Origin of the sequence: Vreelandella sulfidaeris (assembly GCF_042429665.1) — a bacterium.
Classification (GTDB): Bacteria; Pseudomonadota; Gammaproteobacteria; order Pseudomonadales; family Halomonadaceae; genus Vreelandella.
In genome coordinates this window covers 57672-115342 of record NZ_JBHMAC010000011.1, presented here as the reverse complement: position 1 = coordinate 115342, position 57671 = coordinate 57672, and the positions used below count along the sequence as shown (strand labels likewise).

Genomic DNA, 57671 nt, shown 5'->3' with positions numbered 1-57671 from the left:
TTGGCGATAATGACCTGATTGTGTCTGCTGCCTCATGTACCACCAATGCCATCGTGCCGGTATTAAAGGTACTCAATGACGAGTATGGCGTGGTCAATGGTCACGTTGAAACCGTACATGCCTATACCAACGACCAGAACTTGATCGACAACTACCATAAAGGCGATCGCCGTGGGCGCAGTGCGGCGCTCAACATGGTATTAACCGAGACAGGCGCCGCTAAAGCAGCCGCAAAAGCGCTCCCAGAGCTTGAGGGTAAGCTGACAGGTAACGCTATCCGGGTACCCATTCCTAACGTATCCATGGCGATTTTGAATCTGACGCTCGATAAAACAATCGATGCGGAAGGGCTAAACGACTATTTGCGTCGCATGTCTATTGAGTCCGCTTATCAAAAGCAAATTGATTATGTGGATTCAGCTGAGGTGGTGTCGTCGGATTTCGTTGGCAATCGACATGCCGGTATCGTTGATGCCAAAGCGACCATCGCCAATGGGCATCATGCGGTCATCTACGTATGGTACGACAATGAGTTTGGTTATAGCTGTCAGGTAGTGCGTATTTTGCAGCAGATGTCGAATGTACGTTTTGTAAAGCTGCCGCGATAATAACGCCTATCTTGGCCTGTTGGCGGAACGTAAGGCTAAATAATGAGAGACGCGCCACCTTCGGGTGGCGTTTTTTTATCTTTGTAAAGCAGTTTTCCAATGTATATAGCACTTTTGGCGACCTTCAGGGATGTGGTCATTGGACACGCTTATCTTTATAATGCGATAGATTTTTCGGGGTGGTTCAAGTGTTGCTTGGGCCGGACTGTTAACAATCTGAGCAGAATATTAGAATCCACTGAGCAGAAAAGAAGCTTTCGAACCCCTTACCTTCGTATATCCGATCCAACAACTGGGCGAGACTATGATCGAAGTCAAAAAAGGCCTGGATCTCCCCATCACGGGAGCGCCCGAGCAGCGTATTGAAGATGCGCGACCTGTGCGCCATGTGGCAATCCTGGGTACCGACTATATCGGCATGAAGCCGACCATGGAGGTCCAGGAAGGGGATAAGGTCAAACTAGGCCAATTGCTCTTTACCGATAAGAAAGTTGATGGTGTGCGCTACACAGCGCCTGCTGCCGGTGAAGTGCTTGCAATAAACCGTGGCGAAAAACGACGTTTACTATCTGTGGTAATCAAAATTGACGAAACTGAGGAGGCGATTGAATTCGCGGCTCACGATCGTAATGCATTAGCACAGCTTGAGCGTCAGAAAGTCGTTGACCAACTAGTAGAGTCGGGGCTATGGACGGCATTACGCACGCGTCCTTTCTCACGCACTCCGGCCATCGATAGCACGCCGGCCGATATTTTTGTGACCGCCGTGGATACCCATCCACTTAGCCCCGATCCTGAGCTGATCATTAATGAACAGCCTCAAGCATTCGAAGATGGCCTCAAGGTGTTAGCGCGCCTTACCGAGGGCAACGTCTTCTTGTGCACGGGTGAAAATGCCTCGATTCCAGGTGGCGATGTTGACGGCGTCAAGGCTGAAAGCTTTGCTGGGCCGCATCCTGCCGGTCTAGTGGGCACTCATATTCACTATCTTTCGCCCGTTGCGCTGCACAAAAAGGTTTGGCACATCGGCTACCAGGACGTCATCGCGTTCGGTAAGTTGTTTGTGGAAGGTAAACTGGATATGAGCCGCGTGGTTGCGATTGGTGGCCCGCGTGCCGAGAATCCACGCTTGATACGTTCGCGTATTGGCGCTAGCTTGGAAGAACTACTGGCTGAAGAAGTCATCAAACCCGATGATACTCGTGTTATCTCCGGGTCGGTCTTTTCTGGCTTTACTTCTGAAGGCAAGCTCACTTATCTAGGGCGCTTCAATAATCAAATCAGCCTGCTTGAAGAGGGCAATAAACGCATCTTGATGGGCTGGTTGTCACTTGGCGCAGATCGACATTCGGTGCTGGGTATTTATCTTTCCAGATTTAAAGGGCTGCGTAATTATGCCCCCACCACTTCCACTAATGGTTCCGAGCGGGCCATGGTGCCAGTGGGTTCATACGAAACGGTAATGCCGCTGGATATCATGCCAACTCAGCTACTGCGCTCGTTGATCGTAGGCGACATCGAGGTTGCCATGCAGCTTGGGTGTTTGGAGCTGGACGAAGAAGATTTGGCGCTATGCACGTATGTTTGTCCTGGCAAATACGAATATGGCCCTATCCTGCGTGATAATCTCACCATGATCGAGAAAGAGGCCTGATAATGGGTATTCAACAGACACTCCAAAATATCGAGCCGCATTTCCACAAAGGCGGGAAGTATGAAAAGTTCTATCCGCTTTTTGAGGCGGTAGATACGATTTTCTACTCACCGCCGAGCGTGGCTAAAACCACCGCTCACGTGCGTGACGGCATCGACCTTAAACGCATCATGATTACCGTCTGGATGTGTACCTTCCCGGCCATGTTCTTCGGTATGTGGAACGCAGGTTGGCAGGCAAATACGGCCATCGAAGCGGGCTATGCCTCTATGGGAGGCTGGCGTGAAGCAATTTTGATGACGCTTGCTTCTGGACATGATGCCAGCAGCTTGTGGGCCAACTTTGTCTTGGGCGCGACTTATTTCTTACCCATCTATCTGGTCACGTTTGTCGTGGGCGGGTTCTGGGAAGTGCTGTTTGCGATCAAGCGTGGCCATGAAGTGAACGAAGGCTTCTTCGTCACTTCTGTGCTGTTTGCGTTGATACTGCCGGCCACTATTCCTCTTTGGCAGGTCGCTCTTGGTATCACCTTCGGTGTGGTGATTGGTAAGGAAATTTTCGGCGGCACGGGTAAAAACTTCTTGAACCCCGCGCTTACCGGGCGTGCTTTTCTTTACTTCGCTTACCCCGCGCAAATTTCTGGCGATGCTGTATGGGTGGCTGCGGATGGCTATACAGGTGCTACTCCGCTGTCGATGGCTTTCCAGGAAAGTATGGCAACAATGACGGATACCTATAGCTGGTGGGATGCTTTCTATGGCTTCATTCCAGGCTCTGTAGGTGAAGTTTCGACCTTGGCAATCTTGATCGGCTTAGCAGTACTGTTATGGACACGCATTGCCTCATGGCGAATCGTGCTGGGGGTTTTCCTCGGTATGGTGGCTACCAGTACGCTATTTAACCTGGTCGGCTCTGACAGCAACGAAATGTTTGCCATGCCTTGGTACTGGCACTTGGTTATTGGTGGTTTCGCCTTTGGTATGGTCTTCATGGCAACGGATCCGGTATCAGCCTCGATGACCAATCAGGGCCGGCTGATCTTTGGTGCGCTGATCGGCGTCATGACTGTTTTGATTCGCGTTGTGAATCCGGCTTTCCCGGAAGGCATCATGTTGGCGATACTGTTTGCTAACCTGTTTGCACCGCTGATCGACCATTTCTTCGTCCAGGCCAACATTAAGCGTCGCGTGAAGCGAACCGGCGTTCCGGCCGAGGAGACTGCCTAATGGCACAAAGTAATAACTCCATCAAGAAAGTCCTGATTGTGGCGTTTGCACTCTGTATCGTGTGCTCTGTCATCGTCTCGACGGCAGCGGTCGCATTACGACCTGCCCAGCAGTTGAATCAGGAGCTTGACCGTAAAACCAACATCTTAAACGTTGCCAAGCTATTTGAGCCGGGCATGGACGTTGAAGAAGTGTTTCGCGAGCAGATCACTGCTCGGGTAGTGAATCTGGAAACCGGCGAGTACAGCGATGAATTTGATCCTGATACGTACGATAGCTTTGAGGCGGCGCGTGACCCCGCCTCTGGTCGCACGCTTTCAGGTGATCAGGATATCGCTGGCCTCTCACGGGTTGAAAACTATGCCACGGTGTATCTGGTAGGCAGTGAAGACGACCCGGAACAGATTGTGCTACCGATTCGTGGTCAAGGTCTTTGGGGGCTGATGCGCGGCTTTTTATCAGTAGAAGGTGATGGCAACACGATTGTCAGTATCACCTACTATGAGCATAGCGAAACCCCAGGCCTGGGCGCTGAAGTAAACAATCCGCGCTGGCAAGCACAGTGGGAAGGTAAGAAAATTTACGATGAAGAGGGCGACCTTTCACCGGAAATTCACCTGACCAAAGGCGGTGCTAGCAGCGAATACGAAGTCGATGCGCTATCTGGCGCTACGCTAACCAGTAACGGCGTGACGAACATGCTGCAGTTCTGGTTAAGCGAAGAAGGATTCGGTCCCTATTTGGCAAAATTCCGCAGCGGTACTGAACCGGAAGATGCCGAAGATACCGACACCAACTTCGAAGACGTTGAGGGGGCCTGATCATGGCGGACGTAAATGCAAAAGGCGTTTTAACAGCGCCTATATTCCAGAACAACCCTATTGCACTGCAAATTCTGGGGATCTGTTCGGCACTGGCGGTAACCACCAGCATGAGTGTCTCGCTGGTCATGGCGCTGGCGGTTATTTTTGTAACGTCGTTTTCAAATCTGTTTGTATCGTTGATCAGGAATCATATTCCATCATCGATCCGCATCATCGTACAGATGACCATCATTGCCTCGCTGGTAATTGTGGTAGACCAGATATTGAAAGCGTACGCCTATGAAATGTCTAAACAGCTGTCCGTATTCGTGGGCTTGATCATTACCAACTGTATCGTCATGGGGCGTGCAGAAGGCTTTGCAATGTCCAACACGCCAGGCATGTCGTTTTTAGATGGTATCGGTAACGGTCTAGGCTATGGCTTCGTGCTGATGGTGGTTGGCTTTGTGCGTGAATTGCTGGGTTCTGGCAGCGTGTTTGGATTCACTATCCTTCAACCCATCCAAGATGGTGGCTGGTACGTTCCCAACGGTCTGCTGTTACTGCCGCCTTCCGCGTTCTTTATTATCGGTCTACTGATCTGGGTTCTACGCTCTGTAAATCCTGAGCAGGTAGAAGATAATGAGTTCAAAATGAAGGAAAACAGCAAGCCCAAGGAGGCCGTGTAACATGGAACATTATCTGAGTCTTTTTGTTGCCTCGGTGTTTGTTGAAAACATGGCACTGGCTTTCTTTTTGGGGATGTGTACGTTTTTGGCGGTTTCCAAAAAGGTATCCTCAGCGATCGGTTTGGGTATTGCGGTAATTGTTGTATTGACCGTGACGGTGCCGGTCAACAATTTAGTGTTTACCTACTTGCTTCAGGAAGGGGCACTGACCTGGACCGGTATTAGTGGTGCTGAGAATATTGATCTGTCTTTCCTTGGCCTTCTCTCCTATATCGGTGTTATTGCCGCGTTGGTACAAATCATGGAGATGTTCCTTGATAAGTACGTACCGTCGCTCTATAACGCGCTGGGGGTTTTCCTGCCGCTGATTACCGTAAACTGTGCCATCCTGGGTGGCGTACTGTTCATGGTGGAGCGTAGCTATAACTTTGGTGAAGCCGTGGTCTATGGTTTCGGTGCAGGTACCGGTTGGGCGTTGGCGATCGCCGCGTTGGCAGGTATTCGTGAAAAGCTGAAGTACAGCGATGTGCCGGGTGGCCTTCAAGGGTTGGGCATTACTTTCATCACCGTGGGGCTAATGTCGTTGGGCTTTATGTCCTTCTCAGGCATTCAGCTTTAATCGGAGCCGGTTTTTTTCAGCGGTGCCCGAGGCGCCGCTGATGAACAGAAAACCTTCAGCAATAGGAAACCGACATGGTTGATACAACAGTCATCTTGCTCGGTGTTGTCATGTTTACGATCATCGTTATTAGTTTAACGGCGATCATATTGGCAGCGCGAAGCAAGTTAGTGAGTAGCGGGGACGTGACCATTGAGGTTAATGGCGACCCTGAGCACACCTTGAAGACCCAAGCCGGTGGCAAGCTGCTGAATACGCTTGCTGCTAACGGTATTTTCCTCTCTTCCGCCTGTGGTGGCGGTGGCTCTTGTGCCCAGTGTAAGTGCCGGGTGGAAGAGGGCGGTGGTTCTATTTTGCCGACCGAAGAGTCCCACTTCACCATGCGTGAGAAAAAAGAGGGCTGGCGGCTCTCTTGCCAGGTGCCGGTCAAGCAGGACATGAAAGTAGAGGTTCCTGAAGAAGTCTTTGGGGTTAAAAAGTGGGAAACTGAGGTTATTGCTAACCCTAACGTTGCCACGTTTATCAAAGAACTGAACCTGAAGCTGCCCGAGGGCGAAGAAGTTGCTTTCCGTGCAGGCGGCTATGTACAGCTTGTTGCACCGCCGTACGATGTCAAATTCTCTGACTTTGATATCGAAGACGAGTACCGGGGTGATTGGGATAAATTTGATATGTTCAAAATTTCCCATAAGAACAGCGAGGAAGTGATTCGCGCTTACTCCATGGCGAACTACCCCGATGAAAAGGGTATCCTCAAGTTCAATATCCGTATCGCGACGCCGCCTCCTGGCACTGACCATCCGCCCGGCTTGATGTCGACGTATGTCTTTAGCCTAAAAGAGGGTGATAAGGTTACCGTCATGGGGCCGTTCGGTGAGTTCTTTGCCCGTGATACTGACGCCGAGATGATCTTTATCGGCGGTGGTGCAGGTATGGCACCGATGCGTAGTCATATCTTCGATCAGCTGAAGCGCTTGAAGTCTGATCGTAAGATCACCTTCTGGTACGGGGCGCGCTCCTGGCGTGAAACCTTCTACAACGAAGAGTACGACCAGTTAGCCGAAGAGTTCCCCAACTTTGAGTGGCACTTGGCGCTTTCTGATCCCCAGCCGGAAGATAACTGGGAAGGGGCAACAGGCTTTATCCATAATGTGCTGTACGAAGAGTATCTGAAGAACCACCCTGCGCCTGAAGATTGCGAGTACTACATGTGTGGGCCGCCTATGATGAACGCCTCGGTTATCAAGTTACTGCTTGATATGGGCGTTGAGCCGGAAAATATCCTTCTGGATGATTTCGGCGGCTAAGGAAGCGATTTATCCATGCCGCACTGATGCTATTGAGAAAGGGTGTGACAGGTGGATAGTGAGCGCGACGGGGCTGGCCTTTTGGCTGGCCCCGTTTGTTTTTAGGCATGGTTCAAGGGCATTTGCTTAAAGGGTACTCATGTGTGTTCTTGCTATGCCGTGATGTAATGGTTACGCATGTTGATAGGGTCAACGATAGCTAGCCAGCGGTCTTTTCGAACCATTACCCTGTCAGGCCAAGCAGCGATGATAAGAAGAGAGTAGCTAGGGTATAATTAATTCAAAGAAAGGCGACCGTGAGGCACTTATCGATACGACTGTTGTCGGCAGGTAAGGCACTAACGTAACGCAAGGCAATATTGCTGGGAGGATGAAATGGCTATTTGGTTACTAGTATTCGGTTTTATGGCTCTGATTATGGGCGTGATGGCGGTAGGCGTCATCATGGGCCGCAAACCCATCGCGGGTTCGTGTGGCGGTTTGAATCAGATTGGAATGAAAGACGGCTGCGATATTTGTGGCGGTAAGGATGAAGTGTGCGAAGAGGAAAACCGTAAGCGGGGCGGTGTTCGCCGCCGTAGCGACGAAAGTCGTGGTGCCGATTTAGGCTACGATGCCACGCGGCGCTAAATAGCAATATCGACACTCAACGTGCGTGTTTTCGGTGAACCACGCTTTACGGCCTCGGTAGTGCAGGATGTTTGCCTGGCTGAGGGTGCCAGTCAGCAGTATAGCAAGGAGAAGCAGAGAGTATGGCGGTTCACAATTACGATGTTGTGGTGATCGGTACTGGGCCTGCGGGTGAAAGCGCTGCCATTAATGCCGCAAAACATGGCAAGCGCGTCGCGATTATTGAAAAGCAGGTTCAGGTCGGAGGCAATTGTACTCACTGGGGTACGATACCTTCTAAAGCGTTACGTCATCAGGTCAAGCAGATCATGGCGTTCAACACCAACAGAATGTTCCGCGATATTGGTGAGCCTCGGTGGTTCTCTTTTCCCAAAGTGATGGAGCGCTCACGAGGCACTATCGATAAACAGGTCGAGATGCGCACCACGTTTTATGCCCGCAATCGAATCGACTTATTTCACGGAGTGGCCCGTTTCAAGGACGAACACACCCTGCAGGTGCGTGATCGACAAGAAGGCATGGAAGAGCTGGTGGCCAAACAGGTGGTCATTGCGACTGGGTCACGTCCTTACCGTCCGGCGGATATCAATTTCCGTCATCCGCGCATCTATTGTTCTGATACGATTTTGAGCCTTTCCCATACTCCGCGAACGCTGATTATTTTTGGCGCCGGTGTAATAGGCTGTGAATATGCGTCGATCTTCTCAGGCTTAGGGCTCAAAGTAGACCTCATTAATAACCGCGACAGCCTGTTATCCTTTCTGGACGGTGAGATCAGTGATGCGCTTTCCTATCACCTGCGTAAGCATGGCGTTCTGGTTCGTCATAATGAGGAGTACGCAAGCGTTGAGGGCGACGAATCAGGGGTGGTGGTGCACTTGAAATCAGGTAAGAAGCTGCGTGCCGATGCGTTCTTATGGGCAAATGGTCGTACCGGCAATACGGATAGCCTGGGGCTGGAAAATATTGGCTTAAAGGCTAACGGCCGAGGACAGTTGAGTGTAGACGAGCATTACCGTACCGAGGTGCCGCATGTCTACGCTGCCGGGGATGTGATTGGTTGGCCAAGCCTTGCCAGTGCCGCCTACGATCAAGGCTTGAATTCATGTAATGAACTTCTCGATAAAGAATACCGCTTTGTCAGCGATGTCCCTACCGGGATTTATACGATTCCCGAGATCAGTTCGTTCGGCCCCAATGAGCGTGAGCTAACGGAAGCGAAGGTGCCTTATGAAGTAGGCAAAGCCTTCTTCAAAGACACTGCCCGGGCACAAATAACCGGCGATACCGTGGGTATGCTTAAAATTCTGTTTCATCAAGACACCTTGGAAATACTGGGCATACACTGTTTTGGGGACCAAGCCTCGGAAATTTTGCATATCGGTCAAGCCATCATGCAGCAGAAGGGCGATGCCAATACGCTTAAGTACTTTGTGAATACAACGTTTAACTACCCTACCATGGCTGAGGCTTATCGCGTGGCTGCGCAGAATGGCTTAAACCGAGTCTTTTAAGCTGATCTGTCGTTATTCCGGTGCACTCAACGAGTCGCTGGTATGGTTTAGGAGCGAACGAAAGGATGGCTTACCGAGCGGTGCCGTTGACGTGATGGTTGGCAATAGGCTCTCGACTCGGTTGCGCCCCAGTGATTTGGCTTTATAGAGCGCTTTATCTGCAAAGGAGTAAAGCTGCTCGAAGTTAAGAGTTCCGCTAATGTCAGTGGTCACCCCAATGCTAATGGTAGGGTTATCATCGGCCTCCAGGCCGCTAAGCTGATTAGCTTCAACTTCTCGGCGCAGCCGGTCGGCCACCTGCAAAGCATCATGCGTGCTGGTGTTGGGCATTAATAAACAAAATTCTTCGCCTCCAATTCTGGCTAGCGTGTCGGTCGGGCGGCTCAATTGGCGCAGCTTTTTGCTGATTTGGCGTAGGACTTCATCGCCGATAGGGTGGCCGTAAGTATCGTTAATACGTTTAAAGTAATCCAAGTCCAGCAACATTAGGCTCAGCGGTGCTTGATCACGCTGGGCCTGTTTGAGCGCACCAGAGGCAACATTGACTAAATGTCGACGGTTATAAAGCCCCGTTAACTCATCCGTTAGCATCATCTGGTGCATAAGGCGACGTTGGTGATGCAGATGAATAACTTCCATACACAGCGTGATAGTCGCGCTTACCACCAACACAAGCAGTACGCTGACGCCTAGGGTCAGACGCTGCATGACCAGACGTTGCTGAGCAGAAACCGCTTGAATTTGCTCTAGCAGCTGTTCATATAGCCACATCTGGTAGTGGCCGATCTCTATAGCGGCTTGCTGTACTTCCTCAATCAGCTCCGGGCGCTGAGTGCTTTCTTGAGCTTGTCGATGGAGTTGGGTAAGGCGGTGATCGAGCTTGATAAAATGTTTATGAAGATTATCAATGTCAGCGTTAAGGTGGCGATGGTGGTCGATGCTCGTACGTATGTTGTTTAAATGTTGGTGCGACAGGGTAAGAAAATAACCAATGTACCTAATTTGTTCGCCATTAGGCTGGCGGCTGCCCTCTTCAAGGGCGAGCTGTAATTGAGGCGTGGCTTGCTGGGCCAGAAAAATACTGCTAACCAATTTAGTGTAGTCAGCGCTGGCCTTTTGATAGGTACTGTAAACAAAGCTGCCCATCACTATAGACATCGCCAACAGGATGACGGCAAAAACAGATGCCATTCGCCAGCGAGTCTGGTTATAAAGATGGTTCATCATGACGAGACGTTCAACGCCATGATAAGAGTGACAACACGCCTGGCTATCTGCACAGGTAGCCGTTGAGTGTAAAAGTGATGAACATAATAATGCTTCCATTGCATACGGCAGTTCCTCATGGCGCCTTCCCATCAATGGTTAGGTAGACCAATGAACAGCTTAAAACGTCGTCCTTGTATTACTTAAACATTCGTTTGCAGCATCTACTATCCAACAACTTTACTAATTACAGGCTCATACTTATCCTCGCCATGATTGGTGTTGAGGGTAATCATTGTTGCTTAGGTGCCGCTCGGCAGCGAATTCAGCGCGAGGCGTGCTTTTTGTTGCCAGCTTCCTTCACGTTTAGCAGCCTGGGCCAGTGCTTCACGTGCAGCGCCATTTTCCTCCATTTGAATCAATAAAAGACCTAAATTAAGCCAGCCTGCTCCCAGGTTGCTATCCAGTTCCGTTGATCTTTCAAAAGCATTCCGAGCCTCATCAAGCTGATGATTCGCGTAAAGCGCGTTGCCCAGCGCAAACTGTCCCATCGCACTCGTGGGGTGGCGCTCTATAAATGCTTGCCAGCTGGTTAGCGCTGCGCGGGGTCCGTGGGTTTCTTCATAGGCGCTAATGGCCTCTAGCGCATTACGGGCGGAAATACCGTCAGGGATGGTGCCCGGTTCGGCAATGATAAATCCCCAGCGTTTAGCGCGTGCCCAGGTAGCGTCGAAGCGGCTAAACGACATGGTGTGACGCCTGATTTCTCCGCTTCGCAGAATGAGCGTTTCATCAGGGAGGTCGTAGCCAATAGCGACCGCGTAATGCCACATAGGGTAAATAGGCAGTGATAAATTTTGCATCACTACCACGGGATCGCCTGCTGCCAAATGGTTCAGTAGTGCATCCATCGTGCCGCGGATGGGAAACGCCAGCTGTTCGTAGCGCCGCACGGTCGCCAGCATTTCAGGCTGCACGCTGCCCTCACGGTGTGGCAAAAAAAGTTGTGGAGTGAGCTGCTCTATATCGGTATCAACTCCCTGATAGTTGAGTACCATGGCGAGCGTGGCGGGCCCACATTGAAACTTTGTTTGGGAAAAAAAGGGAAGGTTTACTATTTCCTCCTGAGGCGGGAGAGATTGATAGCTGCTTTGCAGTAATACCGGGTTTCGCGCGCATCCGGTTAGAACCAGAAAGATAATAAAAACGCCCGCAAAGCGGGCGTTAGTAAACAGATAGCTCATGTGCAGCCTATCGATTAACGAGTAAACGGGTATACGTCGGTCAGACCAAGAATATCGGTAATCAACAGAATAACGAAGACGGCAAATAGAGCGCCGACGATACCGCCACCAGCACCTGCTGGCAGTTGCTCAAGCTGATTGGCCATTTGTTGCGCTTCAGCATCACTTAATGCCGCAACGCGAGCATCGACTTCGTTTAGATCCACACCCTGTTTTAGCAGCTGATCCTGTACATCGGCACGTGCCAGAATCTCATTGATACGTTCGCGATCAGCGCCCGCACGATCAGCTGACAAAACAGATTGGGTAGAGACTAAATCCAGCGACTGTGGTGACGCCGGGGCGGCGGCAACGGGTAAGCTGGTAATAACGAGCGCCGCAATTAGCAGGCTTGAGAGGTAGGCACGCACTTTGTTCATCGTCTTATTCCTTAGACTGGTCGAGTGGGACAAGCTGGTTGGCTTGAACTATTTTAGTTTGAACTATTTTGTCATGAATCAGGAGTATAGAAACAAATGGAGCATTTTTTAAGTCTTCTGTGCAAGGTGCTAATTATTTGCACTTATACGATAGGTCCAGGCTGTTTCAGAGAGCAGCCCTCGGCCGCCTGCCAGGGTCATGGCCAGGTCGTTTAGCCCAGGCCATAGTGGCACTGGAGCCGCACCTTTAACGGCTAAATCAAGCCGTTGTGCCATTAACAGTAATTTATGTAACCGTTTCATCGGCAGACGACTAATAGCTTTATGATAAGCAGGGCGCCGCTTGTCAAAAATCATCGGTTTTTGGCTTTTGCAGGCATGCTCAAAGCTTTGTCCTTGATCCAGGTGCTGATGTAGTGAAAGCAATGTCCGCAATTCACGACTAAGCGCCCACAGCACGATAGGGGCTTCAACACCTTCACTGCGCAGCCCATTGATGATACGAGCAGCACGGCTGGGTTCGCCTTTTAAGCAGGCGTCCGCCAAGTTGAAAACATCGAAACGGCTGCTGTCTTCCACTCCCTGGGCGATGCTTTCTACATTCAAACGGGTGCCTTGTGGATGAATCAGCGCCAGCTTTTGAAGCTCCTGATCGGCGGCCAGTAAGTTGCCCTCGGTGCGCTCACCCAGCAAGCGTGCCGCCTCCAGATCGATTTGTAAGCCGTGATGTGATGCACGATCCCGCAACCAGTAGCCCAAGCGGGAGGCATCCACTGGCCATACCGGGACGAATAATCCATGTTTATCCAGCGTTTTAAACCAGGCACTTTTTTGTTGCTTGGCGTCCAGCTTGCCCATACTGATGAGCAAGATATCATCGCTGCTATCCAAGGTGTCGCCGTACTGCGCCAGCGCTTTTGCGCCTTCCTGGCCTAGCTTGTGATTGCCCAAACGCAATTCAAGCAATTTACTGGTCGCAAACAGCGAAAGGTTGCTCGACATTTCCATCAAGCGGCCCCACGCGAAGTTAGGCTCGACATCCAATACTTCGCGCTCTTCAACACCTGATTGCCGCGCAGCCGCCCGCACCGCATCGCAGGCGTCGCGATGCTGTAAGGGTTCGTCGCCTGCGACGATTACCACGCGCGGAAGCTTTTTTGCCAACGCAGCGGGTAGCTGATCAGCAAATAGCTTCACTGCATCCCCTCAAGGTAAGCAATACGCTCAATGATGCGCATCGAAAGCTTGCGGACCAGCTCCTGCTCGGCTTCCTGCATCAGTGTTTCTCGGTTAAGCAAGTCGTCTTCGCTGACTCGGATTTGAGTGTTTACCGACAGCGTTTCGTTGTTTAGGTAATAGGCGTTGGATGACCGCTCTTGTACCGATAGGGTCGTACGTAGCGTTAGCTCATGTTCACGGCTGGCTCGGCCATCGTTGCCCAAGCCTCGTTGAGTTAAGACCGGCGTCCCTAGCGTCACTCTCCACGGTGAATCCTGCGTTACCGGGATACCTCGCTGCTGTAAGCGCGAAGCGATCTGTTGAGCCACGGCGCTGTTGGTATCACCTTCTAACGAAAGGGGCGGAATCGTTGGCATCGATTCGCTGCCGCGCAGGTGAAAACCACAGCCACTAAGCAGCACCGCCGCTGAAGCGGCGATGCTGAGGGTTAGAAACGTTCGACGCTTCATCCGCTCACCACAATATTGACCAGTTTACCGGGCACCACGATCACCTTGCGTACAGTGTTACCTTCTAGGAAGCGCTGTACGTTTTCGTGTTCCATGGCAAGTTTTTCGATAGACGCTTTATCTGCACTGGCCGCGACTTCTAAACGAGCGCGTAACTTGCCGTTGACTTGTACCACCAGTTCAATGTTGTCGCGGGTAAGCGCGGCGTCGTCAACGGCTGGCCAGCGGGCTTCAATCGCAGGCTCGCTGTAGCCCAGATTTTGCCACAGGCTATGACACAAGTGTGGTGTGATCGGAGCAAGTAACAGTACGCAGGCTTCCAGCGCCTCGCGGCTAACGGCCAGGCCAAGCGCTGAGGCGTCGTCAAACTTGCCAATCGCGTTGGAGAGCTCCATGACCGCTGCAATGGCGGTATTGAAGGTGGTGCGGCGGCCAATGTCGTCGCTGGCTTTCTTGATCGTTTCGTGCGTTTTGCGACGCAGCGCCTTTTGATCATCGTTAAGCGCATCAAGCGTAAGCTCGCCGGGAGTGCCCGCTTCAAGGTGCTCGCTGACTTGGCGGTAGAGCCGCTTCAAGAAGCGATGCGCGCCTTCCACGCCGGAATCCGACCACTCCAATGACTGCTCGGGCGGGGCGGCGAACATCATGAACAGGCGTACTGTATCGGCACCAAACTTGTCGATCATCGATTGCGGGTCGACGCCGTTGTTTTTCGACTTGGACATTTTTTCAATGCCACCCATCTCGACCGGCTCGCCATCGCTCATCAGGATCGCGCTAAGCGGACGGCCTTTCTCGTCACGCTTCACTTCCACATCAGCAGGGTTGAACCACTGCTTGCCACCGTTAGCTTGCGTACGATAGAAGGTTTCCGCGATGACCATGCCCTGGGTCAAGAGCTGCTGGAAGGGCTCGTCGCTCTCAACCAAGCCAAAGTCGCGCATCAGCTTGTGGAAGAAACGCGCGTAGAGCAGGTGCAAGATGGCGTGCTCGATACCGCCAATGTAAAGATCTACCGGCAGCCAGTAGTTGGCGCGCTCATCCAGCATGGCTTCATGGTTGTCGGCGCAGCAGAAGCGCGCAAAGTACCAGGAGGACTCCATGAACGTATCGAAAGTATCCGTCTCGCGAACCCAGCCGTCACCCAAATCCGAAAACTCGGGCATTTTCTTGAGCGGTGAGCCGGAGGCATCCACGGTGACTTCCATGGGCAGCTCGACCGGCAGTTCTGCATCGGTCAGCGGAACGGTCTGGCCTTCCGGGCCGTACTTGACTGGAATCGGCGCGCCCCAGTAGCGCTGACGAGCAACGCCCCAATCGCGCAGGCGGAAGTTGGTCTTAACCTCGCCACGTCCCATATCAGCAAGCTTTTGGGCGATGGCATCGAACGCCTGCTCGAAATCAAGACCATCGAATTCGCCTGAGTTGATCAGCGTGCCGTGCTCAACATAAGCACCTTCGGAAAGATCCGGGCTCTGGCCATTTTCATCGGCAATGACGGGTTTGATTTCCACGCCGTACTTGGTGGCAAATTCCCAGTCGCGCTGATCGTGAGCAGGAACGGCCATTACGGCGCCGGTACCAAACTCCATCAGCACAAAATTGGCGACATATACGGGCACTTTATCGCCGGTCAGCGGGTGGACCGCCCTATGTCCGGTCGCCATGCCCAGTTTTTCCTTGGTCGCCATTTCCGCTTCCGAGGTGCCGCCTTTGGCGCACTCAACACAAAATGCTGCCAGCTCACTGTTCTGCTCAGCCGCCTGTTTGGCCAGCGGGTGGCCAGCGGCGACCGCCACATAGGTAACACCGAGCAGCGTATCAGGACGAGTGGTGTAAACCGCTAGTGGCTCCGCCGCGCTTCCATCTGCCGCTTCAATATCAAAACTCAGCTCCACGCCACGCGACTTGCCAATCCAGTTGCGCTGCATGGTCTTGACCTGTTCGGGCCATTCCACCTTGTCCAGATCCGCCAGCAGTTCTTCCGCGTAGTCGGTAATCTTCAAAAACCACAGTGGAATTTCCTTGCGCTCAACCAGCGCGCCGGAACGCCAGCCTCGGCCATCGATCACTTGCTCATTGGCAAGCACGGTTTGATCCACCGGGTCCCAATTAACGGTCGACATCTTTTTATACACCAAGCCTTTTTCTACCAGCTTGGTGAAGAACCACTGCTCCCAGCGGTAGTAGCTGGTATCGCAGGTGGCAAATTCACGGCTCCAGTCGTAGGCAAAGCCCAGCGCCTTTAACTGGTTTCGCATATAGTCGATATTTTGATAGGTCCATTTGGCCGGCGGTACCTGATTCTGGATAGCCGCGTTTTCCGCCGGCATACCAAAGGCGTCCCAGCCCATGGGCTGCATGACGTTTTTGCCCTGCATACGCTGAAAGCGCGATACGACATCGCCGATTGTATAGTTACGCACGTGCCCCATATGCAGCTTACCGCTGGGGTAAGGGAACATGGAGAGGCAGTAAAACTTCTCGCGATTCGCGTCCTCTACTGCTTTGAAACACTGATGTTTGTCCCAGTACTGTTGGGCGTCGCGTTCGATTTCACGAGGGCTGTAGTGTGCGTCCATCGGTTTATTAATGCCTTGGCGTATTCGCCCAAAAGGGGCGCAAAGTGAATGTGAGATGACATCTGTCAGATAAGTAGCGTCGATTGTATCCTATGCAGGTGTATCCTTGAACGGTCAGCCGATGATAGGTCACCGTACGCGTCGACAAAAGGAGAGGCAGGATGAGCAAGCAACAGACTGATAACCGTCTACGAGAAGGCTATGAACGTTTATTAGAGCGCATGCAGGGCGGTGCTAATGAACTAACGTGGGATAATTTACAGAAGGATTTGGACGACGCGGTTGAATTTGAGTCGGAGCTTGAAGAGTACACCAAAGACGAGCTGGCGTTACTGCGTGCCTGGGTAGAGCGCGATCTTAAAGATATGCGCTATTACATGGCCGATACCGGTAAACAGGTGGCTAGCTGGTTGGGCATCGATATCGACCAGCTTTCACGCCGAGTGGCTGAATCACTCCTTTCGATTGCCGACCGCAGCGTGGTTGAGCGCGAACGCTTTGAGGACGACCTTGAAGCCGCCCGAGCTGACTATTGCGAGGGCGAAATAGCGGCCCCCGGCCTTATGGCCTGCACGCATTGTGACGCCCAGGTGATGTTACCCACCGTGGCGCGTTTAGAACCCTGCCACCAGTGTGGTCATCGCTACTTCTATCGCTTCCCTAGCAATATCGTTGAGACCTAAGCGCAAGGTTGCGAGGAAGGAGCACACATTTCCAGAACAAGCGCTGAGTGATGACTCAGCTGGCTAAAAAACCGATGCCTGCGATCGCCCCCAGCGAAAGCAGGCTCATCACTGCCGCGTAGAGCATATTGTTTTTCATCATGCGGTAGCCACTTACCCCATAGCGCCCCTGTAGCGAAAGGTTAATACCGGACAGCGGCCCAACGCTGGTGCCCACCGCCCAGGAGCTTACCGCCACGAAGGCAAAGAGGGTTTGCTCTCCCTCCTGCAGGTTGAGCATTGACGCCAGGACCGACACGCCAATAATCGGATGAAGCCCTGCCAGAGCACTCAACGTAATCGTCGCAAAACTGAGCATTGCCTGAAAAGTGCCAAATCGGCTGAACAGTGTCCAGTCGCTGCCTGCAGCGGCGGACACCAACGTTGATAGCCCGATGGTCAAAAGGCCCGCCGCTAGAAATAATGAAATCTCCCCACGCATGGCAGGTAGTCGCGTAGTGGTGTGCTGGTTAAGTCGGCGCAGGGTAAAGAGCGGGCCATGAGGCAGGTTGCTCAATAACGCTACGCTAGGCAGTAGAAAGGTAATGATACTGACAATGGTCAGGGCGGGGGTAAGCCAAAAATGGAACAACATCACCAGAGAGGCCATGCCCACTGGCATGAGTAGGCTGCGAGGCGCTAGTGAATAACCATCTACCTCGCTAAGGTCAAATCGCTTGCGCAATTCCAATGTGGTTAACAGCCCCGATAGCATCGCAATAGGAAAGCCCACGACGGCAATTTGTGCGTACTGCACTTCGGGCACCAGGGCGATGACAACCCCCATGGACGCAAAAAAGGGCGACCATAATGCTGCACTGGACAGCCCACGGTTAAGTGCCAACAATTGCGGTGTAGTAAGCGGCGCGCGCCGAGCCAGCTTGTCGCCCACCATAAAAACAGTCGAAAGATTTAAAATAGTGCCTAGAAAATGCACACCCAGCCAGGTGCTGAGCACGCCGCCCGTGCCAGTTACGCGTTGGCCCGACGCCCCTTTATTACCTTGTTTGCCAATCAGAGAGATAAAGCTAACACCCACCAGCATGGAGACCACGAACGAATTACCTTGCCACATCGCGGGCCAGTCCACCTCGGCGTCATACACAAACCGCGCCACCAGCAGCATGCCTACACCCAGCGCAATCAATACGCCCGCCTGAATCCGCGAACGCCGGGGAATATCCCGCCATAGCAATACTACTGCCGTCCATAACAAGTAGCTCACCGCATGAGCGGTGTTTAACCAATCGGTAAAGCCAATAATTTGAGCGATTAACCCAACCAGAATCAGCACGCCCGCTAAGCGCTGCCGAGGAGTTGTCTGTTGCATGCCAGTCCCTTGTTAGTGAATTAGCAGGCTAATCGGATTTGCGGAGGAAGGCCAGCGGTAAGCTAAGAGTTAGGCGTAGGTGCTTTTCGTAGCGCATGGTAACGAGCGAAGCGAGGCAACTGTGAAAGTAACGTACAGCGGTACCAGATTAATTTTGCCAAAGAGCTGTTGTCCCAGGTAGGAAACACTTTTTATTGTACCGGCACGTGATCTAAGAAAAATTTATCAATAAGGTAAGGTTAATGAGTTACACAGGTCGCAACGGGAGCGTTGTAACATAATCTAGGTGTGCCGTGGCGGTAGCGTGCTTTCGTTTTAGTTCATTAGCCTAAAGGGCTGCGCAAACCAGCAAATTCCTTCCCTTAATCAGGAAGGCCATCGAGTTCATAGGTCCAGAAAATTGATTTAATATGCGCATAACTTCTTAGTTAGACAGCACGATAGGTAATCGACGTGGGCATGTAGGTCGTGAAAAGGCGCCAATATCACCTAATGGTGCTCCAGAAAAGTCTGGACTTCAGAAAGGCCTATACTGGCAGGGTATCTCACCCTTTTGTTTTCAGATATCCAGCTTGAGCGCTAACGGTTCATTCAAGCCGATTGCGCTGCGCGGCTTAATTAAGTGTTAGGTAACGCATACACGAATTCATAACCAAAATATTAAACTGGCTTAGTACTACCATGGCTCCGCAATACAGGGACAATATAATTGGGCGACGTTATTGGTGGTCGTAACTATATCTGTGAACGGGGCGACACATCTCGAAAAATTAAAACGTATCTAAAAATTACTTAAAAAGGTATCTACATCTCTTTTTTAAAAAAGTCATCGACATCATTTATTGTTCAAAGAGAATAATATTATTTAAAAAAGCAAGCAAGAATGTTAAAAAACAGTTGATGTAGTGTGATGGTTTTTATTTTATCGCACGATTTTGCATGAAAATAACAAGAAAATTAATACCAATAAAGAGTTTTAGCTTTATCTGTTCGAAAGCAAATTTTTTTACAATTAGGCATTAAGTGCAAAATCAAAATTTGAGTTTCATGTAGTAAATGGTTATAATCGTTAGCCTCACCCACGGGATGGCTAAAGTCCGTCCTTAACAAAACGTTAGTTAATACTTCGAGATGTATCATGAAATACTTCTTTCCCTCCTTGTTCATGTTGGTATTGATTGCTCTAAATGGTTGTTCAACAACGCTATACCCGCAAACACCTGACAGAGCAAAACTCATCGAAGAAATCATTCAAAAATCAGTAATGGTTCAAACTGTTGCTAACAGCAACTATAAAAAGAAAACCGAAGAAGAAATAATTGAATTATCAAAATTTTCAACATTAGAAAGAAAGCAAAAGATTACTACGCCCCTTTCTTCCGATTACTGGAGTAATTATGAAAATAATCTAGTTTTATTTACCAGAGATATGAATAGTACAACAGAAAAAGCGCTGTCTGAATACAAAGATGAATACTCTTCCGAGCTTTCTCGAGCAACCGACGAAGAGCTTGAGATATTAGCAAATAGCCCTGACATGGAAAGCACAAAAACATACAAAAAAGTTATGAGGCGTGATGGCTATATGGCTATTTATTACTTTCAAAGCTTAAATAGATTTGAACTTAAAGCTATTCATGATCATTTAGCTAGAATGTCGAAACTAGACAGCGAATATAACGTTTGTAGTTTCTATGAGGATTGCTGGAAGTGAATCTCTTGCAATTATATTCAAAATGCTCGCTGCGATCAATGGGGTAGTCTCAAGCTTTCTCCTAAAGTTAAAGTTAAAGTTAAAGTTAAAGTTAAAGTTATAGAAAAAGAAAAACTAACTAACGGCTAAGTGTGGTAGGGTCGAGCAAGAAGAAGATGTGGGGTGGTCAGCGTGCCGCTCCTCAGCCCTATAACCTCGATCAAAACGCCATGAGGTTGATCAAACTAAAAGGATCAACTCAACCACGGCTCCTTTGAACATGCAGCTTATTATTTAATTGATCATATGCTCGTCTTGTTGTTTTACCCTCCTGAGCGATGTGTTTGTAGCAGAGTAATGTCTCGGCAGGTTTCGCACCACTATATCCCCTCATCAGAAACGCCTTAAATAAATGTCCAGGCCAATACTCTCGTAACCTTATTTCCCTGCTTCATCTCTATTTCCCGACTATCAACGGCACCGAGCTTACCTATCAACTTCAGTGCAGGCTTAACATTGTCGGCTTTTGAAACCAGGCTGCTAAACCAGCGGCATTGAGTCGAATACGCCTGGCTTTCTCTTATTAGCTTTTTGAGAAACAGCTGTTCGCCCCCTTTACACCAAAGCTCTGCTCCCAGCCCGCCAAAATTCAGTGTGGGGGAGTGGGTGTTAGCGTTGTGTTCACCACGACTGCGCGCAAGATTATTGAGTTTACGCTGGCTACCCTTTAGCGCTTCGTCTGGCGACGCATGGAAGGGGGGATTGCACACGCTGACGTCAAAGAACTCCCCCGGTTGAATGATCCCTTCAAATATGTGGTTTTTATCGTGCTGCGTGCGCAGCGTGAAGCGATCTTTGAGCGTGGGATTGTGGGCGATAATGGTGGCGACGTTATCAAGCGACTGAGTGTTAATGTCACTACCGACACACTGCCAGCCGTAAAGTTGGCAGGCCAATAGCGGGTAGATGCCATTGGCTCCCGTTCCTATATCGAGCAGTTTGACGTTGGGCTTTTCATGCCCGAGCAAATCAGCCATGTAATGGATATAGTCGGCTCTGCCTGGGATGGGAGGGCAAAGCGCACCCTCTGGAATATCCCAGCCGACAATATTGTAGTATCGGTTTAATAACGCGGCATTGAGTGTTTTTACTGCCACTGGGTCGGCGAAATCGACGAAAAGTTCGCCATGAGCGTTCCGTTTCACATGGGGGGCTAGTGCTGGGTGGCTTTCGATGAGCGCTGGGAAGTCATAGCCGAGGTTGTGTAGATTTTTTGGGTGCAGGTCTTTGCGAACCGGCGTGGCGCGGCTTTTTTTACGTCGATGGAGGGTGTTCACGGTAGTAGGCCTGAGACTTGGCGGTCGATAGTAGGGTAAGTTTGGCTTGGCCCGTGATTATAGGCTTAATGGATGTGTGAGCATACTCGGCAGTGTGAGAGGGGCTTTGTTTAAGCATTAGCTGCCTACTGGGTAAAAGGAATTCGGGTATAACGGCGCTTCTTACGCGCCACACTTTCAGCTCAGAGTTCAGCACTTATCGTTTACACCAAAGAGGCAGCAGGCCATGCATGGAACAGCAGTGGTAGTCGGCGCGACAGGGGCTTTAGGTAAGCAGTTGGTCACTCAACTCAGCCAGCGGGGTGATGTGGCTAATGTTATCTTGATCGCCCGTCGTGAGCTAAACCTGCCGCGTGATTTTCCTGATGCCATCATTTCTAAACTCCAAATACATCTTATTGATTTTGATCAGTTGGAGCAGCAAGTAACGGCGTTGCTTCCTTCCCATTCAGTGGCCTTTGTGGCGTTAGGTACAACAAAAAAGCAGGCAGGTAGCGAAAAGGCGTTTTACCGCGTCGATCATGATTTGGTGCTCTCGTTTGCACGTGCCTGTAAAACGGCAGAGGTGAGTCGGTTAGGGGTGGTCACCGCGCACGGCGCTAACGTTGATTCTGCGGTTTTTTATAATCGCGTTAAAGGCGAGGTTGAGCGCGATCTTCAAGCGCTCGCTCTAACAAGCGTATTTTTTGCGCGTCCTTCGTTGCTGTTAGGACGCCCCAAGGACGGTCGTTTTGCCGAGCAAATGGCGAGTGTGCTGCTCGCGCCTGCTGCCTCTTTATTACCGAAATCAGTACGCCCTATTTCCACTCAACGCGTTGCGGCTGCCATGATTGAGGTAGCTTTTGAAACGGGCGCTTGCCCCGCATCTTTTGTGCTATCCAATGCTGATATACATCAGCGTACTAAGTGAGTGCGTTGGCGCTACTATGCGCTAATATGCGCTCGCTTCAGGCTCACTACGGGCTCTTTTAATGGGCGTCACTTCGCGTATTCTCAAGCTGCTCAATCATCCTGAGTGCTGCGTTTGATAACGTTCGGCTGGTATGAACGAGGTAGCCCAGCGGGCGGTAAATAGGTGGACTATCCACGCTCAACTCCACCAGGTCGCTATCGACCATTATTTCCGGTAACAGGCTCCAGCCTAACCCCACACTGCACATCATCTTGAGTGTTTCGAGGTAGTTGGTCGCCATGCTCACCGGCAGCTCTAGTCCTGCTTGTTCAAACCGTTGGGCAATCAGCGAGCCGGTAAAGGTTTTAGCACCTGGCATTACGCAGTTGTGCTGGCACAGGTTAACGAGTGACAAGACGCTCTGATGGGCTTGGGCCGCGAGCGGATGGTCGCTAGCACACACAAAGCACAGTCGGTCGCGCCAAAGCTCGACTACGTGCAGTTGCTCAACCGGGTGGGGAGCTAGCGTAACGACCGCTATTTCCAGTGAGCCATCGCGCACGCCGCGATAAGCGAATTCTGAATCAAGAAAATGCAGGTCCAGCGCGACGGACGGGTAACGTTGAGTGTACTGCTTTAACACGGGCGGCAATCGGTGCAGGCCAATATGGTGGCTGGTGGCCAGGGTAAGGGGGCCGCTTACCTGGCCGGATAGGTTGGCGAGCGCGCGGCGACTATCCTCAACGGTAAATAGAATACGCCGTGCTTGGGGCAGTAGCACACTACCGGCTTCGGTGAGCGCGATGCGGCGTCCAATACGGTCAAATAGCCGCGCCTCCACCTGTGATTCCAGCGTGGCAATGCGTTTGCTGATGGCTGGCTGGGTCAGATGTAGCTGTTCTGCCGCACGGGAGAAACTTTGTGTCTCAGCAACAGCCAAAAAGGCTTGTAGGCTTTGTGTATCCACCGATGATCCTCTTGTCCATGTATTCCATTTTGGAATCTAAAGTATGAATAACATGAATTGCTTTTATGCGCGAGTCGAGTAACACTCCCTTTCAGACATATAAGCAGCACGAAGAGGCTGCCATAACGAACTAGCAGGGCACCGCCCAGGAGAGCCACATGTCAGGTCAAACCCTTTACGACAAACTCTGGAATCAGCACCTGGTCAAACAGCGTGATGACGGTACCGCGTTGATTTACATCGACCGCCAACTGCTTCACGAAGTGACCTCGCCTCAAGCGTTTGAAGGCCTACGTTTGGCTAATCGCAAACCCTGGCGCCTGGATGCCAACCTGGCTACGCCCGACCATAACGTGCCGACCACTGTCAAAGAACGGGCCGAAGGCAACAGCGGTATTAAAGATCCGGTATCGCTGATTCAGGTACAAACACTGGATGACAACTGCGTTGAGTACGGGATCGAAGAATTCAAGATTAACGATCCTCGCCAGGGCATCGTTCACGTAGTGGGCCCTGAGCAGGGCGCTACGCTGCCGGGCATGACCGTGGTATGTGGTGATTCACACACTGCGACTCACGGCGCATTTGGCGCGTTGGCTCACGGTATCGGCACGTCTGAGGTTGAGCACGTGATGGCGACCCAATGCTTGCTGGCACAGAAAATGAAGAACATGCAGGTACGTGTGGAAGGCGATTTGGGCCTTGGCGTTACTGCAAAAGATGTGGTGTTGGCGATTATCGGCAAAATCGGCACCGCTGGCGGCACCGGCTACGCGATTGAGTTTGCGGGGAGTGCGATTGCTTCGCTTTCGATGGAAGGCCGCATGACCGTATGTAATATGGCTATCGAAGCTGGCGCCCGCGTTGGGTTGATTGCCGTCGACGATACGACAATCGATTATCTTGGCGAGCGGCCCTTTGCTCCTACCGCTGAGCAGTGGGAAGCAGCCGTGGCGGATTGGCGCCAATTGGTTTCTGATGTTGATGCGCAGTTTGATAAGGTGGTCACCCTCAATGCGGAAGAGATTGAACCGCAGGTAAGCTGGGGAACGAGTCCAGAAATGGTCACCGGTATTTCAGGCCATGTGCCTGACCCAAGCGCCGCGCAGGATGAAACCGTGCAGCGCAGTCATGTACGCGCTTTGGAGTACATGGGACTTCACGCCAATCAGAAAATTACCGATATAAAACTGGATAAAGTGTTTATTGGCTCCTGCACCAACTCACGCATTGAAGACTTACGTGAGGCCGCCAAAGTTGCCAAAGGCAAAAAAGTAGCGGACTCCATCAAACTGGCCATGGTGGTGCCAGGCTCGGGCTTGGTGAAACGTCAGGCGGAAGCTGAGGGGTTGGATAAGATCTTTATCGAGGCTGGTTTTGAGTGGCGTGAACCGGGCTGCTCCATGTGCCTGGCAATGAACGCCGATAAGTTAGGCGCTGGTGAACATTGTGCGTCGACGTCTAATCGCAATTTTGAAGGGCGCCAGGGCTACGGTGGCCGTACGCACCTGGTTAGCCCCGCCATGGCAGCGGCAGCGGCGATTGCCGGTCACTTTGTCGATGTTCGTACCTTGCCTGCCAACGATGCCACTCACGCTCAGGAGGCTTAAGCCATGAAAAAATTTGAACGTTTTGAAGGTATTGTGGCGCCCCTGGATCGCGCTAATGTCGATACTGATTTAATTATTCCGAAGCAGTTTTTGAAATCGATCAAGCGGACCGGTTTCGGCGTTAACCTGTTTGATGAGCTGCGCTACCTGGATGAAGGTCAGCCGGGCCAGGATTGCTCTCAACGGCCATTGAATCCAGACTTTGTGCTCAATCAACCCCGCTATCAAGGCGCTGAAGTGTTGCTCACCCGACGCAACTTTGGCTGCGGTAGCTCGCGCGAGCACGCGCCTTGGGCGCTGGAAGATTTTGGCTTCAAAGTGGTCATTGCCCCGAGCTTTGCTGACATTTTCTACAATAATGCGTTTAAAAACGGCATCTTGTTAATCACGCTTAGTGAAGAAGAAGTGGATCGTCTTTTTGCTGGCGTCGAGGGTAAGGAAGGCTATCAGCTAGAGGTTGACCTGGAGAATCAGCGGGTGATGACGCCGGGGGGCGAGATTCTGGAGTTTGAGGTCGATGAGTTTCGCAAGCACTGCTTGTTGGAAGGCTTGGACGATATTGGCCTGACGTTAAAAGACGAAGATGCTATTCGTGCCTTTGAGCAAAAACATAAAGCTGTGCGCCCATGGCTATTTCGTCAGTCAGCGTAACCTGGCGCTTACGTAATATTAATGCTTAACCATACATAAAAAGCGCGTTGCAATGTTGTTGCAGCGCGCTTGGCGGCGCCTGCCGTATTAACCAATATGCAAGGGATTTGAAATGACCCATAAAGTGCTTCTGCTGCCAGGTGACGGTATTGGTCCAGAAATTGCGGCCCAAGCGGCGCGTTTGTTGAAAGCCTGCCAAGACGCTGGCCTGGATATTGACGTAGAAGAAGGTCTCGTGGGTGGCTCCGCTTACGATGTGCATGGCGAGCCGCTACCTGCTGAAACGCTGGAAAAAGCCAAAGCCGCTAGCGCGATTTTGCTCGGCGCGGTCGGCGGCCCCAAGTGGGATAAAATTGAAGACCTCGCCAAGCGCCCTGAAAAGGGGCTGTTGGGCTTGCGTAAAAACCTGGGGTTGTTTGGCAACCTGCGCCCGGCGATGCTTTACCCGCAGTTAGCCAGCGCTTCAAGCCTGAAGCCGGAGCTAGTAGCCGGGCTGGATATTATGATCGTTCGCGAACTGACCGGGGGCATTTACTTCGGCCAGCCCCGTGGCATTGAAGAGCGAAATGGCGAGCGTGTCGGCTTCAACACCTATATTTATTCTGAAAGCGAAATTGAGCGTATTGGCCGTGTGGCGTTTGAGATGGCCCAGAAGCGCGGCAAGAAGCTTTGCTCGGTAGATAAAGCCAACGTTCTTGAAGTCACCATTTTATGGCGCGAAGTGATGGAGCGTTTAGCGCCCGAGTATCCGGATGTTGAGCTTACCCATATGTATGTGGATAACGCTGCCATGCAGCTGGTGCGCGCACCCAAGCAGTTTGATGTGGTGGTCACCGGCAACATGTTTGGTGATATTTTGTCTGATGCGGCGGCGATGCTGACCGGTTCGATCGGCATGCTGCCATCCGCATCGCTTAACGAGAGTGGGCAGGGCATGTACGAGCCTTGCCATGGCAGCGCGCCGGATATCGCTGGGCAAAATATTGCCAATCCGTTGGCCATGATGCTGTCGGTGGCCATGATGCTGCGTTACTCGCTGAATGAAACTGCCATGGCGGAGCGTATTGAGGCTGCGGTGGGTAGCGTGCTTGACGATGGGCTGCGTACCGCGGATATCGCATCAGAAGGCATGCAGACTATCGGCACCGATGCCATGGGCGATGCGGTGCTGGCAGCGTTTGCCAAGCAGTAAGAGTCGTGGGTAATGCCACCCGTTAATGGCGTTTGGGGGCAGGTCGTAGAGGGGGGCTTTTTACAGGGCCGGAATTTGTTCCATACCATTCCGGCATTTCGCCATCCATGGCGGTCAGATGGAAAAAGTAGCGCCGATGGAGGGGTTGACAGGGCGCCCTCCAAGGCCTGTCGCAGTGGATCCTATGCCTGTGTCTTCGGTTTCAAAATTAGCGTAAAGATTTGTGTATAATAGAGGCACTCATTCTTTACAGGAGGACTTCATATGTTGACAGTCGGTTTCGTGGGATGGCGCGGCATGGTTGGCTCTGTGCTGATGCAGCGCATGCAGGAAGATGGTGATTTTAACGGCATTGAGCCGGTATTTTTCACCACTTCTCAGGTTGGCCAGCCCGGCCCCGACATTGGTGTGGATGTACCTCCGCTGAAAGATGCCTTTGATATCGACGCGCTTAAAGCGCTGGATGTCATCGTGACCTGCCAAGGGGGCGACTACACCAAGCCGGTCTACAAAGATTTGCGTAGTGCTGGCTGGAAAGGCTACTGGATTGATGCGGCCAGCACGCTGCGTATGGAAGATGAAGCGACTATCGTGCTGGACCCGGTCAACCGCAAGGTGATTGACGACCAGCTCGCGAAAGGGGCTAAAACTTTCGTAGGCGGTAACTGCACCGTCAGCCTGATGTTGATGGGGCTGGGTGGCCTGTTTGAAGCCAACATGGTCGAATGGATGACATCCATGACCTATCAGGCCGCTTCAGGTTCTGGCGCTAAGCACATGCGTGAATTGCTTAACCAGATGGGACAGTTACGCGATAGCGTAGGTGAAGAGCTAAAAGATACGTCGAGTGCGATTCTTGATATCGATCGTAAAGTGACGGCGGCGATGCGCGGTGGTGACTTCCCGGTTGATAACTTTGCCGCACCGTTGGCCGGTAGCCTGCTGCCGTGGATTGATACCAAGCTTGATAATGGCCAGAGCCGTGAAGAGTGGAAGGGTAGCGTTGAGACCAATAAAATTCTCGGCCTTGGCAATAACCCGATTCCTATCGATGGTCTATGTGTGCGTATTGGCGCGATGCGTTCGCACAGTCAGGCGTTCACGATCAAGCTGAAGCAAGATGTGCCGCTCGACGAAATCGAAGAGCGTATTGCCAAGCACAATGAGTGGGTCAAGCTCATTCCGAACGACAAAGATGCCACCATTGCAGGGCTTACGCCAGCGGCCGCCACCGGCACGCTACAGGTGCCGGTTGGACGCCTGCGTAAGCTACAAATGGGAGGCGAGTACCTTTCTGCGTTTAGTGTGGGTGACCAGCTGTTGTGGGGCGCCGCGGAGCCTCTCAAGCGGATGTTGAAAATACTGCGCGAACAATAATTATTGATTATTGCACGCCGGTCAAAAACGGGAAGCTGTTCGCAGCTTCCCGTTTTTTGTGTTCATTGATAACGATGGTGGGAAAAAAGTCGCTATTTCGTTAAGTTATCATCAAGGAGACGTAATACTATAGGGCTGCGTTGGTTGGTCAAAAAGTAACAAGGCGATCAGGGAATATTAATGAAAAAAACGCTCACCTGGATGACATGGCTCTCATTGAGTGCAATGAGTCCTATTGCGCTGGCCGTTGGGCTAGGGCAGGCGAGTGTCAGCTCGTACCTGAATGCGCCGTTAAATGCCTCGCTGCCGCTACTGGAAAGCAGTGACTATCCTCTTGAGGAGGTGCGCGTCAGCGTGGCTGATCCGGCAGATTTTTCTGCCGCAGGGCTTGAGTGGACTCCCTTAGCCGCTAGCATCCGTATTCATGTACAAGAGCAGCAAGGTGGCCGTCAGATACGCTTGATCTCAGAGCAGCCGATGAACGAGCCTTGGCTGGAGCTGTTGTTGACCATCGAGCATCCCGGTGGGCGCGAAATGCAGGATGTGACGCTGTTATTTGACCCTCAGGGGTATGCTCAGCCACTGCCACAAACTCAATCCCCTGCAACGACGCAAGCCCAGCCGACGGTCGTATCTCAGGTCAATTCAGATAATAACGCGGGTGGCAGGAGCAACAGCGCTTATATAGGTAGCGGCGATACGCTTTGGGGCGTAGCCGAACGCATCAAACCTCAGGCAGCCAGCGTTCAACAGATGATGGTCGCGCTGCTGGAAGCTAACCCGGATGTGTTTCCAGCCGGTAATATCAACAGCATGCGTGCTGGCCAAACGCTGCAGGTGCCCCTTGAAGCGCGTGTATTGGCGCGCTCTCACAGTGACGCCAACGCTGTTATTCAGGCGATGAACGAGGCGTGGCGGGAACGCCGCAACGCTCCATTGCAGAGAGTGGCGCTACCTGATGTTGCCAGTGCCAATGTTTCAGATGCCAATCTCCCAGATGCTAATGTTTCAGAAACCAGTGCATCCGCTGCCGCTCAAACCGTAGGGGTTAATAGTCTGCCTGCTTCCAGCAGTATCCTCATCGCTGGCGATGCTGATACGTTAAACACGAATCGCTCCGCATTGGCAGATGCAAACGCAGATGATAAAGCAGTCAGCGAAGAAAGCATTGCGCCATCCGACGCGCTGACCCTTGAGGAAGTAACCGAGCAGCTTCGCTTAAGCCAAGTGACGCTTTTGCAAATGATCGAAGAGCGTGAGTTGTTGCGTGCCGAAATCAATGCGCTGCGAAGCGATGTCGCCTCGCTGACGCAGGCGTTAAATGAGGCAATGGCCGCCCAGCCACCAACACCTGTGCCGCTCGCGGCCAATGTGGAAGAGAACCAGAGCGTAGGCGCCTTGTTGGCTCGCTATCAGTGGCCGCTGGCGCTACTGGCTATTGCGCTGCTGATAGCGCTATTGGTCTGGCTGCGTCAACGCCGCGAAGATAATTGGGAAGGCGTGTCGGTGACGGAGCCCGTTATAACACCAGCTGGTTCGCCTAACGTTACCCCAACGCCGGGAGCCGCGACTGGCCCTCAATCAGCTCAGCAACGCGACACTGAATTAGAGCAAGTGCCAAGCTCTGCATGGGAACCACAAGCATCAACAGCGCAACCCGCTGATAAAACTCATGAGCCGCAGGCGGCCGTCAAAACTGAGGCAGAACAACCGAGCGCTCAAGCCATCCCGCCACTGGATACTGATCAGTGGTTAGTCGATGAGAAAGCACCTGCCTGGAAGCCAACCGAACAGCTCACCGATGAAAAAGGCCAGGCGAGCGGGCAGGCGGCTCTCCTGCCTGTGTCTACTAACCTTGCAGCCCCCATATCCTTGGCGCCACCCAGCGTTGTGCCCATGGGCCAATTACTGGCTTCCCTCGGTGCTGTTGACGTCGCAGGTGATAAAACGGTTGATGAACCGCTGGGTCGAGACGCGCAGCAAACATCTGAATCGCCGTTAGATGCCAAGCAACGATTCATTGATTACCACCCGCCCATGTTAAGTGGCGCATCAAGCAGCGATGAAACGGAACATACCGAAACACTTATGCAGCCTACGGTAGAGTTCTTACCCCAGCATAATAGCGTCCCCATTGCGGCTGTAAAAAAACCGCGTCGGCCCGTGGAAGAAGAGTGGGACATTGAAGAGGTGGCATTCACGCCGCGAGGCCTGGATAATAGTGGACCTTCAAAATCTTCAACATGACGTGGCTTGATGACGCTGTTCTATCACTTCGATGAGAAAATTCCGCTGACAGGGCGCTTGGCAATGGGTATCGAGTATGACGGTACCCGTTTCTGTGGTTTTCAGCGCCTCAAGCATGCTGCCTCCGTTCAGGCATCGTTAGAAGATGCACTGGCCAAGGTGGCCAATGAGCCTATCCAGATTCACGCCAGTGGGCGCACCGATTCTGGCGTGCATGCGACGCGTCAGGTCGTGCATTTTGACCCGCCAGTAGGGCGCTCTGAGAAAGCCTGGATCTTTGGTGCCAATACCCATTTGCCAAGAGATGTGGCCGTGCGTTGGGTCAAGCCGGTAGGCGACGACTTTCATTCTCGCTTGTGCGCATTGGGTAGACGTTACCGCTATGTACTGCTTAATCAAATCAGTCGACCAGTATTGGAGCGGGCGAACGTCACGTGGTGTCGTGATCCGCTAGATGCAGACGCCATGCACCGAGCGGCACAGGCGCTAGTCGGTGAGCATGATTTTTCCAGTTTTCGTGCCTCTGGCTGTCAATCCAAAACGCCTTGGCGACATATGCACTTTATTGATGTCAAACGCTACGGCCAGCTGGTCATGATTGATATTCAAGGCAATGCCTTCCTTCATCATATGATCCGTAATATTGCCGGGGCATTGGTGAGTGTCGGGCGGGGCGCACAAAGCGAAGCCTATATCGGTGAGCTGTTGGCGCTTAGAAACCGTCGTAAAGGAGACGTCACGGCGCCTGCTTGCGGGTTGCATTTTGTCGACTCAGTTTACGATGAGCGTTTTGATTTGCCTAAAGAGCCGCTAGGGCCCCAGCTGCTGGCGTTTACGGGGGAGTGGACCGGCGAGCGTGAGCTACCCGATACGCCTCGGGTTGCGTACCGGCGCAACCGCTCGCTCAGTAACAGAACAGCGGACCCTGAACAGGAGGTATCACCATGAGTGAACTGCCGCTAACCCGCACCCGAGTCAAGTTCTGTGGGCTTACCCGCGATGAGGATGTCGCACGCGCTGTGGCATTGGGGGTCGATGCGCTAGGTTTCGTCATGTGGCCTAACAGCAAGCGGGCGCTGTCTGTTGAGCAGTTGGCGCGCCTGTCGGCACGCGTTCCTGCTTTTGTTACCCGTGTGGGCCTCTTTGTGGATCAATCAGCAGCGTTTATAGAACGCTGCGTGCCCTATTTGGATATGCTGCAATTTCACGGCAACGAAACGCCCGAGGAGTGCCAGCGCTATTCGCTGCCCTGGATGAAGGCGCTTCGCATGCGCGATGAGATAGACCTGGTACATGAAGCGCAGCGCTACCAACAGGCTCAAGCGCTGCTATTGGACGCTTACCGGCCGGGTGTGCCGGGGGGTACGGGGGAAACCTTTGATTGGTCGAGAATCCCCGCAACACTAGCAAAACCTGTTATCCTCGCCGGTGGGCTAACCGACGAGAATATTGCTGACGCTGTTCGTCAGGTAGCGCCCTATGCCGTCGATGTATCCGGCGGTATCGAAGCCTCTCATGGCTGCAAAGAGGCGAGTAAAATGACGTCTTTTATTCGTCATGTGGCATTGGCCGACGCCCGTTAGTGATCCTTGTGTGGCGTATGGGGTCGTGTTGCAAGCGTTTTATCAAATTGCGTTGTACGCTTATTCATTTATTGTTTGCCTGTTCTGGCGATCTTGTGAGGTAGCTCTGTGACTGTTTCTGGAGATGTTTCTAAAACAAAGTACAGCGACCTGACCCGGATGCCCGATGCACGTGGTCGTTTTGGCCCTTATGGCGGCCGGTTTGTGTCAGAGACGCTTAGCTTTGCGTTGGAAGAGTTAGAGAAAACCTATTTAAGCCTGCGTGATGATCCCGATTTTCAGGCCGAATTTGATTATGACTTAGCCCATTATGTGGGTCGCCCCTCGCCGCTTTATCACGCTCAGCGCTGGTCGGCCAGTCTTGGGGGTGCCCAGATCTGGCTGAAACGTGAAGACTTGAATCACACGGGTGCTCACAAGGTTAACAACACGATTGGTCAGGCGCTGCTGGCAAAAAAAGCCGGTAAGCCGCGCATCATCGCTGAAACAGGGGCAGGGCAACATGGCGTTGCGTCAGCCACGGTTGCCGCTCGTTTGGGCCTTGAGTGCGATGTCTATATGGGCGCTGATGATGTTCAACGCCAGAAGTTGAACGTATATCGCATGCATTTGCTTGGCGCACGCGTTATCCCGGTCGAGTCTGGCACGCGGACACTAAAAGATGCCATGAACGAAGCACTGCGCGACTGGGTCACTAATGTAGATAATACCTTTTATATTATTGGTACCGTGGCGGGGCCGCACCCTTATCCGTTGCTGGTGCGTGATTTCAACGCTGTGGTCGGGCGCGAGGCACGTCGTCAATCGCTTGAGCAAATTGGCCGCTTGCCGGATGCGCTGATAGCTTGCGTAGGCGGTGGCTCCAATGCCCTGGGGCTGTTTTATCCGTTTGTGGAAGACGATGGCGTGGCCATGTATGGCGTTGAGGCGGGTGGCGATGGCGTCTCCACTGGGCGCCACGCGGCGCCATTGGCATCCAACGCTCCACGCGGTGTATTGCATGGCAATCGCACCTATTTAATGTCAGATGAAGCAGGGCAAGTGTCCGATACGCACTCCATTTCAGCTGGCTTGGACTACCCGGGCGTAGGGCCCGAGCATGCGCTGTGGAAAGATGTCGGGCGTGTTTCCTATGTGGCGGCTAACGATAACGAGGTGCTTGAAGCCTTCAGAGAGCTGACGCATATGGAAGGCATTATGCCCGCGCTTGAATCAGCTCACGCGTTGGCGCATGCCAAAGTGTTGGCACCGACGATGCGTCCTGACCAGCACATCGTGGTCAATTTGTCTGGCCGCGGCGATAAAGACATCATGACGGTGGCCAAGCTCGATGGCATTGAATTTTAAGGGCAGCTTTTTTAAGGGTAAGCATGAACCGTATTGATCAGCGTTTCAGTGAACTTAAACAGCAGGGCCGCAAGGCTTTGATCCCTTACATTACCGCAGGGGACCCGGCGCCGCAGTATACGGTGGGCTTTATGCATGCGCTGGTAGAGGCGGGTGCCGATGTGATTGAACTGGGCGTGCCGTTTTCCGACCCCATGGCAGACGGCCCCGTGATCCAAAAAGCCTGTGAGCGGGCGTTAAAGCAGGGAACACGCCTGGTTGACCTGATGCAGATGGTGAAAGAGTTTCGCCAAACCGATACCACTACGCCCGTCGTGCTCATGGGGTATTTAAACCCCATTGAGCGGATTGGTTATGAAAATTTTGCCGATCAAGCAGCAAGTGTCGGCGTCGATGGTGTACTAATTGTGGATATGCCGCCAGAAGAGGCTGATGAGATTGGTCCCCTGTTGAAATCACGCCATTTAGCGGCGATTTTTCTTGTCGCACCTACCACTTCACATCAGCGTGCCGGTACAATATGCGCCCACGGTGAAGGTTACCTGTATTATGTTTCGCTTAAAGGCGTGACAGGAGCCGCTACCATCAACGCTGACGATGTGGCCGAGCATCTGGCTCCATTACGAGAAATGACCGATTTGCCGCTATGTGTGGGCTTCGGTATCCGTGATGGAGTAACGGCCGCCGAAGTGGCAAAAGTCGCGGATGGCGTGATTGTGGGCAGCGCGTTGGTGAATCGCATCGCGGAAAACGCCGATACACCTGAAATCATCGCTGGCCAGTTGAAAAGTGTACTAGCAGAAATGCGTACGGCGATGGATGCGTAAAGCAAACCACGCTATGACCTATACTGAATAGATTGACGACACTCATCATGCTTGGTTATCCCAGGCGTTGACGTATAACGGAAGCCTTTTTGATATGAGCTGGTTAGACAAGATCGTACCCTCCATGGGTCGTATCCAGCGTAAAGACCGTCGCGCTAGCGTACCCGACGGCCTCTGGCGTAAATGTCCCAAGTGCGAAGCGGTTCTCTATCTTCCCGAGTTGGAGAAGCACAATAGCGTCTGTCCCAAGTGCGATCACCATCTGCGCTTGACGGCACGCAAACGCTTGGACTGGTTCCTGGATAAAACGGGGCGTGAAGAGATCGCCGCAGAAATAGAGCCTCATGATCGGCTTAAATTTCGCGACTCTAAAAAATACAAGGACCGCTTAGCCGCTGCTCAAAAAGAGACGGGTGAGAAGGATGCGTTGGTAGCCATGCGCGGCGAGCTTGATGGTTTGCCAGTGGTGGCCGTTGCCTTTGAATTCACCTTTATGGGTGGCTCAATGGGTGCGGTGGTGGGCGAGAAATTCGTGCGTGCTGCGACCTTGGCGTTAGAAGAAAACATTCCGCTAATCTGCTTCGCAGCCTCTGGGGGCGCGCGTATGCAGGAAGCGTTGTTCTCGTTGATGCAGATGGCCAAGACATCCGCAGCGCTTGAAAAACTCAAACAGTTGGGCGTGCCTTATATTTCGGTGCTGACCGATCCAGTGTTTGGCGGTGTGTCTGCCTCGCTAGCCATGTTGGGCGATCTGAATATAGCTGAACCTAACGCCTTGATTGGCTTTGCCGGGCCGCGGGTTATCGAGCAAACAGTGCGTGAAACTTTGCCTGAAGGCTTTCAGCGGAGTGAGTTTTTACTTGAGCACGGCACCGTCGATATGATTGTGCATCGTCATGAAATGCGTGCTCGGGTGGGCAGTGTGTTGCGTAAGTTAACGCATCACGACGCAACCCCGGATACCTCTCTTGCCATTGACGAAGGTGATATCTCCGAACCGATCGTCGAGGAAGCCAGCTTAGCAGAGGTGGCTGATGTCAATGCTGACAGCGATGACGCTGTGAAAACGGACTCCGCTGCTGTCGCCAAGGGCGATGACCCATCACGCAATGCCTGATTCTTTGCCGCAACGCACCTCGCAGCCATTGGCTTCAACATCACGCTCCCTACCGGAATGGCTGCAGTATTTGGAAATGTTGCATCCGGTAGGGATTGATCTGGGGCTGGAGCGTGTCTCGCAAGTGGCAAATCGCATGGGGTTGCTTGCCAGCCCGATTGCACCTTTTGTCATCACCGTGGCTGGCACGAATGGCAAGGGGTCGACCCTTGCCATGATAGAGGCTGTCGCTCACGCTCATGGGCAGCGGGTAGGAACCTATACCTCTCCTCATCTGTTGCGCTACAACGAACGCGTCAAGATCCATGGTCAGGAAGCGGAAGATCAACTGCTCGTAAAAGGCTTTGAGCACGTTGAGCGGGCTCGTTTGCAGTCGCCTGGCATTAGCCTGACCTATTTTGAAGCGGGCACGTTGTGTGGCTTGTGGTGCTTGTCCAAGTCCAAGCTTGATTTGGCAATCCTGGAAGTGGGGTTAGGCGGTCGTCTTGATGCGGTCAATATTGTTGACCCTGATGTGGCTATCGTCACGACGATTGCTCAAGATCACGCTAACTTTCTGGGCACCGATCTAGCCCAGATAGGGCGTGAAAAAGCCGGTATTTTCCGCGCTGGCCGACCTGCCGTATTAGGCAGCCAGGCGTTGCCTGCTAGCGTTGCTGAATGCGCCAAGGCTTTGGCGGCGCCAACCTTCCAATTGGGGCATCAGTTTAATCATCAAGCGATGGCTTCCCACAGTGACCTATGGCAATGGAGTGGTCAGTGGGCGGATGGTAGCTATGTGAGTATCGATCAGCTTCCCGACCCTGGATTGCCTATCGACAACGCTGCCGCGGCACTTCAGGCTCTCTCGCTTACCGGGCTGGCGTTGGATAAACAAGCGGTACAAACCGCGTTTAGTCAGGTGCAACTGCCAGGTCGCTTGCAGTGGATCGGGCCGTGGTGCCTGGATGTTGGTCATAATCCGCATGCTGCTGAATACGTCGCACGCCATTTGCCGTTACCGCCACAAGGTGGGCGGCAGTGGGGGCTTATCGGCATGTTGAATGATAAGGATATAGACGGTGTCATAACGGCACTGACAACGCGGATCAGTCATTGGGTATGTGTGTCGTTACCGGGCGAGCGTGGTTGTCAGGCGAGTGAATTGTCATCACGGATCAGCGCTATGGGTGGGCAGGTGCACTTTTGTGCTGACACACCTGAGTTGGGTGCCGACTGGCTGGCAGATGTGTTAACCCCCGATGACCGTGTTCTAGCCACCGGGTCGTTTTTGACAGTCGCAGCGTTGTTAGCTCAGCTACTGCCAACTGGCGTTGCGTTGCCTGAGGGAGACGAACATGAAATACGGTAAAACGGAACGTATCAGCGGTATTGTCATTTTACTCGCCCTGCTGGCGATCTTTGTGCCGTGGCTGATGAGTGACCCTGCTCCAAGGGAGGATCGCCCGCAGCCAAGCTTTGTGATTGAACAGCCTGTCAATGTGGAGCGGCGCGATGTGCCTGCGCCGCAACGGCCCTCGACCATTCAAGAGCCAACCGTCACGACTACGCCACTGAGCGAGAATGGCGACAATAGTCTGCCCATTCAGGCTATTCCCCGGCAGCCACAAACCGATCAGCTAGCGTCCGATGAATCTTCCTCACCTGCAGCAGAGGCAGCCGGTTCCAGTGAGCCAGCGACGGCACCAGCCGTTACCGAAAGCGACCCTATTGCCGACCTGATAGCCAGTAACAGCAGCGATACCGGCAATAGCAATAGTGGCAGTGCGAGTGGTTCATCTCAGGCTGCGTCTGCGCCTGCATCGACTGCCCAAGGCGAATGGGCGGTACAGGTAGGTAGTTTCGGCGAGCCCGGTAACGCTCGACGTCTTAGCCAGCAGCTTTCTGATCAAGGCTTTACGGTGTATCAGCGTGAGCGCGACAATAATATGACCACTGTCTTCGTGGGCCCCTATGCGACTTCCGAAGAGGGCGAGTCGGCTATGTCATCGATCAAGGAGCGGGCAAACGTGCAAGGCCTGCTCGTTCGGGTAAGAGACTAATTCATGGCATTAACCTGGATTGATGCGGTTTTCCTGGCGGTACTTGCGCTGTCAATGTTAGCCGGGTTTGTAAGAGGGTTTGTACGCGAAGCGCTGGGATTAGCGGCCTGGGTAGTTGCCTTAATGGTCGCCAGAGTGCTGGCTGAACCGGTCGCTGAATTAATGAGTGGGTTTATCGAAAGCTTTGATGCCCGCTTAGTACTGGCCTTTGTGTTGGTGATTTTTGCCGTCATTTTACTCTGTGGCATTGTGATTCGGTTGGTCCACGCAGCGGTTGAATGGGTGGGAATGGGGCTTTTAAACCGTGTCGCGGGGGCGGCGTTTGGGATTGCTCGTGGGGCAGTTATCCTACTTGTTGCTACGGTTCTCATTACCCTTACACCCTTATCTGAATTGCAGGCATGGCAGCAAGCAGAGCTGCGCCCGACCTTCATACAGCTGCGCGATTGGGCGGTGAGTCAATTAGATCAGTGGGACCGTGGCCTCCCGGAAGCGCCGGCTTCACTGCGTGACATCCCTTTACCTGAGCTGCGCTTGCCCGGTCCCGGTGCGGCGGAGCGTGAATTTATCCCAGCAGGTGATTGACCTGCTACTGAACTCGATTCTTCGAACGTACGGGTTTGCTTAGGTATATGACTTAGGTAAGCCATGGCATTAAGCGAGGTAACGTGAATGTGCGGTATAGTGGGCCTTCTGGGCAAGCAGGCGGTAAATCAGGGAATCTACGATGCCCTGACCGTACTTCAGCATCGTGGCCAGGACGCTGCCGGCATGATGACATGGAGCGAGGGACGCTTCTTACTGCGCAAGAGTAACGGCTTGGTTCGTGATGTGTTTCATACGCGCCATATGGCACGCCTAAAAGGGAACCTGGGCATTGGTCACGTACGTTACCCCACGGCAGGCTCTTCAAGTGAGGCTGAGTCTCAGCCGTTCTATGTAAACTCCCCTTACGGCATTGCATTGGCTCATAACGGCAACTTGACTAACTCTGAGCAGTTGAAGCAGGAGTTATTTTCAACTGATTTGCGTCATATCAATACCAGCTCCGACTCGGAAGTGCTGCTTAACGTATTTGCCCATGAACTTGGCAAGCAGGGCCTGCACCTTGAAGCAGAAGATATTTTTGACGCTGTACGCCGTGTGCATCGTCGTTGTAAAGGTGGCTATGCGGCCGTGGCGATTATTAACGGCTTTGGCATGGTGGCCTTTCGCGACCCCTTTGGTATCCGTCCGGTAGTGTTTGGAACCCGGGAAGAAGAGAATGGCCAAGCGGTAATGATCGCCTCCGAATCTGTCGCGTTGGATGTGGGTGGGTTTGAGCTTGAGCGGGATCTGTCTCCCGGCGAGGCAATCTTTGTCGACATCGAAGGCAATATACACACCCAGGTATGTGCTGACCGGCCGCAATTGCGATCGTGTATCTTTGAGCATGTCTATTTAGCGCGTCCTGATTCGTTACTGGACGGCGCGTATGTCTACGGTACCCGTATGCAGATGGGCCGTAAGCTGGGGGACCGGATTCTCAATGAGTGGCCGGAGCATGATATTGATGTGGTGATCCCCATTCCCGATACATCGCGTACCTCAGCACTAGAAATGGCTCAGCACCTTGGGGTGACGTATCGCGAAGGGTTTATGAAGAACCGCTACATCGGCCGTACCTTTATTATGCCGGGACAAACCCAGCGTAAAAAATCGGTACGTCAAAAGCTCAACGCCATCGATGTCGAGTTTAGAGGCAAAAACGTGCTGCTCGTGGACGACTCGATTGTGCGTGGCACGACCTGTAAGCAAATTATTCAAATGGCTCGTGATGCAGGTGCTCGCAAGGTTTATTTTGCTTCTGCGGCGCCGCCCGTGCGTTACCCTAATGTGTACGGCATTGATATGCCGGCTGCGTCCGAGCTGATTGCCCATGGCCGAAGTGAGCAAGAAGTGGGCGACTTGATTGGCGCTGATCGTATCTTCTATCAAAACCTGGATGATCTAAAAGCGGCCTGCCGTGAAGTCAATCCTGATATGGAAGAGTTTGATTGCTCTGTGTTTGATGGGCATTACGTGACGGGTGATATTGATGACGCCTACCTGGCCGCGTTGGAGGCTAGCCGTAATGATTCTGCCAAGGATCAAAGTGCTGGTGACCATGCCCTGGTCGACATGCACAATCAGGATGATGACCTGGACGACTAGGAGGTAAGCCCTATGCATAATGATCATCAACAGGACGAGTGGTCGCTGGAGACACTGGCCATTCGGGCTGGGCATCAGCGCACCTTTGAGCAAGAGCATTCTGAGCCTATTTTTCCTACTTCAAGTTTTGTCTACGAAAGTGCGGCTGAAGCAGCACGGAAATTCGGTGGGCAGGAACCCGGCAACGTATACTCGCGGTTTACTAACCCAACGGTACACACCTTTGAGCGTCGCTTGGCGGCGCTAGAGGGGGGCGAGCGCTGTGTCGCCACTAGCTCGGGCATGTCGGCCATTCTTTCCACTGCGCTGGCGCTGCTCTCTGCCGGTGATGAAATAGTGGCTTCGCGCTCATTGTTTGGGTCGACGGTGAGTCTATTCGATAAGTACTTAGGCAAGTTTGGTATCACCACACGGTATGTGGAGCTTTCCAATATTGACGCATGGGAAGCCGCCATTACGCCTCAGACACGCTTATTGTTTGCGGAAACCCCGTCCAATCCATTATCTGAAATTGCCGATATTCCAGCGCTTGCAGCATTGGCAAAGCGCCACAATGCGCTATTAGCGATTGATAACTGTTTTTTGACTCCAGCACTCCAGCAACCGTTGGCATTAGGGGCCGATTTAATCATCCATTCCGCGACCAAGTATCTGGATGGTCAGGGGCGTGCCATCGGTGGGGCGGTAGTGGGTAGCCAGGCACTGCTTGAAGAAGTGTTCGGCGTCGTACGCACTTGCGGTCCGTGCATGAGTCCTTTCAACGCGTGGATTTTCACCAAGGGTCTTGAAACCCTATCGCTGCGCATGAATGCACATTGTGAGAATGCCATAACGCTGGCTCGCTGGCTTGAACAACACCCCGCTGTGAATAAAGTGTATTACAGTGGCCTGGAGAGTCACCCCCAGCATTCGCTAGCCAGGCAACAGCAGAAAGGCTTTGGCGCAGTGTTGGGTTTTGAAGTGGTGAATGGGCAGGAGGGCGCTTGGCAGGTGATAGATGCAACGCGCTTGGTATCGATCACCGGTAACCTTGGCGATGTAAAAACCACGATTACCCACCCTGCAACCACCACACATGGTCGACTTACCGATGCCCAAAAAGAAGCGGCAGGGATATCTCCAGGGCTTATTCGTGTCGCCGTGGGGCTAGAAAGCCAGCAGGATATTCAGCACGATCTGGCGCGTGGTTTGGATATGCTTAAACCACGCTGAAATGCTCATGTGCTTTAAAGCATAAAACCCCACCATGTGGGGTTTTATGCTTTTTACAACCAGCGCCATCGGGGTTAGATAAAACACCACGATGGCTGGTTTATTAGGAATTTCTGTCGTGTAAATCACCCAGTGCAATATGGTGATCAGCTTGCTGCTGCTCTTGGGCACTTGAGTTGGGTAGAAAATGGTGTGATCCCCCGAGTTATTAACAGCTGACTTTTGATCGAAAGCTATTTGTTAGTCTGTTAATCAATGGTTTTTACGAATGAACAATTCTGCTTTTTTCAGCGGTATTGATGAGCGCTAGTCCGTATGCTCTGGTTTGTTAGTTTATACGTAGCTTAGGATTAAAAGATGGGCTGGTTCATCAGAGTGGCCCATGCCCAAAGGAAATGAAAAGATGTGGCAAAACACACGACGTGGCTGGGGTCTGATAAGTATCTTACTGCATTGGCTAAGTGCGCTTGCCATTATAGGTTTATTTATATTGGGCTGGTGGATGACCGGGCTCGGCTATTATGACCCTTGGTATAATCAGGGGCCTTGGATCCATCGCTCAATTGGTATTTTGCTGTTGTTCGCGACATTGGCGCGTTTAGTTTGGCGCATGGCACAACCAACGCCCACCTCTCACGGCCGACGCTTTGAAATTTTGGCTGCCCATTTGGGCCATATCGCACTTTATGTTTCAGTGTTAGTGGTGATGGTCAGTGGGTATTTAATATCGACTGCCAATGGGCGTGGAATCAGTGTCTTTGGCTGGTTTGAGGTTCCTGCGCTAGTTTACGACTTACCCAATCAGGCAAGTGTGGCTGGCCAGGTGCACTGGTATGGTGCTTTAGCACTCATGATATTAAGCGCTGGTCATGTACTGGCAGCGCTGAAGCATCATTGGCTTGATCGGAATGACTCGTTGGTACGTATGCTTAACCCAGTGTACAGCAGGCGTATTGAGTAACGTTGGTAGCAATTGAATTGTAAACGTTGTGATTTAGTTTTTCTGAACACGACGAGGCGAACATTTAGTAGCCCGGCGTGCCCATAAAGTAAAGAAGGAGCTAGTGACTATGTTAAAGACCGCTGCGCTAAAAAAGACTGCTTTCGCTTCTGCTATCGCTGCTACCGCGCTGGTGCCGTTAAGCCAGGCTCAAGCCGCTGACTATCAAATCGATACGGAGGGTCAGCATGCCTTCGTTCAATTTAAAATTTCTCACCTAGGCTTTTCATATATTTTAGGTAGCTTTCAAGAGTTTGACGGCCAGTTCTCTTATGATTCAGACAATCTCGACGCTGCGTCTGCGAACATCAACGTGCAGGTGGATAGCCTGAGCAGTAATCACGCAGAGCGTGACCGTCACATTCTTAGCGGTGATTTCCTGAATGCCAGTGAATTTCCCACCGCGACCTTTAGCTCAACAGGATTCGAGCCAACGGAAGAAAATCAGGGCGTTCTCACCGGTGAGTTAACCCTTCACGGCGAAACCCAAGAGATTGAAATGCCTGTCACACTATTAGGTGAAGGCGAAGATCCATGGGGCAATTACCGTGCTGGTTTTGAAGGTAGCACTACGTTAAGCTTGTCCGATTACGGTATTGATATGAGCGATTTCCCAGAATCCATGCATGATGTAGAGCTTTACGTTACGTTCGAAGGCATTCGTCAGTAAACGCTGAGTGAAATGCTTGCGCCACCGTCCTTTAAAGGACGGTGGCGTTTTACGTTTTAACCATTGAAACTGGAGGTTATGTTTGGCAGCTGACATTCATCAAAAAGAGTTGGTGATAACCTTATGGCGTCAAACGTGGCCAATGGCGATTGGCGTATTGGCGCTATTGGGTTTTCAGCTTGTTGATAGTGCTTTTATTGCCCGTCTGGGCACAGCGCCGCTAGCCGCACAGTCGTTTACCTTCCCGCTGTCATTTTTAATTATCGGTATCCAGGTGGGGATGGGAATCGCGATTGCTGCGCTTATTTCAAGGGCATTGGGTGCGGATGAAGGCGAGCGCGCCAAACGTTTAAGCAGTTTAGTGTTGATGGCGGGTGGTGGTGTCATTGGCCTGTTGGCTATCGCTTTATGGATATTCCATACCGCTATCTTCCAGCTGTTGGGCGCCGATGAAAGCACGCTCGCTTATATTCGCATCTATTGGGCTCCTCAACTCCTAGCCGCTTGGCTGGGAGCACTTCTCTATTTCGGTTACAGCGTATTTCGCGCGCATGGTGATACTCGCCTACCGGGAAAAATGATGGTGTTGAGTAGCCTTATCAACCTTGTTCTTGATCCACTGTTTATTTTTGGTGTGGGAGACTGGGAAGGCTGGGGGCTACCGGGGGCGGCCTGGGCGACAGCGATCGCGTTTTCAGTTGGTATACTGATTACCTTTTTTAAACTAGCGCGCTATCAGTGGGCTTCTACTGATGGGCTGTGGCAAGAGGCGATAGCGTCATGGCGGCCCTTTACTGGGATTGCGGCACCTGCCATGGTCAGCCAGTTAATGCCGCCTTTAGCATCGATGCTGGCAATCGCTGTCGTCGCGGGGATAGGCGAAAGTGAAGTGGCGGCCTGGGGATTAGCCAGTCGTCTGGAAACGCTCTCATTGATGGTGGTACTAGCTATGACGATGTCGCTGCCACCATGGCTTGGGCGCTGTTATGGTGCCGGTGACTGGGGGCAAATACATCAGCTGATGGCGTTAGCACTCAAAGTAGCGTTGCTTTGGCAACTAGCGCTAGGTGTCTTGCTTGCCCTGATGGCGCCTTGGCTGGCCATGGCGCTAGCGGGAAGCCCAGATGTAGAAAACGAACTTACCCTATTAATTCGTTTTTTACTGCCTAGCTATGCGGCACTAGGGGTATGTATGTTGGTCGTTTCCGCAGGCAATGCGTTGGGCTGGCCACTGCGCGCCATGCTGTTGTCTAGTGCCCGGCTGTTTATTTGCTATTTGCCTTGTCTTTGGCTGGGTGCGCAGTTCTTAGGTTGGTGGGGGCTGGCAGCAGGGGCCGCCGTGGGCAATCTGCTGGCAGGGTTACTGGCGTGGCAAGTGTTAACACGTATTTTATCTCGCCCTCATCGGCAATCGGCAAACGTAGCTTAGCACTCTGTGTCTTGACCGAGCACTAACACGAAAACGCCCAGACACTGTCTGGGCGTTTTGCATAACGAAGGCGACAACACACTTAATCGTTAACGGCAGCGATCGCTTTGGCAAGGTAGGGTAGATTCTCGTGAGAGAAGCCCGCGACGTTGGCACGACCGGAGCGCACCATGTAGATACCAAACTCATCACGTAGACGATCAACCTGGTGCGGCGTGAGGCCGGTGTAAGAGAACATGCCACGCTGTTCAGCCACGCAGGCGTATTTCTGATCCAGACCGTAGGGCTTCAGCGCCTCTACAAAATCACGGCGTAGTGTGTTGATGCGGTCCCGCATTTCGGTAAGTTCTTCACGCCATAAAGCGGTTAACTCGGCGTCATGAAGGATTTCACTCACAATCGAGCCACCATGAGCGGGCGGATTGGAGTAATTTTCCCTGGCCACGATAGCCACCTGCGAGCGAATATTTTCCATCTGCTCGTGGTCTTTCGCGACCATGATCAAGCAACCGGTACGCTCACAATAAATACCAAAATTCTTTGAGCAGGAGCTGGTGATGATTGCTTCATCAAGATTTTCAGCTAATAGGCGAACACCGTAAGCGTCCTCATCCAAACCTTTACCAAAACCTTGGTAGGCAAAGTCAATCAATGGCAGTAGCTGACGCTCACGAACAATCTCAAGCACTTCCTGCCACTGGTCAGTGTTTAGATCAAAGCCAGTAGGGTTGTGGCAACAAGCATGCAGCACTACAACATCGCCTTCAGGAATACTTTTTAACGCTGCCCGCATACCTTCAAAATCCAGGCGGTTGTCAGCATCAACGTAAGGATATTTGTGCAGCTCAATACCGGCGGCGGTAAAAATGCCGTGGTGGTTAGGCCACGTCGGATCGCTTACCCAGATGCCTCGATCCGGCAACTGTGTGGCGATAAAATCAGCCGCTAAGCGCAGTGCGCCGGTGCCACCAGGCGATTGAGTTGCACTGGCGCGTTGCTTGCTAAGTACCGGCGAATCAGCGCCAAATACCATGGGAAGTACGACCTCGCCATAACTTGGCGAGCCATGAGAGCCAATATAGGTTTTCGTCGTTTCATTCTTGAGCAGGCGAGCTTCTGCTTCCTTAACGGCGCGCATTACCGGCGTATTGCCCTGAGTATCGCGGTAAACACCAACCCCTAGATCTACTTTTTGTGGATTGGTGTCTTTTTTGAAAGCTTCGATCAGCCCGAGAATGGCGTCTCCTGGGACTCGCTCAATATGCTCAAACATTTATTCGGCTACCTCGTCGGTTCTGGCGGCAAGAATGAAGTCATTAATGTGCAGGCCTTTAATGGCATGTGACCACCACGTCACGGTGGTTTTACCCCATTCAGTCACTAGAACGGGATGATGGCCAGCCTGCTCTGCAATATCACCAACGCGCTGTGTAAAGGCTAACGCGTTAGCGAAGTCGCGGAAGTTAAAACATCGCGACAGCTTCATGATGCCATCGTGCTCGACAATCTGCCACTGACTTAGGCTTTTTAACAGCGCTTGTGCTTCATGTTCGTTCAACGGCTGGGCATGTTTGCTGCACGGTTCGCAGTTGGACTGGGCAAGCGTCGACATTAATCAACTCCTTCTTGTGCAGAGTGTATTAACGTAGAAGGCAAACACAATTACGGCCAGCGTCCTTCGCTTTGTAAAGCGCTTGATCAGCTCGATCGATCAGGATCGACATTGGCTCACCACATCGATACTCAGCGACGCCAATGCTTAACGTTACCTGGCCTGTACCCATGCCGAAATCATGCACGCTGACGGTGTGACGAATACGGTCTGCAAGCGTATGGCATTGCTGTAACGGGGTCAGTGGCAGCACTACCATAAACTCTTCGCCTCCCAGGCGAGCGATCATATCCTCACAGCGCAGCAGTGACTGCGCCTGTATGGCAAGTTGTGTGAGTACGCTGTCGCCATACAGGTGGCCACAGCAATCATTGAGGCGTTTAAAATGATCAATATCGATCATCATGATGGAGAGCGGTGTGGCATGGCGTGAACTGAGTGAGACCGCATTCGTCAAGTGAAGCATTAGCTTTCGGCGATTGGGCAACTCAGTGAGAGGATCTGTATCGCATAGTTTTCTCAGCCGCTGCTCTTCGCCTACCTGATCACTAATATCAATCATGATGCCGTTCCACTGAACGCCACCGCTGATGGCAGTAGGTTTTGCACTGACTGCCACCCATCGGGAGTGACCTTTTCGAGATGAAAACCGAAAGCGTGTCGTCAGGGGAAGTAACGAGCGTGCCGAACGCTCAATCGCTGACATGATCTTCGGATGATCCTCCCCGATTAGTTCCTCCATGAGCTCTCCTGCGTTTTGCGCCAGCAGGCTACGGTCAATGTTTTTAAGTGTTGTGCTACATCCATTCAGGTAGGAAAAATGAAGTTGACCATCGTGATCGCGCTGAAACTGAAAAATCACCCCTGGGATATCAGGAACCAGCTGGTCCGCAGTGACCCGCTGAGGTGCGTCTATATCATTCACGGGCATGCGTGACACTCCCAACCTATGCCAATTAAAATTTGCTGGTTAGATTAACGGTAAATGCGCCAGGAATATGTAAGCCAGAGTAGGCAAAGTAACGTTTGTTTATACTTATTGTGCATATAGCTATTCATAATTTGAATAATAAAGGGCATGTTTAGCAATTAATACAGCCATGCTGGCGTTTGATGATAATATTAATTACTTTTTTTCATATTAAACATTTTTTTTATTCCAGAGGTGGTTTTCTTGGTGACGGAACGTGAGCAAGCGTTACAACACTATGGAAGTGTTAGCTTGGTGGGGGCAGGCCCTGGGGACCCCGATTTATTAACCCTTAAGGCATACAAACGCCTGCAAAGTGCAGAAGTTGTGTTATACGACCGCTTGGTTAGCGATGAAATTATTGCGCTGATACCGGCTCAGGCGCAGCGCTTTTATGTGGGTAAAGCACGTTCATTGCATAGCGTCCCTCAGGAGGGTATCAACCAAGCGCTCGTTGAATGGGCCCTGCAGGGTAAGCGTGTGGTTCGCCTCAAAGGGGGTGATCCGTTTATTTTTGGCCGGGGTGGCGAAGAGCTTGAAGCATTGGTGGCTGCTCAGGTAAACGTGGAGGTCATACCGGGGGTAACGGTTGCATCGGGCTGCGCGGCCTATGCAGGGATACCTTTAACGCACCGAGATCATGCCCAGTCAGTACGTTTTGTGACCGGTCATTTACAGCAAGGCAAGTGTGATCTGGACTGGGATGCATTAGCCCGGCCTGGACAAACCTTGGTCTTTTATATGGGCTTGGGCAGCGTTAGTGTGATCAGCCAAGCGTTAACGAACCACGGTCTGGCGCCCGATACCCCGCTGGCCTTAATTGAGCAGGGGACTACAAGGCAACAGTTAACCCATATCGGGACACTTGCGTCTTTGCCTGATGCGTTGTTGGCAGGAAAAATTAAACCGCCTACGCTAATTATAGTAGGAAGCGTCGTATCGCTACATACAACGCTTGCTTGGTTTGATCGCCAGCATGGTAAGGCATCGGGTTTTCATAAAGGTAAGCATCCCTCCTAGACAAAAAGGAGTGCTTATTCAACGATGATGTAACGGTGCGGAAACATTTGGTCACATTGTTATAAACGGACTGGCTAGATACAGTGAGCTGTGTATGCTGAAAGAGATCATCCACCGCTAGGATATGTTCAGTTAATTTTTTATCACGCAACTGATTATCGTTAGCTTTGGCAAACGTTAGCTTAGACCATAGAGGATCGCATAATGTCGGAAGCAAATAATTCGGATCACCAGTCGCCAGCCAACAAGCCGGAGCCGGCTAAAAAGCAGAGCATGAAAACCCTTTTTCAAGATAATCGTGTAAAGGCCATTGCTGGTATTGCAGCCATTGCGGTTATCTGGGCGATTATGGCGCAATCTAATGCAGGATCTCGCCAAGATCGCGTTGAAAACTTGGAAGAACAGCTAGCCAGCGCTGAGCAAGAAAATAATCAACTGAATCAACGTATCTCAGAAATTGAGGAAGCTGAAACCAGCCTTGCGGCGCTGCAAGAGGAGATGGCTGCCATAGAAGCGCAGCAAGGCGAGGCCCAATCTTCCTTGGAAAGCGCACAAAGTGATGTCAGTGAAGTACAGACACGACTAGAAGAGCTGACGTCTGAGCGTAACGCGTTGGAAGAACAGATTGCCTCTCTCAATGAGCAGGTGGAAAGCGCTGAAAGCGAAATGACGGGATTGCGTGAAGAACGTGATGAAATAACCAGTACACTGAATGATGCAGAAAGCACCCTTCAACAGGTAGAAGAGGCACGTCAAAGCGCTGAGGAGGCTCGCCAGGAAGCCGAAGCCGCTCGCCAGGAAGCTGAACAACAGCGTCAGCAAGCAGTGGAGGAATTGACCAGCACACAAGAAGAGCTGTCGACACTGGAAGAGCAGATTAACCAAGCTAACGAGCAGCTCAGCGGGCTGGAAGAAGACATGTCGACTGCGCAAAGTGAGTTGGATGAATTGCAAAATGAGCGCGATTCGCTGACCTCTGAGCGCGACGAGCTACAAAGTGATGTTGAGTCATTAACGGCGTTACGCGAAGAAGAAGAGCAGAGCTTGGACCAGGTGCGTAGTGAACTGGACGATGTGATGGTCGCGCTCGACATGGGCCGTGAAGAAGTCGCCAAGGTTGAAGATCAAATTGAAGCGCGTGAAGAGCAGTTAGAGCGCCTTGAAAGCCAACTGGGCGAGTGGCGTGATGAGCTATCAACATTAGACAGTCGTTTAGCTAATGCAGAGCGTGCCGCAGAACAAGCGACTTCATCGCCACAGAGCAGCGAGGAAGAGGCTTCACAAGGCGATGATTCACAGCAATCTTCTGCAAATGAAGGTGGCGTTACTCAGGGCTCAGGTAGCCAAGAGTCTGGCAAGCAGGGGTCTTCCATTGAAGAGGCTGCAAGCCAAGGGTCAGGTAAAGGCAGCGCTAGTGAGCCCTCTTCCGATGAGAGCGCTAACGATAGCAATGGCGGCACGCAAGCGCACCAGCAAAATGCTGACTGATACATTGCTATCGCCCCGATAGGCGTTAGTGCTTCGGTCGCGAAAGCGGGTGTCGGTTAACTGACACCCGCTTTCTTGTTACTGGTTTATGATTAAGGCCACGAGGGGTATCATTCCCTCAGTATCATTTCAGTTATGAAAGCCTAAGCGAGGAGTGCCAGTGAATGGATGGCGTTAAGCATATTATTGCCGTGGCTTCGGGTAAGGGTGGCGTAGGTAAATCGACCGTCACAGTGAACTTGGCATTGGCATTGGCCGCGCAGGGATATCGTGTAGGCGTCCTTGATGCGGATATTTATGGGCCTAGCCAAGCGCAAATGCTAGGTGTTGAAGAGGGCGTGCGTCCTCAATCGGCGGGAAATGATAAATTCCTGCCATTGCAGGCGCATGGCATTCAAGCCATGTCCATGGCGTTTATGGTCAATACGCGAGAGCCAATGGTATGGCGCGGACCGATGGTCGTAGGTGCTTTTCAGCAGATGCTCATGCAGACGCAGTGGGATAATCTAGACTTTCTGTTGATCGATATGCCGCCCGGAACGGGTGATATTCAATTGACGCTGGCCCAAAAAGTGCCGGTGTCCGGCGCAGTGATCGTTACTACGCCGCAGGATATTGCGCTATTGGATGCCCGTAAAGGGATCGAGATGTTCCGCAAGGTTAACGTTCCTGTGCTTGGTGTAGTTGAAAACATGAGCGTTTACCAGTGCGAAAAATGTGGCCACGAAGCCGCCATCTTTGGTACTGGTGGTGGAGACAATATTGCCCAGGAATACGATACCCGGGTGCTGGGAAGGCTGCCCTTGACGCTCTCGATTCGCGAGCTGACTGACTCTGGCCGACCCAGTGTCGTATCTGAACCCGAGGGGGCGGTAAGTAAAGTGTTTGCGACCATTGCTCAACAAGTGGCCGACTCAGTGGGTACACGCGAAGGCGGTGGCCCTACGATTTCTTTTAGCGAGTGATAACGACATAAATGAGTATCAAATCTGATAGTTGGATTCGTCGTATGGCCCAGAGCGACGCGATGATCGAGCCGTTTGAAGCGGAGCAGGTGCGCTATGTGAATGATCAGCGCGTTATATCCTACGGCACATCAAGCTACGGTTATGACGTGCGCTGCTCGGATGAATTCAAGGTCTTCACCAATATTCACTCGGCGATCGTTGACCCTAAAGCGTTTGATGCCAAGAGCTTTGTCGATATTACAAGCGACGTATGTATTATTCCGCCCAACTCGTTCGCGCTGGCGCGCACGGTGGAATACTTTCGTATTCCGCGCAATGTGCTGACAATTTGCTTGGGGAAATCCACGTATGCTCGCTGTGGCATTATTGTGAATGTCACTCCCTTGGAGCCCGAGTGGGAAGGGCACGTTACCTTGGAGTTTTCAAATACCACTAATCTGCCGGCCAAAATCTATGCCCATGAGGGCGTTGCTCAAATGCTGTTTTTAGAGTCGGATGAAGTGTGCGAAACCTCGTATAAGGATCGCGGAGGGAAATATATGGGCCAGCGTGGGGTAACATTGCCACGCACCTAGGAATCCCTAGGCCTTGATAAAAACCCCTGTCGGTTAGCTCCGTCAGGGGTTTTTAGTGTTAACCGCGCAGAGAGATTATCTGACTAGCTTTCTGATTCTTCATCTAACGCTTCATCCAACTCTTCAGCGGCATCAGCATGGGAGAGTCGCATGCCATGGGGGGGGAGCAGGTGACCATCCATTTTGGCCCCTTGGTCGGTAAACTGCAGCCTTCCTTCCAAAAACCACTGGACGGCAATCGGATAGATAAGGTGTTCGCGAGCGTGAACCTTTTCTTGCAGCGTCTCGACCGTATCCTCAGGGGTGACCTGAAGTTCGGCCTGCAACACGACAGGGCCCCCATCGAGTTCTTCCGTCACGAAATGAACGCTACAGCCGTGGCTGGTGACGCTGTCTCCCAGTGCACGCGCGTGGGTGTTTAACCCTTGGTATTCTGGCAGTAGTGAAGGGTGGATATTTAGCATACGGCCTAAAAAGCGCTGTACGAAGCGGGGCGTTAAAATACGCATAAAGCCAGCCAGTATTATTAAATCCGGCTCGTGGCGCTCTATAACCTTGACCAGCGCGCTGTCGTACGCTTCACGAGTATCATACTCCCGGTGAGGCAATGCTACCGCGTCGATGCCAGCATCACGAGCACGCTTTAAGGCATAAGCGTCAACAACATTGGAAATCACCGCGACTATTTCTCCGCCGCCCAGACGATCATGTGACTGAGCGTCGATCAGCGCCTGCAGGTTGCTTCCGCTACCGGACACAAGTACCACAATGCGCCGAGCATCGACAGGCTCAGGAGTGACATCTTTAATAGTATCGCTTTGGTAGTCCGTATTGGTCATGCCGGGAGATTCTCCAGAATGACGGCTTCCTCTTGGCGCTGAACGATCTCGCCAAGACGATAGACGCTTTCGCCTGCGGCTTCTAAATGGGCAGTCGCCAGCTCAGCTTGCTGGTGCGGTACAACGACCACCATCCCTATGCCGCAGTTAAGCACACGATGCATTTCGGTTTCGTTGACATTGCCATGCGCTTGCAGCCAGTCGAATACGGCGGGGCGCTGCCAACTGCCAATATCAATATGGGCAGCGAGGTTATCGGGCAGCACGCGGGGGATGTTTTCAAGTAAACCGCCGCCAGTAATATGCGATAGGGCGTGTACCGCAATGTCGGTGTCGCGCATTAACGAGAGCAAGGATTTAACATAGATGCGCGTAGGAGCCATAAGAGCGTCGCTCAGCGGCGTGCCGTCTATGTCGGTTGTCAAAGAAGCATTGCTGACCTCAAGGATCTTACGAATCAATGAGTAGCCGTTAGAGTGCGGGCCGGACGAGGCAAGTCCAAGGATGACATCGCCTGCGGCGACCTTGCTGCCATCTAAAATGTCTGCTTTTTCGACGACACCGACACAAAATCCCGCTAGATCATAATCGCTGCCTGCGTACATGCCCGGCATTTCGGCCGTTTCGCCACCGACCAGGGCACAGCCTGCCAGTTCGCAGCCAGCACCAATGCCGGTGACCACATCTGCGGCAATATCCACATCAAGCTTGCCCGTGGCATAGTAGTCAAGAAATAGCAGAGGCTCAGCGCCAGCCACGATCAGGTCGTTGACGCACATCGCGACTAAATCAATGCCGATCGTGTCGTGCTTGCCAAGATCCATGGCGAGGCGCAGCTTGGTGCCGACGCCATCCGTACCTGAGACAAGAACGGGCTGGCGGTAGCCCGGCGGTATTTCGCACAGTGCGCCAAAACCACCAAGTCCGCCCATGACTTCTGGGCGAGTAGTGCGTTTGGCGACATGCTTAATGCGGTCAACCAGTGCGTTACCGGCATCAATATCGACGCCTGCGTCTTTATAGCTAAGTGAAGGCGTAGCCGACGAAGAGGAAGTCTCGGTCATGACAGATCCTGTGAAACAAATAGCGGTGCTGGTAGTGCTGGCGACATGGCCAGTGCTGGGCGATAACTGGGATGGATTGTAACACTCAGTGGCGTTGGCCGCACCGCTGTCGCTCAGGATGAAAAGCAGACGAGCGCGTTTCGTTTATATCCGGCATAGTAGCGGTAATGTCTTGCAGTATGGGTTACATGCACGAGTGAGAGGGAACTATGCGGAATTCATGGTGGGTTATCATTTTTTTAGTGGTAATAGGCGGTACAGTTTTTTTATTAGACTCGGTGTTGATGCCCTTTGTTGCCGGCATGATTTTGGCCTATTTAGCGGACCCGTTAGCTAACCAGTTCCAGCGTTGGGGGATGAATCGCTCGCTGGCTGTATCGAGTGTCTTTATTGTGCTGCTGATTATGTTTATCTTGAGTTTGCTGGTGCTCATTCCGCTAATTGTCCAGCAGTTAAAACAGTTAGGCGACGCCATTCCCGATATCTTCAGTTGGGTGGAGAGAGTGCTCGCTCCTCAAGTTCAGGAGTGGACCGGTTACGATTTAACCGCAGAGTTAACCAATGTGCGTGAAACGCTGGTGGCAAACTGGCGTGATGCGGGAGGGTATCTCGCTCAAGCATTAGGTCATATTGGCCGCTCAGGAATGGCATTTGTTACGTGGATTACTTACGTGGCATTAATACCCGTCGTTACGTTTTACCTGTTGTTGGACTGGGATCGGCTGTTGAACAATATTGCCAATTTAATTCCCCGGCACTGGGCAGAAGATGCGTTTCGACTAGCGCGCCGCTGCGATGAAGTGTTGGCGTCATTTTTGCGCGGGCAACTGTTGGTCATGCTGTGTCTAGGCATTATTTATGCGGTAGGCTTGACGCTGATGGGACTTAACTTTGGCCTGCTTATCGGATTTGTATCGGGATTGGTCAGCATTGTGCCATTCTTGGGTTTTATTGTGGGCTTGGTGATTGCGCTTATCGTCGCGCTTTTCCAGTATGCTACCTGGTGGGCGGTGGTCGGCGTTATTTTAGTGTTTAGTATTGGGCAAATCGCCGAGAGTGTTATTCTTCAGCCTAAATTACTGGGCGATAAAATTGGCCTGCACCCGGTAGCGGTTATTTTTGCCGTATTAGCAGGTGGCAATCTGTTTGGATTAACCGGGGTGTTACTGGCACTACCAGTCGCTGCTGTGATTTTGGTACTGCTTAAGGAAGTGAAAGTGCGCTACCAGCATAGTGAGCTTTACGATGATAAAAACACTGACAAGCATACAACCATCATAGAGGTCAGTTCTTCTTACCATGATGAGCTGAGTGGTGATGACAAACGGGAGTCTCCATGAGCCGAATACCGGCACAGCTTCCCTTGGGAATTGGCCTGCGGGATGACGCGACCTTTGATAACTATTATACCGCGCAGAGAAACGTGCCGCTGGTAGAGCAACTCCATCATCAGCTTATCCCTGATGGAGAGCAGTTTCTTTATTTATGGGGCGCGCCAGGGGTAGGAAGAAGCCACCTGCTTCAAGCAGCTTGTCATGCCGCATCGGACAGCGATAAACGCGCGCTTTACCTCCCGCTAGAAGATTTAGGTCACTTTCCGCCATTAATGCTTGAAGATATCGAACGATTGGACATTGTGGCCATTGACGACCTTGAGTGTGTTATTGGCCGTAAGCGTTGGGAGGAGGCATTATTTCACGCCTTTAACCGCTTAAGGGACGCAGGCAAAAAACTGGTTATTGCCGCCAGCGCCTCTCCACGTCAATTAAATGTCGTATTGCCTGACCTTGCTTCACGTTTAACGTGGGGGGTGACCTTTCATGTTCATCCGCTTGAGGACGATGAACGTTTAGAGGCGCTAAAACTGCGCGCCAAGGTGAGAGGCATGCAGCTCCCGGATGATGTCGGGCGTTATATATTGCATCGCGGACCGCGCGAGTTGGGCGAACTGTGCCAGGCGGTGGAAACGCTTGATAAAGCGTCGCTGACGGCTAAACGAAAGCTTACCATCCCGTTTGTGAAATCTGCACTCAACTGGTGACCCTGCGTAGGCGCCATCATTAAAACACCCCCATCGGCATGCCGACAGGGGTGTTAATGGCCGCTTAGCTATTTAGCTCAAGCGACTTGCCTAAACCTTTTTGGTTTAAGACAATTATCGATTTAAGCAGTTTTGCTAATGTTGCTGACAGCGGATTGTGCCTGCTTTACATTTTCTTCGGTGATTTTCTGGCTTTTTTGAATAAAGTCCTGCTGTAGAGAAACAACCTTGTCAGCGTCTCCCTTCGCGCGCTCAGCCAAGTCTTTAGCAACTTTTTGCTGGCTTTCCATATAGCTACGCAGACCTTCAGCGTCTTTAACATTCATTATTTGACGCATTTGAGCGATGCCAGTATCCGTATAAGCTTTGCTGGCATCCAACTGGGCGTTGAGCATTTTTTCAGAGTAATCGATGCTTAGTGCCATGTAAGCGCGTGCTGGCGCCATGAACATGTTGTCAAACTGTTGAGCCATTTCATTAGTATTAAAAGTATTCATCATTATACCCTCCTGGGTGTCATCAGGTTTGCCTGAAACAGCAACCAAGGGAGGTGCTGCTTTTAAAAGGCAAGTTACCAAAGTTTTTCAAGCTATCTTGCGATGCAGCATAACAAGTGTTTTTGTGCAGTGCAACAATTGAGGCCGGTGCACCTCATTGCCCTGGATGAAAACGGAATAAATATAGCCGCATAGCGATAGCTATTGGCATGTTTACCCTGGCGGATTAACCAACTAACTTAAAGACAACGAGGATGTCTCTGACGAACGATTCAGCCGCTGGATGCTCAGAGTATCTATAAGTAGCGCTATCTATTTCACTAAAGGGAGTAAGCGTAATGGCCACAAGGATAGAACGAGACAGCATGGGTGAGCTTGAGGTACCGGCAGAAGCCCTTTATGGCGCCCAAACACAGCGAGCGATTAACAACTTTCCTGTGTCTCAATCGCCAATGCCCACGGCGTTTATCCATGCCGTGGCCCGCATCAAGTTAGCAGCGGCACGTGCCAATCAAACCTTGGGCGGCCTTGATAGCGAACGCGCCGAGGCCATTCAAAAAGCGGCGCGTGATGTCATTGCCGGCAAGCATGATCAGCAGTTTCCCATTGATGTGTTCCAGACAGGCTCTGGTACGTCCACCAACATGAACGTTAACGAGGTGCTGGCGACGTTGGCTAGTCGCGAGGGCGTTGAGGTGACGCCGAACGATCACGTCAATATGGGGCAGTCGAGTAATGACGTGATCCCAACCGCGATTCATCTCTCCGCCGCCATTGCCGTGCATGAAAACCTTCGGCCAGCGCTTGTTCACCTGCGTGACACGATCAACCAGCGAGCCGGCGAGCTAAGTCATGTCGTTAAAACTGGCCGAACGCACCTGATGGATGCGATGCCGCTGCGTATGGACCAAGAGCTGGGTGCATGGTCTAGTCAATTGAGTCAGGCGCTTGAGCGTTTTGATAGCGCCATGAAAAGGTTGTGCCGTTTAGCGCAAGGCGGCACCGCCGTTGGCACCGGTATCAATGCACCTGAAGGCTTTGCCGAGCAGGTCGCTCAGGAGCTCAGCGAGCAGACAGGGCTAATGTTTACGCCTAACGATAGCTTCTTTGCCAGTCTCTCTTCTCAAGATGCGGCTGTTGAGCTGTCAGGTCAGTTGAAGGGATTGGCGTGCGTCATCATGAAAATTGCCAATGACCTGCGCTGGATGAACTCTGGCCCGCTGGCCGGGTTGGGGGAGATTGAGCTTGAGGCATTGCAGCCTGGCAGCTCGATTATGCCGGGAAAGGTGAACCCGGTGATTCCAGAATCAGCAGCTCAAGCAGCGGCGCAGGTGATTGGACTGGATACAGCGATTACCGTTGCTGGTCAAAGCGGCAATTTCCAATTGAATGTGATGTTGCCTTTGGTCGCCTCCAACTTGCTTACGTCGATCAGCTTGATGAGTAACACCGCCAGGCTACTGGCTGATCGTGCGATTGCGACGTTTAAGGTGCGCGACGATAATCTGCAGGGTCCGCTGGCAAGAAACCCCATTCTGGTGACGGCGCTCAATGGGGTAATTGGTTATAACGCTGCGGCGGCCATCGCCAAAGAAGCTTATCAAGCAGGGCGGCCAATTATCGATGTGGCAGAAGAGAAAACAGAGCTTGATCGCGACACCTTGGAGCGACTGCTTGATCCGACCGTGTTAACCCAAGGGGGTATCCCCGAGTAACACGGACAGGAGCATTGGTGGGAGGCTTGGATTTCTGGTTAGGTTTCCTGCTGCTCGGTTTTGCCTTCCTGAATCGTTTCGCTGGCTTCGCTACGCTCTTCGGCATCGGCTTCGGGCGTTTCATGTTCATTCTTGCGCGAAGGGCGGTAGCAAAACGTCGCCAAAATAGGAAAATGGTCGGAACCAAAATAGTCCAGGCGGTGCATGTCGACTAGGGTAAAGTGCTCAGTTACAAAAATGTGGTCTAAGGGCCAGCGCAGTACTGGGTACTTAGCATGAAAAGTGCTAAACATGCCTCGCCCCCGACGTGGGTCAAGCATACCGCTAATGCGACAAAATAGCCGTGTCGTGCGCGACCACGCCACATCATTTAGATCTCCAGCGACTAGTGAAGGCTCGGGATTCTGGTGTATTTTTTTGCCTATCAGCAGCAGCTCAGCGTCGCGCCACAACGACTTTTCGCTTTCGCTAGGCGCGGGCGGGCGTGGATGGACCGCATAAAAACGAATGGTGTCACCGTTCGCTAGCGTGATGTAGGTGTGAATGGACGGTATGTCATCCTGGATAAGCCATTTAACCGTGGTGTCGGTAAGCGCTAAGTGTGAATACAGGTGCATTCCATAGAGATTATCTAGTGGGATTTTGACACTGTTAGGCCACTGCTCAGCGAGGGCTGGGTCAAGCTGGTCTTGCCACCACTGGTCGGACTCAAGGGTTAACACAATGTCCGGTTGATGCTGCTTGATCATATCAATCAGCGGCTGCGCCTGACGGTTTGGCGTCAGCACATTAGCAATCAACAATGTGATCGTTTTGTCATCGTCGTTGCTTTTTGCCCTTTTCACCTGAACCGGCCAAAGCGGCGTCCAGGGAATTATGTAGCAGCATTGGATTAATAGCGCGATGCCAGAGGCAATGATCGCTACCCATCGCCATGTTCCTTGCGAAACAAAAAATGCCGCGAGTAGGCAGGTAATGAGCGCTAGGAAGGCTATCTGTAAGCGTGGGAATTCGAAGCTACGAATCCACCACCAAGTCAATTCTATGCGAGCAATCAACGTTGCCATTAAAAGCGCAACGGCAACGCAACCTAGCAAAATCCCCAACATGCTTATCTCCCTTAGCATTACTCTGACATAAAGGTGCTAGCCTAGCGCTATACGGATATAAGTGTCGAATCAAACATCTCACTTTGACCACGAAAGGCGCCAAGCCGCTGCTCTTGTGGGAAATAGCTTGCAATTCAGTGGTAAGC

Annotated in this window: 53 protein-coding genes (1 of these 53 only partly in view); 37 read left to right on the top strand and 16 right to left on the bottom strand. The window is 52.0% G+C overall.

All coding sequences use genetic code 11. The features are described from left to right. The 9 genes from ACFFLD_RS12445 to sthA form a co-directional block, all read left to right on the top strand. Positions 1-608: the end of a glyceraldehyde-3-phosphate dehydrogenase gene (locus ACFFLD_RS12445; RefSeq protein WP_386041084.1), read on the top strand. 847 nt of this gene lie to the left of the window's left edge; the window shows 608 of its 1455 coding nt (coding positions 848-1455); its start codon lies off the left edge, out of view; its stop codon occupies positions 606-608. A gap of 304 nt (positions 609-912) precedes the next feature. Next, positions 913-2262 (top strand): Na(+)-translocating NADH-quinone reductase subunit A, encoded by a 1350-nt coding sequence (locus tag ACFFLD_RS12440; RefSeq protein ID WP_386041082.1) that lies wholly within the window; start codon positions 913-915, stop codon positions 2260-2262. A 2-nt stretch (positions 2263-2264) separates the two neighbouring features. Next, positions 2265-3488 carry an NADH:ubiquinone reductase (Na(+)-transporting) subunit B gene (locus ACFFLD_RS12435; RefSeq protein ID WP_386041080.1) on the top strand — a complete coding sequence of 408 codons (1224 nt, stop codon included), beginning with the start codon at positions 2265-2267 and terminating at the stop codon, positions 3486-3488. Further along, complete coding sequence (locus tag ACFFLD_RS12430) at positions 3488-4309, top strand: Na(+)-translocating NADH-quinone reductase subunit C (protein WP_386041077.1); 822 nt, start codon at positions 3488-3490, stop codon at positions 4307-4309. The genes ACFFLD_RS12435 and ACFFLD_RS12430 overlap by 1 nt, the downstream gene beginning before the upstream one ends. A gap of 2 nt (positions 4310-4311) precedes the next feature. Continuing rightward, a complete protein-coding gene (locus ACFFLD_RS12425; protein WP_386041075.1) occupies positions 4312-4980 on the top strand; it encodes an NADH:ubiquinone reductase (Na(+)-transporting) subunit D in 669 nt (222 codons plus the stop codon). 1 nt (position 4981) lies between these two features. After that, positions 4982-5599: an NADH:ubiquinone reductase (Na(+)-transporting) subunit E gene (gene nqrE, locus ACFFLD_RS12420; RefSeq protein WP_240719763.1), complete on the top strand. Its 618-nt coding sequence runs from the start codon at positions 4982-4984 to the stop codon at positions 5597-5599. Positions 5600-5673: 74 nt separating this feature from the next. Continuing rightward, complete coding sequence (nqrF, locus tag ACFFLD_RS12415; protein ID WP_386041073.1) at positions 5674-6906, top strand: NADH:ubiquinone reductase (Na(+)-transporting) subunit F; 1233 nt, start codon at positions 5674-5676, stop codon at positions 6904-6906. 375 nt (positions 6907-7281) lie between these two features. Then, a complete protein-coding gene (gene nqrM / locus ACFFLD_RS12410; RefSeq protein WP_386041071.1) occupies positions 7282-7536 on the top strand; it encodes a (Na+)-NQR maturation NqrM in 255 nt (84 codons plus the stop codon). A gap of 122 nt (positions 7537-7658) precedes the next feature. Further along, on the top strand, positions 7659-9050 hold the full coding sequence (gene sthA / locus ACFFLD_RS12405; protein ID WP_386041069.1) for a Si-specific NAD(P)(+) transhydrogenase: 1392 nt from the start codon (positions 7659-7661) through the stop codon (positions 9048-9050). A 12-nt stretch (positions 9051-9062) separates the two neighbouring features. Here sthA and ACFFLD_RS12400 read toward each other — a convergent pair whose 3' ends face one another. The 6 genes from ACFFLD_RS12400 to leuS all read right to left on the bottom strand — a co-directional run bounded on the left by ACFFLD_RS12400 (position 9063) and on the right by leuS (position 16189). Further along, the gene (locus ACFFLD_RS12400) at positions 9063-10277 is read right to left on the bottom strand and encodes a GGDEF domain-containing protein (RefSeq protein ID WP_386041067.1); all 1215 of its coding nucleotides are present in this window, start codon (positions 10275-10277) and stop codon (positions 9063-9065) included. Between the two features lie 281 nt (positions 10278-10558). Continuing rightward, a complete protein-coding gene (locus ACFFLD_RS12395; protein WP_386041065.1) occupies positions 10559-11500 on the bottom strand; it encodes a PA2778 family cysteine peptidase in 942 nt (313 codons plus the stop codon). Positions 11501-11514: 14 nt separating this feature from the next. Further along, complete coding sequence (locus ACFFLD_RS12390; RefSeq protein ID WP_386041063.1) at positions 11515-11919, bottom strand: PA2779 family protein; 405 nt, start codon at positions 11917-11919, stop codon at positions 11515-11517. A gap of 129 nt (positions 11920-12048) precedes the next feature. Next, the gene (gene holA / locus ACFFLD_RS12385) at positions 12049-13116 is read right to left on the bottom strand and encodes a DNA polymerase III subunit delta (protein ID WP_386041061.1); all 1068 of its coding nucleotides are present in this window, start codon (positions 13114-13116) and stop codon (positions 12049-12051) included. Further along, positions 13113-13607 (bottom strand): LPS-assembly lipoprotein LptE, encoded by a 495-nt coding sequence (locus ACFFLD_RS12380; protein WP_386041059.1) that lies wholly within the window; start codon positions 13605-13607, stop codon positions 13113-13115. The genes holA and ACFFLD_RS12380 overlap by 4 nt, the downstream gene beginning before the upstream one ends. Further along, positions 13604-16189 carry a leucine--tRNA ligase gene (gene leuS / locus ACFFLD_RS12375; RefSeq protein ID WP_386041057.1) on the bottom strand — a complete coding sequence of 862 codons (2586 nt, stop codon included), beginning with the start codon at positions 16187-16189 and terminating at the stop codon, positions 13604-13606. Before leuS ends, ACFFLD_RS12380 begins: the two co-directional genes overlap by 4 nt. Before the next feature lie 161 nt (positions 16190-16350). On the opposite strand from leuS, the gene ACFFLD_RS12370 reads away from it, so the two are divergent. After that, a complete protein-coding gene (locus ACFFLD_RS12370; RefSeq protein WP_386041055.1) occupies positions 16351-16872 on the top strand; it encodes a zinc ribbon-containing protein in 522 nt (173 codons plus the stop codon). A gap of 55 nt (positions 16873-16927) precedes the next feature. Here the strand turns inward: ACFFLD_RS12370 and ACFFLD_RS12365 are convergent, their stop codons facing one another. After that, positions 16928-18241 carry a hypothetical protein gene (locus ACFFLD_RS12365; RefSeq protein ID WP_386041053.1) on the bottom strand — a complete coding sequence of 438 codons (1314 nt, stop codon included), beginning with the start codon at positions 18239-18241 and terminating at the stop codon, positions 16928-16930. A gap of 1138 nt (positions 18242-19379) precedes the next feature. Here ACFFLD_RS12365 and ACFFLD_RS12360 point away from each other — a divergent pair. After that, on the top strand, positions 19380-19955 hold the full coding sequence (locus ACFFLD_RS12360) for a hypothetical protein (RefSeq protein ID WP_386041051.1): 576 nt from the start codon (positions 19380-19382) through the stop codon (positions 19953-19955). A 383-nt stretch (positions 19956-20338) separates the two neighbouring features. On the opposite strand, the gene rlmF is transcribed toward ACFFLD_RS12360, so the two are convergent. Next, entirely contained in the window at positions 20339-21271 is a 933-nt protein-coding gene (gene rlmF / locus ACFFLD_RS12355) for a 23S rRNA (adenine(1618)-N(6))-methyltransferase RlmF (RefSeq protein WP_386041049.1), read from the bottom strand. A gap of 226 nt (positions 21272-21497) precedes the next feature. Here rlmF and ACFFLD_RS12350 point away from each other — a divergent pair, with 226 nt between their 5' ends. Then, complete coding sequence (locus tag ACFFLD_RS12350; RefSeq protein WP_386041047.1) at positions 21498-22181, top strand: NAD(P)H-binding protein; 684 nt, start codon at positions 21498-21500, stop codon at positions 22179-22181. Between the two features lie 58 nt (positions 22182-22239). Here ACFFLD_RS12350 and ACFFLD_RS12345 read toward each other — a convergent pair whose 3' ends face one another. Beyond that, complete coding sequence (locus tag ACFFLD_RS12345) at positions 22240-23130, bottom strand: LysR family transcriptional regulator (protein ID WP_386041045.1); 891 nt, start codon at positions 23128-23130, stop codon at positions 22240-22242. Between the two features lie 158 nt (positions 23131-23288). On the opposite strand from ACFFLD_RS12345, the gene leuC reads away from it, so the two are divergent. The 18 genes from leuC (at position 23289) to ACFFLD_RS12255 (ending at position 43627) form a co-directional block, all read left to right on the top strand. Next, complete coding sequence (gene leuC, locus ACFFLD_RS12340) at positions 23289-24740, top strand: 3-isopropylmalate dehydratase large subunit (RefSeq protein WP_386041043.1); 1452 nt, start codon at positions 23289-23291, stop codon at positions 24738-24740. A 3-nt stretch (positions 24741-24743) separates the two neighbouring features. Next, positions 24744-25391 (top strand): 3-isopropylmalate dehydratase small subunit, encoded by a 648-nt coding sequence (gene leuD / locus ACFFLD_RS12335; RefSeq protein ID WP_386041041.1) that lies wholly within the window; start codon positions 24744-24746, stop codon positions 25389-25391. 112 nt (positions 25392-25503) lie between these two features. Next, positions 25504-26583: a 3-isopropylmalate dehydrogenase gene (gene leuB, locus ACFFLD_RS12330; RefSeq protein ID WP_386041039.1), complete on the top strand. Its 1080-nt coding sequence runs from the start codon at positions 25504-25506 to the stop codon at positions 26581-26583. A gap of 264 nt (positions 26584-26847) precedes the next feature. After that, complete coding sequence (gene asd / locus ACFFLD_RS12325) at positions 26848-27960, top strand: aspartate-semialdehyde dehydrogenase (RefSeq protein ID WP_386041037.1); 1113 nt, start codon at positions 26848-26850, stop codon at positions 27958-27960. Positions 27961-28140: 180 nt separating this feature from the next. Further along, entirely contained in the window at positions 28141-30207 is a 2067-nt protein-coding gene (locus tag ACFFLD_RS12320) for a type IV pilus assembly protein FimV (protein WP_386041035.1), read from the top strand. A 9-nt stretch (positions 30208-30216) separates the two neighbouring features. After that, entirely contained in the window at positions 30217-31155 is a 939-nt protein-coding gene (gene truA, locus ACFFLD_RS12315) for a tRNA pseudouridine(38-40) synthase TruA (RefSeq protein ID WP_386041033.1), read from the top strand. Continuing rightward, positions 31152-31790: a phosphoribosylanthranilate isomerase gene (locus ACFFLD_RS12310; protein WP_386041031.1), complete on the top strand. Its 639-nt coding sequence runs from the start codon at positions 31152-31154 to the stop codon at positions 31788-31790. The genes truA and ACFFLD_RS12310 overlap by 4 nt, the downstream gene beginning before the upstream one ends. 159 nt (positions 31791-31949) lie before the next feature. Then, entirely contained in the window at positions 31950-33137 is a 1188-nt protein-coding gene (gene trpB, locus ACFFLD_RS12305) for a tryptophan synthase subunit beta (RefSeq protein ID WP_386041544.1), read from the top strand. A 23-nt stretch (positions 33138-33160) separates the two neighbouring features. Next, positions 33161-33964 carry a tryptophan synthase subunit alpha gene (trpA, locus tag ACFFLD_RS12300; RefSeq protein ID WP_386041029.1) on the top strand — a complete coding sequence of 268 codons (804 nt, stop codon included), beginning with the start codon at positions 33161-33163 and terminating at the stop codon, positions 33962-33964. Positions 33965-34058: 94 nt separating this feature from the next. After that, positions 34059-35081 carry an acetyl-CoA carboxylase, carboxyltransferase subunit beta gene (gene accD / locus ACFFLD_RS12295; RefSeq protein WP_386041027.1) on the top strand — a complete coding sequence of 341 codons (1023 nt, stop codon included), beginning with the start codon at positions 34059-34061 and terminating at the stop codon, positions 35079-35081. After that, complete coding sequence (gene folC, locus ACFFLD_RS12290) at positions 35074-36432, top strand: bifunctional tetrahydrofolate synthase/dihydrofolate synthase (protein WP_386041024.1); 1359 nt, start codon at positions 35074-35076, stop codon at positions 36430-36432. Before accD ends, folC begins: the two co-directional genes overlap by 8 nt. Continuing rightward, positions 36419-37123, top strand: a complete 705-nt coding sequence (locus tag ACFFLD_RS12285; protein WP_386041022.1) for an SPOR domain-containing protein — start codon at positions 36419-36421, stop codon at positions 37121-37123. Before folC ends, ACFFLD_RS12285 begins: the two co-directional genes overlap by 14 nt. Before the next feature lie 3 nt (positions 37124-37126). Beyond that, positions 37127-37708: a CvpA family protein gene (locus ACFFLD_RS12280; RefSeq protein ID WP_386041020.1), complete on the top strand. Its 582-nt coding sequence runs from the start codon at positions 37127-37129 to the stop codon at positions 37706-37708. Between the two features lie 87 nt (positions 37709-37795). Next, the gene (gene purF, locus ACFFLD_RS12275; RefSeq protein WP_386041018.1) at positions 37796-39316 is read left to right on the top strand and encodes an amidophosphoribosyltransferase; all 1521 of its coding nucleotides are present in this window, start codon (positions 37796-37798) and stop codon (positions 39314-39316) included. 12 nt (positions 39317-39328) lie between these two features. Beyond that, positions 39329-40528 carry an O-succinylhomoserine sulfhydrylase gene (locus ACFFLD_RS12270; protein WP_386041016.1) on the top strand — a complete coding sequence of 400 codons (1200 nt, stop codon included), beginning with the start codon at positions 39329-39331 and terminating at the stop codon, positions 40526-40528. A gap of 403 nt (positions 40529-40931) precedes the next feature. After that, on the top strand, positions 40932-41489 hold the full coding sequence (locus tag ACFFLD_RS12265; RefSeq protein WP_386041542.1) for a cytochrome b: 558 nt from the start codon (positions 40932-40934) through the stop codon (positions 41487-41489). 109 nt (positions 41490-41598) lie between these two features. Next, positions 41599-42198, top strand: coding sequence for a YceI family protein (locus ACFFLD_RS12260; protein WP_386041014.1), 600 nt, complete (start codon positions 41599-41601; stop codon positions 42196-42198). Between the two features lie 82 nt (positions 42199-42280). Next, on the top strand, positions 42281-43627 hold the full coding sequence (locus ACFFLD_RS12255; RefSeq protein WP_386041012.1) for an MATE family efflux transporter: 1347 nt from the start codon (positions 42281-42283) through the stop codon (positions 43625-43627). Positions 43628-43709: 82 nt separating this feature from the next. On the opposite strand, the gene ACFFLD_RS12250 is transcribed toward ACFFLD_RS12255, so the two are convergent. From ACFFLD_RS12250 to ACFFLD_RS12240, 3 genes are read right to left on the bottom strand one after another with little or no spacing between them, the layout of a single operon-like run. Next, positions 43710-44900: an amino acid aminotransferase gene (locus ACFFLD_RS12250; protein ID WP_386041010.1), complete on the bottom strand. Its 1191-nt coding sequence runs from the start codon at positions 44898-44900 to the stop codon at positions 43710-43712. Further along, positions 44901-45239, bottom strand: a complete 339-nt coding sequence (locus tag ACFFLD_RS12245) for a 4a-hydroxytetrahydrobiopterin dehydratase (RefSeq protein WP_386041008.1) — start codon at positions 45237-45239, stop codon at positions 44901-44903. A gap of 28 nt (positions 45240-45267) precedes the next feature. After that, a complete protein-coding gene (locus tag ACFFLD_RS12240; RefSeq protein WP_386041006.1) occupies positions 45268-46170 on the bottom strand; it encodes a GGDEF domain-containing protein in 903 nt (300 codons plus the stop codon). 243 nt (positions 46171-46413) lie between these two features. On the opposite strand from ACFFLD_RS12240, the gene cobA reads away from it, so the two are divergent. The 4 genes from cobA to dcd all read left to right on the top strand — a co-directional run bounded on the left by cobA (position 46414) and on the right by dcd (position 50260). Then, positions 46414-47229 (top strand): uroporphyrinogen-III C-methyltransferase, encoded by an 816-nt coding sequence (gene cobA, locus ACFFLD_RS12235; protein WP_386041004.1) that lies wholly within the window; start codon positions 46414-46416, stop codon positions 47227-47229. Positions 47230-47433: 204 nt separating this feature from the next. Next, a complete protein-coding gene (locus ACFFLD_RS12230; protein ID WP_386041002.1) occupies positions 47434-48717 on the top strand; it encodes a kinesin in 1284 nt (427 codons plus the stop codon). A gap of 164 nt (positions 48718-48881) precedes the next feature. After that, the gene (gene apbC, locus ACFFLD_RS12225) at positions 48882-49682 is read left to right on the top strand and encodes an iron-sulfur cluster carrier protein ApbC (protein WP_386041000.1); all 801 of its coding nucleotides are present in this window, start codon (positions 48882-48884) and stop codon (positions 49680-49682) included. An 11-nt stretch (positions 49683-49693) separates the two neighbouring features. Next, entirely contained in the window at positions 49694-50260 is a 567-nt protein-coding gene (dcd, locus tag ACFFLD_RS12220; RefSeq protein ID WP_386040996.1) for a dCTP deaminase, read from the top strand. Between the two features lie 83 nt (positions 50261-50343). Here dcd and purN read toward each other — a convergent pair whose 3' ends face one another. Both purN and purM read right to left on the bottom strand, forming a co-directional pair. After that, complete coding sequence (gene purN / locus ACFFLD_RS12215) at positions 50344-51099, bottom strand: phosphoribosylglycinamide formyltransferase (RefSeq protein ID WP_386040994.1); 756 nt, start codon at positions 51097-51099, stop codon at positions 50344-50346. Beyond that, positions 51096-52163, bottom strand: a complete 1068-nt coding sequence (gene purM / locus ACFFLD_RS12210) for a phosphoribosylformylglycinamidine cyclo-ligase (protein WP_386040992.1) — start codon at positions 52161-52163, stop codon at positions 51096-51098. Before purM ends, purN begins: the two co-directional genes overlap by 4 nt. A 209-nt stretch (positions 52164-52372) precedes the next feature. On the opposite strand from purM, the gene ACFFLD_RS12205 reads away from it, so the two are divergent. Both ACFFLD_RS12205 and hda read left to right on the top strand, forming a co-directional pair. Next, entirely contained in the window at positions 52373-53503 is a 1131-nt protein-coding gene (locus ACFFLD_RS12205; RefSeq protein ID WP_386040989.1) for an AI-2E family transporter, read from the top strand. After that, complete coding sequence (hda, locus tag ACFFLD_RS12200; RefSeq protein WP_386040987.1) at positions 53500-54204, top strand: DnaA regulatory inactivator Hda; 705 nt, start codon at positions 53500-53502, stop codon at positions 54202-54204. The genes ACFFLD_RS12205 and hda overlap by 4 nt, the downstream gene beginning before the upstream one ends. A gap of 122 nt (positions 54205-54326) precedes the next feature. Here hda and ACFFLD_RS12195 read toward each other — a convergent pair whose 3' ends face one another. Beyond that, positions 54327-54701, bottom strand: coding sequence for a phasin family protein (locus tag ACFFLD_RS12195; protein ID WP_386041540.1), 375 nt, complete (start codon positions 54699-54701; stop codon positions 54327-54329). A 338-nt stretch (positions 54702-55039) separates the two neighbouring features. Here ACFFLD_RS12195 and ACFFLD_RS12190 point away from each other — a divergent pair, with 338 nt between their 5' ends. Next, positions 55040-56416 (top strand): class II fumarate hydratase, encoded by a 1377-nt coding sequence (locus ACFFLD_RS12190; protein ID WP_386040985.1) that lies wholly within the window; start codon positions 55040-55042, stop codon positions 56414-56416. Between the two features lie 38 nt (positions 56417-56454). Here the strand turns inward: ACFFLD_RS12190 and ACFFLD_RS12185 are convergent, their stop codons facing one another. Further along, entirely contained in the window at positions 56455-57525 is a 1071-nt protein-coding gene (locus ACFFLD_RS12185) for an endonuclease/exonuclease/phosphatase family protein (RefSeq protein WP_386040983.1), read from the bottom strand. Positions 57526-57671 lie beyond the last annotated feature (146 nt).

Coding starts and splice junctions, on each gene's coding strand:
- ACFFLD_RS12440 (WP_386041082.1), top strand. CDS start 913: ATGATCGAAGTCAAAAAAGGCCTGGATCTCCCCATCACGGGAGCGCCC.
- ACFFLD_RS12435 (WP_386041080.1), top strand. CDS start 2,265: ATGGGTATTCAACAGACACTCCAAAATATCGAGCCGCATTTCCACAAA.
- ACFFLD_RS12430 (WP_386041077.1), top strand. CDS start 3,488: ATGGCACAAAGTAATAACTCCATCAAGAAAGTCCTGATTGTGGCGTTT.
- ACFFLD_RS12425 (WP_386041075.1), top strand. CDS start 4,312: ATGGCGGACGTAAATGCAAAAGGCGTTTTAACAGCGCCTATATTCCAG.
- nqrE (WP_240719763.1), top strand. CDS start 4,982: ATGGAACATTATCTGAGTCTTTTTGTTGCCTCGGTGTTTGTTGAAAAC.
- nqrF (WP_386041073.1), top strand. CDS start 5,674: ATGGTTGATACAACAGTCATCTTGCTCGGTGTTGTCATGTTTACGATC.
- nqrM (WP_386041071.1), top strand. CDS start 7,282: ATGGCTATTTGGTTACTAGTATTCGGTTTTATGGCTCTGATTATGGGC.
- sthA (WP_386041069.1), top strand. CDS start 7,659: ATGGCGGTTCACAATTACGATGTTGTGGTGATCGGTACTGGGCCTGCG.
- ACFFLD_RS12400 (WP_386041067.1), bottom strand. CDS start 10,277: ATGATGAACCATCTTTATAACCAGACTCGCTGGCGAATGGCATCTGTT.
- ACFFLD_RS12395 (WP_386041065.1), bottom strand. CDS start 11,500: ATGAGCTATCTGTTTACTAACGCCCGCTTTGCGGGCGTTTTTATTATC.
- ACFFLD_RS12390 (WP_386041063.1), bottom strand. CDS start 11,919: ATGAACAAAGTGCGTGCCTACCTCTCAAGCCTGCTAATTGCGGCGCTC.
- ACFFLD_RS12380 (WP_386041059.1), bottom strand. CDS start 13,607: ATGAAGCGTCGAACGTTTCTAACCCTCAGCATCGCCGCTTCAGCGGCG.
- leuS (WP_386041057.1), bottom strand. CDS start 16,189: ATGGACGCACACTACAGCCCTCGTGAAATCGAACGCGACGCCCAACAG.
- ACFFLD_RS12370 (WP_386041055.1), top strand. CDS start 16,351: ATGAGCAAGCAACAGACTGATAACCGTCTACGAGAAGGCTATGAACGT.
- ACFFLD_RS12365 (WP_386041053.1), bottom strand. CDS start 18,241: ATGCAACAGACAACTCCTCGGCAGCGCTTAGCGGGCGTGCTGATTCTG.
- ACFFLD_RS12360 (WP_386041051.1), top strand. CDS start 19,380: ATGAAATACTTCTTTCCCTCCTTGTTCATGTTGGTATTGATTGCTCTA.
- ACFFLD_RS12350 (WP_386041047.1), top strand. CDS start 21,498: ATGCATGGAACAGCAGTGGTAGTCGGCGCGACAGGGGCTTTAGGTAAG.
- leuC (WP_386041043.1), top strand. CDS start 23,289: ATGTCAGGTCAAACCCTTTACGACAAACTCTGGAATCAGCACCTGGTC.
- leuD (WP_386041041.1), top strand. CDS start 24,744: ATGAAAAAATTTGAACGTTTTGAAGGTATTGTGGCGCCCCTGGATCGC.
- leuB (WP_386041039.1), top strand. CDS start 25,504: ATGACCCATAAAGTGCTTCTGCTGCCAGGTGACGGTATTGGTCCAGAA.
- asd (WP_386041037.1), top strand. CDS start 26,848: ATGTTGACAGTCGGTTTCGTGGGATGGCGCGGCATGGTTGGCTCTGTG.
- ACFFLD_RS12320 (WP_386041035.1), top strand. CDS start 28,141: ATGAAAAAAACGCTCACCTGGATGACATGGCTCTCATTGAGTGCAATG.
- truA (WP_386041033.1), top strand. CDS start 30,217: ATGACGCTGTTCTATCACTTCGATGAGAAAATTCCGCTGACAGGGCGC.
- ACFFLD_RS12310 (WP_386041031.1), top strand. CDS start 31,152: ATGAGTGAACTGCCGCTAACCCGCACCCGAGTCAAGTTCTGTGGGCTT.
- trpB (WP_386041544.1), top strand. CDS start 31,950: ATGCCCGATGCACGTGGTCGTTTTGGCCCTTATGGCGGCCGGTTTGTG.
- trpA (WP_386041029.1), top strand. CDS start 33,161: ATGAACCGTATTGATCAGCGTTTCAGTGAACTTAAACAGCAGGGCCGC.
- accD (WP_386041027.1), top strand. CDS start 34,059: ATGAGCTGGTTAGACAAGATCGTACCCTCCATGGGTCGTATCCAGCGT.
- folC (WP_386041024.1), top strand. CDS start 35,074: ATGCCTGATTCTTTGCCGCAACGCACCTCGCAGCCATTGGCTTCAACA.
- ACFFLD_RS12285 (WP_386041022.1), top strand. CDS start 36,419: ATGAAATACGGTAAAACGGAACGTATCAGCGGTATTGTCATTTTACTC.
- ACFFLD_RS12280 (WP_386041020.1), top strand. CDS start 37,127: ATGGCATTAACCTGGATTGATGCGGTTTTCCTGGCGGTACTTGCGCTG.
- purF (WP_386041018.1), top strand. CDS start 37,796: ATGTGCGGTATAGTGGGCCTTCTGGGCAAGCAGGCGGTAAATCAGGGA.
- ACFFLD_RS12270 (WP_386041016.1), top strand. CDS start 39,329: ATGCATAATGATCATCAACAGGACGAGTGGTCGCTGGAGACACTGGCC.
- ACFFLD_RS12265 (WP_386041542.1), top strand. CDS start 40,932: ATGTGGCAAAACACACGACGTGGCTGGGGTCTGATAAGTATCTTACTG.
- ACFFLD_RS12260 (WP_386041014.1), top strand. CDS start 41,599: ATGTTAAAGACCGCTGCGCTAAAAAAGACTGCTTTCGCTTCTGCTATC.
- ACFFLD_RS12250 (WP_386041010.1), bottom strand. CDS start 44,900: ATGTTTGAGCATATTGAGCGAGTCCCAGGAGACGCCATTCTCGGGCTG.
- ACFFLD_RS12245 (WP_386041008.1), bottom strand. CDS start 45,239: ATGTCGACGCTTGCCCAGTCCAACTGCGAACCGTGCAGCAAACATGCC.
- ACFFLD_RS12240 (WP_386041006.1), bottom strand. CDS start 46,170: ATGCCCGTGAATGATATAGACGCACCTCAGCGGGTCACTGCGGACCAG.
- ACFFLD_RS12230 (WP_386041002.1), top strand. CDS start 47,434: ATGTCGGAAGCAAATAATTCGGATCACCAGTCGCCAGCCAACAAGCCG.
- apbC (WP_386041000.1), top strand. CDS start 48,882: ATGGATGGCGTTAAGCATATTATTGCCGTGGCTTCGGGTAAGGGTGGC.
- dcd (WP_386040996.1), top strand. CDS start 49,694: ATGAGTATCAAATCTGATAGTTGGATTCGTCGTATGGCCCAGAGCGAC.
- purN (WP_386040994.1), bottom strand. CDS start 51,099: ATGACCAATACGGACTACCAAAGCGATACTATTAAAGATGTCACTCCT.
- purM (WP_386040992.1), bottom strand. CDS start 52,163: ATGACCGAGACTTCCTCTTCGTCGGCTACGCCTTCACTTAGCTATAAA.
- ACFFLD_RS12205 (WP_386040989.1), top strand. CDS start 52,373: ATGCGGAATTCATGGTGGGTTATCATTTTTTTAGTGGTAATAGGCGGT.
- hda (WP_386040987.1), top strand. CDS start 53,500: ATGAGCCGAATACCGGCACAGCTTCCCTTGGGAATTGGCCTGCGGGAT.
- ACFFLD_RS12195 (WP_386041540.1), bottom strand. CDS start 54,701: ATGAATACTTTTAATACTAATGAAATGGCTCAACAGTTTGACAACATG.
- ACFFLD_RS12190 (WP_386040985.1), top strand. CDS start 55,040: ATGGCCACAAGGATAGAACGAGACAGCATGGGTGAGCTTGAGGTACCG.
- ACFFLD_RS12185 (WP_386040983.1), bottom strand. CDS start 57,525: ATGTTGGGGATTTTGCTAGGTTGCGTTGCCGTTGCGCTTTTAATGGCA.